At 67.8% G+C, this 54,524-nt stretch carries 59 protein-coding genes and 2 pseudogenes (2 of these 61 cut by a window edge); 32 read left to right on the top strand and 29 right to left on the bottom strand.

The features are described 5' to 3' along the window. The 8 genes from lptF to AC07NN_RS09510 form a co-directional block, all read left to right on the top strand. Positions 1-891: the 3' portion of an LPS export ABC transporter permease LptF gene (lptF, locus tag AC07NN_RS09475; RefSeq protein WP_494639897.1), read on the top strand. 249 nt of this gene lie to the left of the window's left edge; only the last 891 of its 1,140 coding nucleotides appear in the window; its start codon lies off the left edge, out of view; the stop codon is at positions 889-891. Further along, on the top strand, positions 888-1,994 hold the full coding sequence (gene lptG / locus AC07NN_RS09480) for an LPS export ABC transporter permease LptG (RefSeq protein WP_494640068.1): 1,107 nt from the start codon (positions 888-890) through the stop codon (positions 1,992-1,994). Before lptF ends, lptG begins: the two co-directional genes overlap by 4 nt. Beyond that, positions 1,987-4,407 carry an LPS-assembly protein LptD gene (locus tag AC07NN_RS09485; protein WP_494639899.1) on the top strand — a complete coding sequence of 807 codons (2,421 nt, stop codon included), beginning with the start codon at positions 1,987-1,989 and terminating at the stop codon, positions 4,405-4,407. Before lptG ends, AC07NN_RS09485 begins: the two co-directional genes overlap by 8 nt. Before the next feature lie 170 nt (positions 4,408-4,577). Further along, complete coding sequence (locus AC07NN_RS09490) at positions 4,578-5,942, top strand: peptidylprolyl isomerase (protein ID WP_494639901.1); 1,365 nt, start codon at positions 4,578-4,580, stop codon at positions 5,940-5,942. Between the two features lie 11 nt (positions 5,943-5,953). Further along, a complete protein-coding gene (gene pdxA / locus AC07NN_RS09495; RefSeq protein WP_494639903.1) occupies positions 5,954-6,955 on the top strand; it encodes a 4-hydroxythreonine-4-phosphate dehydrogenase PdxA in 1,002 nt (333 codons plus the stop codon). Between the two features lie 11 nt (positions 6,956-6,966). Then, positions 6,967-7,785, top strand: a complete 819-nt coding sequence (rsmA, locus tag AC07NN_RS09500) for a 16S rRNA (adenine(1518)-N(6)/adenine(1519)-N(6))-dimethyltransferase RsmA (protein WP_494639905.1) — start codon at positions 6,967-6,969, stop codon at positions 7,783-7,785. 85 nt (positions 7,786-7,870) lie between these two features. Continuing rightward, positions 7,871-9,526: a sensor histidine kinase gene (locus AC07NN_RS09505; protein WP_494639907.1), complete on the top strand. Its 1,656-nt coding sequence runs from the start codon at positions 7,871-7,873 to the stop codon at positions 9,524-9,526. A gap of 52 nt (positions 9,527-9,578) precedes the next feature. Beyond that, on the top strand, positions 9,579-9,698 hold the full coding sequence (locus tag AC07NN_RS09510) for a hypothetical protein (protein ID WP_494639909.1): 120 nt from the start codon (positions 9,579-9,581) through the stop codon (positions 9,696-9,698). Here AC07NN_RS09510 and AC07NN_RS09515 read toward each other — a convergent pair. Beyond that, positions 9,695-10,096 carry a MerR family DNA-binding protein gene (locus AC07NN_RS09515; protein ID WP_494639911.1) on the bottom strand — a complete coding sequence of 134 codons (402 nt, stop codon included), beginning with the start codon at positions 10,094-10,096 and terminating at the stop codon, positions 9,695-9,697. The two genes, AC07NN_RS09510 and AC07NN_RS09515, sit on opposite strands and share 4 nt — an antisense overlap. A gap of 69 nt (positions 10,097-10,165) precedes the next feature. Here AC07NN_RS09515 and AC07NN_RS09520 point away from each other — a divergent pair, with 69 nt between their 5' ends. The 4 genes and pseudogenes from AC07NN_RS09520 to AC07NN_RS09535 all read left to right on the top strand — a co-directional run. Then, positions 10,166-10,918 carry a MauE/DoxX family redox-associated membrane protein gene (locus tag AC07NN_RS09520; protein WP_494639913.1) on the top strand — a complete coding sequence of 251 codons (753 nt, stop codon included), beginning with the start codon at positions 10,166-10,168 and terminating at the stop codon, positions 10,916-10,918. 133 nt (positions 10,919-11,051) lie between these two features. After that, positions 11,052-12,650, top strand: a complete 1,599-nt coding sequence (locus AC07NN_RS09525) for a sensor histidine kinase (RefSeq protein WP_494640070.1) — start codon at positions 11,052-11,054, stop codon at positions 12,648-12,650. Between the two features lie 303 nt (positions 12,651-12,953). Beyond that, positions 12,954-13,211 (top strand): GlsB/YeaQ/YmgE family stress response membrane protein, encoded by a 258-nt coding sequence (locus tag AC07NN_RS09530; RefSeq protein WP_291878538.1) that lies wholly within the window; start codon positions 12,954-12,956, stop codon positions 13,209-13,211. 12 nt (positions 13,212-13,223) lie between these two features. After that, positions 13,224-13,315, top strand: a pseudogene (locus AC07NN_RS09535) (hypothetical protein); the annotation flags it as partial. 19 nt (positions 13,316-13,334) lie between these two features. On the opposite strand, the gene gmk reads toward AC07NN_RS09535, so the two are convergent. The 9 genes from gmk to AC07NN_RS09580 form a co-directional block, all read right to left on the bottom strand. Continuing rightward, positions 13,335-13,976, bottom strand: coding sequence for a guanylate kinase (gene gmk / locus AC07NN_RS09540; protein WP_494639915.1), 642 nt, complete (start codon positions 13,974-13,976; stop codon positions 13,335-13,337). Further along, on the bottom strand, positions 13,969-14,850 hold the full coding sequence (locus AC07NN_RS09545) for a YicC/YloC family endoribonuclease (protein ID WP_494639918.1): 882 nt from the start codon (positions 14,848-14,850) through the stop codon (positions 13,969-13,971). Before AC07NN_RS09545 ends, gmk begins: the two co-directional genes overlap by 8 nt. Positions 14,851-14,855: 5 nt before the next feature. Then, complete coding sequence (mltG, locus tag AC07NN_RS09550) at positions 14,856-15,953, bottom strand: endolytic transglycosylase MltG (protein ID WP_494639920.1); 1,098 nt, start codon at positions 15,951-15,953, stop codon at positions 14,856-14,858. Next, positions 15,950-17,230 carry a beta-ketoacyl-ACP synthase II gene (gene fabF, locus AC07NN_RS09555; RefSeq protein ID WP_494639922.1) on the bottom strand — a complete coding sequence of 427 codons (1,281 nt, stop codon included), beginning with the start codon at positions 17,228-17,230 and terminating at the stop codon, positions 15,950-15,952. Before fabF ends, mltG begins: the two co-directional genes overlap by 4 nt. Before the next feature lie 165 nt (positions 17,231-17,395). Further along, a complete protein-coding gene (locus tag AC07NN_RS09560; RefSeq protein WP_004615098.1) occupies positions 17,396-17,632 on the bottom strand; it encodes an acyl carrier protein in 237 nt (78 codons plus the stop codon). Positions 17,633-17,796: 164 nt separating this feature from the next. Next, positions 17,797-18,699, bottom strand: a complete 903-nt coding sequence (locus tag AC07NN_RS09565) for a class I SAM-dependent methyltransferase (protein WP_494639924.1) — start codon at positions 18,697-18,699, stop codon at positions 17,797-17,799. Between the two features lie 43 nt (positions 18,700-18,742). After that, on the bottom strand, positions 18,743-19,483 hold the full coding sequence (gene fabG, locus AC07NN_RS09570; RefSeq protein ID WP_494639926.1) for a 3-oxoacyl-[acyl-carrier-protein] reductase: 741 nt from the start codon (positions 19,481-19,483) through the stop codon (positions 18,743-18,745). 17 nt (positions 19,484-19,500) lie between these two features. Further along, positions 19,501-20,445, bottom strand: a complete 945-nt coding sequence (fabD, locus tag AC07NN_RS09575) for an ACP S-malonyltransferase (RefSeq protein ID WP_494639928.1) — start codon at positions 20,443-20,445, stop codon at positions 19,501-19,503. Between the two features lie 82 nt (positions 20,446-20,527). After that, on the bottom strand, positions 20,528-21,007 hold the full coding sequence (locus AC07NN_RS09580; RefSeq protein ID WP_494639930.1) for a group II truncated hemoglobin: 480 nt from the start codon (positions 21,005-21,007) through the stop codon (positions 20,528-20,530). A 138-nt stretch (positions 21,008-21,145) separates the two neighbouring features. Between AC07NN_RS09580 and AC07NN_RS09585 the strand changes: the two genes are divergently transcribed. The 3 genes from AC07NN_RS09585 (at position 21,146) to AC07NN_RS09595 (ending at position 23,790) form a co-directional block, all read left to right on the top strand. Continuing rightward, entirely contained in the window at positions 21,146-21,709 is a 564-nt protein-coding gene (locus AC07NN_RS09585) for a peroxiredoxin (protein WP_494639932.1), read from the top strand. Between the two features lie 68 nt (positions 21,710-21,777). Beyond that, complete coding sequence (locus AC07NN_RS09590; RefSeq protein ID WP_494639934.1) at positions 21,778-22,905, top strand: helix-turn-helix domain-containing protein; 1,128 nt, start codon at positions 21,778-21,780, stop codon at positions 22,903-22,905. 75 nt (positions 22,906-22,980) lie between these two features. Next, positions 22,981-23,790, top strand: a complete 810-nt coding sequence (locus AC07NN_RS09595; protein WP_494639936.1) for a sterol desaturase family protein — start codon at positions 22,981-22,983, stop codon at positions 23,788-23,790. On the opposite strand, the gene AC07NN_RS09600 is transcribed toward AC07NN_RS09595, so the two are convergent. Continuing rightward, the gene (locus AC07NN_RS09600; protein ID WP_494639939.1) at positions 23,765-24,427 is read right to left on the bottom strand and encodes a hypothetical protein; all 663 of its coding nucleotides are present in this window, start codon (positions 24,425-24,427) and stop codon (positions 23,765-23,767) included. The two genes, AC07NN_RS09595 and AC07NN_RS09600, sit on opposite strands and share 26 nt — an antisense overlap. A 268-nt stretch (positions 24,428-24,695) precedes the next feature. Between AC07NN_RS09600 and rpsF the strand changes: the two genes are divergently transcribed. The 7 genes from rpsF (at position 24,696) to alr (ending at position 32,360) form a co-directional block, all read left to right on the top strand. Beyond that, positions 24,696-25,082 (top strand): 30S ribosomal protein S6, encoded by a 387-nt coding sequence (gene rpsF / locus AC07NN_RS09605; RefSeq protein WP_492081891.1) that lies wholly within the window; start codon positions 24,696-24,698, stop codon positions 25,080-25,082. A 14-nt stretch (positions 25,083-25,096) separates the two neighbouring features. Next, positions 25,097-25,378 (top strand): 30S ribosomal protein S18, encoded by a 282-nt coding sequence (rpsR, locus tag AC07NN_RS09610; RefSeq protein WP_172271605.1) that lies wholly within the window; start codon positions 25,097-25,099, stop codon positions 25,376-25,378. Between the two features lie 13 nt (positions 25,379-25,391). Beyond that, on the top strand, positions 25,392-25,976 hold the full coding sequence (rplI, locus tag AC07NN_RS09615) for a 50S ribosomal protein L9 (RefSeq protein WP_494639942.1): 585 nt from the start codon (positions 25,392-25,394) through the stop codon (positions 25,974-25,976). A 194-nt stretch (positions 25,977-26,170) separates the two neighbouring features. After that, complete coding sequence (locus AC07NN_RS09620; RefSeq protein ID WP_494639944.1) at positions 26,171-28,612, top strand: TonB-dependent receptor plug domain-containing protein; 2,442 nt, start codon at positions 26,171-26,173, stop codon at positions 28,610-28,612. 197 nt (positions 28,613-28,809) lie between these two features. Next, positions 28,810-30,333: a replicative DNA helicase gene (locus tag AC07NN_RS09625; RefSeq protein ID WP_494640072.1), complete on the top strand. Its 1,524-nt coding sequence runs from the start codon at positions 28,810-28,812 to the stop codon at positions 30,331-30,333. A 212-nt stretch (positions 30,334-30,545) separates the two neighbouring features. Then, the gene (locus tag AC07NN_RS09630; protein ID WP_494639946.1) at positions 30,546-31,232 is read left to right on the top strand and encodes a MarC family protein; all 687 of its coding nucleotides are present in this window, start codon (positions 30,546-30,548) and stop codon (positions 31,230-31,232) included. 39 nt (positions 31,233-31,271) lie between these two features. Next, positions 31,272-32,360 (top strand): alanine racemase, encoded by a 1,089-nt coding sequence (gene alr, locus AC07NN_RS09635; RefSeq protein WP_494639948.1) that lies wholly within the window; start codon positions 31,272-31,274, stop codon positions 32,358-32,360. On the opposite strand, the gene AC07NN_RS09640 is transcribed toward alr, so the two are convergent. Further along, the gene (locus AC07NN_RS09640) at positions 32,357-32,977 is read right to left on the bottom strand and encodes a hypothetical protein (RefSeq protein ID WP_494639950.1); all 621 of its coding nucleotides are present in this window, start codon (positions 32,975-32,977) and stop codon (positions 32,357-32,359) included. The two genes, alr and AC07NN_RS09640, sit on opposite strands and share 4 nt — an antisense overlap. Before the next feature lie 123 nt (positions 32,978-33,100). Here AC07NN_RS09640 and radA point away from each other — a divergent pair, with 123 nt between their 5' ends. From radA to AC07NN_RS09670, 6 genes and pseudogenes are all read left to right on the top strand, one after another. After that, positions 33,101-34,483 (top strand): DNA repair protein RadA, encoded by a 1,383-nt coding sequence (radA, locus tag AC07NN_RS09645; protein ID WP_494639952.1) that lies wholly within the window; start codon positions 33,101-33,103, stop codon positions 34,481-34,483. Then, positions 34,480-35,097, top strand: a complete 618-nt coding sequence (locus tag AC07NN_RS09650; RefSeq protein ID WP_494639955.1) for a CvpA family protein — start codon at positions 34,480-34,482, stop codon at positions 35,095-35,097. The genes radA and AC07NN_RS09650 overlap by 4 nt, the downstream gene beginning before the upstream one ends. Then, positions 35,094-36,596 (top strand): amidophosphoribosyltransferase, encoded by a 1,503-nt coding sequence (gene purF, locus AC07NN_RS09655; RefSeq protein WP_494639957.1) that lies wholly within the window; start codon positions 35,094-35,096, stop codon positions 36,594-36,596. The genes AC07NN_RS09650 and purF overlap by 4 nt, the downstream gene beginning before the upstream one ends. Positions 36,597-36,599: 3 nt before the next feature. Then, positions 36,600-37,627, top strand: a pseudogene (locus tag AC07NN_RS09660) (bile acid:sodium symporter family protein). Between the two features lie 50 nt (positions 37,628-37,677). Beyond that, positions 37,678-38,433 (top strand): SDR family NAD(P)-dependent oxidoreductase, encoded by a 756-nt coding sequence (locus AC07NN_RS09665; protein WP_494639960.1) that lies wholly within the window; start codon positions 37,678-37,680, stop codon positions 38,431-38,433. A gap of 189 nt (positions 38,434-38,622) precedes the next feature. After that, a complete protein-coding gene (locus tag AC07NN_RS09670; protein WP_494639962.1) occupies positions 38,623-40,131 on the top strand; it encodes a methyl-accepting chemotaxis protein in 1,509 nt (502 codons plus the stop codon). On the opposite strand, the gene AC07NN_RS09675 is transcribed toward AC07NN_RS09670, so the two are convergent. The 15 genes from AC07NN_RS09675 to AC07NN_RS09745 form a co-directional block, all read right to left on the bottom strand. Further along, positions 40,128-41,240 (bottom strand): serine hydrolase domain-containing protein, encoded by a 1,113-nt coding sequence (locus tag AC07NN_RS09675; protein WP_494639966.1) that lies wholly within the window; start codon positions 41,238-41,240, stop codon positions 40,128-40,130. The two genes, AC07NN_RS09670 and AC07NN_RS09675, sit on opposite strands and share 4 nt — an antisense overlap. Positions 41,241-41,323: 83 nt before the next feature. Further along, the gene (gene der / locus AC07NN_RS09680; protein WP_494639969.1) at positions 41,324-43,087 is read right to left on the bottom strand and encodes a ribosome biogenesis GTPase Der; all 1,764 of its coding nucleotides are present in this window, start codon (positions 43,085-43,087) and stop codon (positions 41,324-41,326) included. A 131-nt stretch (positions 43,088-43,218) separates the two neighbouring features. Continuing rightward, positions 43,219-44,649: a PQQ-binding-like beta-propeller repeat protein gene (locus tag AC07NN_RS09685; RefSeq protein WP_494639971.1), complete on the bottom strand. Its 1,431-nt coding sequence runs from the start codon at positions 44,647-44,649 to the stop codon at positions 43,219-43,221. Next, positions 44,646-45,407, bottom strand: a complete 762-nt coding sequence (locus tag AC07NN_RS09690) for a tetratricopeptide repeat protein (RefSeq protein ID WP_494639973.1) — start codon at positions 45,405-45,407, stop codon at positions 44,646-44,648. The genes AC07NN_RS09685 and AC07NN_RS09690 overlap by 4 nt, the downstream gene beginning before the upstream one ends. A 161-nt stretch (positions 45,408-45,568) precedes the next feature. Then, positions 45,569-46,396, bottom strand: a complete 828-nt coding sequence (gene panB, locus AC07NN_RS09695) for a 3-methyl-2-oxobutanoate hydroxymethyltransferase (protein ID WP_494639975.1) — start codon at positions 46,394-46,396, stop codon at positions 45,569-45,571. 124 nt (positions 46,397-46,520) lie between these two features. Continuing rightward, on the bottom strand, positions 46,521-46,901 hold the full coding sequence (locus tag AC07NN_RS09700; RefSeq protein WP_494639977.1) for a hypothetical protein: 381 nt from the start codon (positions 46,899-46,901) through the stop codon (positions 46,521-46,523). Next, positions 46,894-47,469, bottom strand: a complete 576-nt coding sequence (locus AC07NN_RS09705; protein ID WP_494639979.1) for an RNA polymerase sigma factor — start codon at positions 47,467-47,469, stop codon at positions 46,894-46,896. The genes AC07NN_RS09700 and AC07NN_RS09705 overlap by 8 nt, the downstream gene beginning before the upstream one ends. Positions 47,470-47,501: 32 nt before the next feature. Further along, a complete protein-coding gene (locus AC07NN_RS09710; RefSeq protein WP_494639981.1) occupies positions 47,502-47,894 on the bottom strand; it encodes a DUF6249 domain-containing protein in 393 nt (130 codons plus the stop codon). 119 nt (positions 47,895-48,013) lie between these two features. Beyond that, positions 48,014-48,322 (bottom strand): hypothetical protein, encoded by a 309-nt coding sequence (locus AC07NN_RS09715; protein ID WP_494639983.1) that lies wholly within the window; start codon positions 48,320-48,322, stop codon positions 48,014-48,016. Then, positions 48,319-48,834: an RNA polymerase sigma factor gene (locus AC07NN_RS09720; RefSeq protein ID WP_494639985.1), complete on the bottom strand. Its 516-nt coding sequence runs from the start codon at positions 48,832-48,834 to the stop codon at positions 48,319-48,321. Before AC07NN_RS09720 ends, AC07NN_RS09715 begins: the two co-directional genes overlap by 4 nt. Continuing rightward, positions 48,834-49,250, bottom strand: a complete 417-nt coding sequence (locus tag AC07NN_RS09725) for a hypothetical protein (RefSeq protein WP_494639987.1) — start codon at positions 49,248-49,250, stop codon at positions 48,834-48,836. The genes AC07NN_RS09720 and AC07NN_RS09725 overlap by 1 nt, the downstream gene beginning before the upstream one ends. Positions 49,251-49,261: 11 nt before the next feature. After that, positions 49,262-49,447 (bottom strand): hypothetical protein, encoded by a 186-nt coding sequence (locus AC07NN_RS09730; RefSeq protein ID WP_494639989.1) that lies wholly within the window; start codon positions 49,445-49,447, stop codon positions 49,262-49,264. A gap of 11 nt (positions 49,448-49,458) precedes the next feature. Next, positions 49,459-49,638: a hypothetical protein gene (locus AC07NN_RS09735; protein ID WP_494639991.1), complete on the bottom strand. Its 180-nt coding sequence runs from the start codon at positions 49,636-49,638 to the stop codon at positions 49,459-49,461. A gap of 48 nt (positions 49,639-49,686) precedes the next feature. Next, complete coding sequence (locus AC07NN_RS09740; protein ID WP_494639993.1) at positions 49,687-50,370, bottom strand: HAD family hydrolase; 684 nt, start codon at positions 50,368-50,370, stop codon at positions 49,687-49,689. A gap of 117 nt (positions 50,371-50,487) precedes the next feature. Further along, the gene (locus AC07NN_RS09745; protein ID WP_494639994.1) at positions 50,488-50,835 is read right to left on the bottom strand and encodes an ArsC family reductase; all 348 of its coding nucleotides are present in this window, start codon (positions 50,833-50,835) and stop codon (positions 50,488-50,490) included. Between the two features lie 142 nt (positions 50,836-50,977). On the opposite strand from AC07NN_RS09745, the gene AC07NN_RS09750 reads away from it, so the two are divergent. Then, the gene (locus AC07NN_RS09750) at positions 50,978-51,334 is read left to right on the top strand and encodes an ArsR/SmtB family transcription factor (RefSeq protein WP_494639996.1); all 357 of its coding nucleotides are present in this window, start codon (positions 50,978-50,980) and stop codon (positions 51,332-51,334) included. Then, entirely contained in the window at positions 51,331-51,816 is a 486-nt protein-coding gene (locus AC07NN_RS09755) for an SRPBCC family protein (protein WP_494639998.1), read from the top strand. Before AC07NN_RS09750 ends, AC07NN_RS09755 begins: the two co-directional genes overlap by 4 nt. On the opposite strand, the gene AC07NN_RS09760 is transcribed toward AC07NN_RS09755, so the two are convergent. Continuing rightward, a complete protein-coding gene (locus tag AC07NN_RS09760; RefSeq protein ID WP_494640000.1) occupies positions 51,804-52,484 on the bottom strand; it encodes a DNA alkylation repair protein in 681 nt (226 codons plus the stop codon). The two genes, AC07NN_RS09755 and AC07NN_RS09760, sit on opposite strands and share 13 nt — an antisense overlap. Then, positions 52,484-53,062 carry a 2'-5' RNA ligase family protein gene (locus AC07NN_RS09765; RefSeq protein ID WP_494640001.1) on the bottom strand — a complete coding sequence of 193 codons (579 nt, stop codon included), beginning with the start codon at positions 53,060-53,062 and terminating at the stop codon, positions 52,484-52,486. Before AC07NN_RS09765 ends, AC07NN_RS09760 begins: the two co-directional genes overlap by 1 nt. Before the next feature lie 127 nt (positions 53,063-53,189). Between AC07NN_RS09765 and AC07NN_RS09770 the strand changes: the two genes are divergently transcribed. Beyond that, a complete protein-coding gene (locus AC07NN_RS09770; protein ID WP_494640075.1) occupies positions 53,190-53,570 on the top strand; it encodes a BlaI/MecI/CopY family transcriptional regulator in 381 nt (126 codons plus the stop codon). Beyond that, a protein-coding gene (locus tag AC07NN_RS09775) for a M56 family metallopeptidase (protein WP_494640003.1) crosses the window boundary here: on the top strand, positions 53,560-54,524 show its 5' portion. It continues 508 nt past the right edge of the window; the window shows 965 of its 1,473 coding nt (coding positions 1-965); it begins with the start codon at positions 53,560-53,562; the stop codon falls past the right edge of the window. The genes AC07NN_RS09770 and AC07NN_RS09775 overlap by 11 nt, the downstream gene beginning before the upstream one ends.

Below are 54,524 nucleotides of genomic sequence, written 5' to 3' on the forward strand. Positions count from 1 at the left end.
CAGGAGATCGTCGTCTGCTTCGCCGGCGGCATGAGCCGCTGGAAGGTGATCTCGCCGGCCATGCGCCTGGCGGTGATGGCGGCGCTGGTCTCGCTGGTCTCGGGCCTGTGGCTGCAGCCGTGGAGCGCCCGACAGATTCGCGAGACGGCCTTCGAGATCAAGACCGACGTCGCCTCGACCCTGGTGCAGCCCGGCCAGTTCACCGAACCGGGCCCAGGCCTGACGGTCTATGCCCAGTCGATCGACCGCGACAACAAGATCCAGAACCTGTTCATCCACCAGGAACTGCCCAACGGCGCGGCCTCGACCTATTCCTCGCGGGAAGCCGAGATCGCCACGCGACGGGGCGAGCCGGTGTTGATCATGCGCCATGGCTCCAACCAGCAGTTCTCGCGGCAGGGCGTGCTGCAGTACACCTCGTTCGACGAGTACACCTTCGACCTGTCGAGCCTGTTCCACAGCGACGAGCTGCTGCACTACAAGATCGCCGACCGCTATCCGCACGAGCTGTTCTTCCCGGACATGACCCAGGAGTGGGAGCAGCGGAACGCCGGCAAGATGCTGGCCGAGGGCCATTCGCGGTTCGCCGGGCCGCTCTACAACATCGCCCTGATGACCATGGCCCTGGCGGCCGTGATCGGCGGGCCGTTCAGCCGCATGGGCTATGGCAAGCGCATCGCCGCCGTCGGCGCGGCCGCCGCCATCGTCCGCATCGTCGGCTTCGGCGTCCAGGCGGCGTGCGAGGACGATCCCTGGCTCAACATCCTGCAGTACCTGGTGCCGATGGCCGCCATGTGGTGGGGCATGGCGCAGATCTTCCGCCAGAAGGTCTCCAAGCGTCGCGCCGCCAAGATGGCCAGGACGTCCCCCGCCCTGTCGGGAGCCGCCTGATGCTGACCATGGGCATGCTGGAACGCTACGTGCTGAGACGCACCATGGGCGCCCTGATCGGGGCCCTGGCGGTGCTGGGCGCGATGGTGATGCTGATCGCCTTCGTCGACATCGCGCGCAATGTCGGCACGCGGGCGGATGCGACCTTCCTGCAGCTGCTCTACCTGACCCTGCTGCAGGCCCCCGCCACCATCCTGGTGCTGGCGCCGTTCGTGTTCCTGTTCGGCACCATGTGGGCGTTCGTCGAGCTGAACCGGCGCAGCGAGCTGATCGCCATGCGCGCGGCCGGCGTCTCGGCCTGGCGGTTCATCACGCCGGCGGCTTCGGCCTCGTTCGTCATCGGCCTCTTGACCATCACCCTGCTCAACCCTCTGACCACGGCGATGACCGCCAAGTTCGAGACCGAGCGCGACATGGTGATGAACGGCTATCTGAAGGAAGCGCCCAAGGGCACCTGGCTGCGCCAGGGCGACGACAAGACCCAGATCGTCATCCGCGCCCGGGCCCGCGACCTGGTCGACGGCTCGGTGCGCCTGACCGGCGTGTCGCTGTTCGTCTACACCCTGAACAACAAGGGCGTCATGGACTTCACCCGCCGGATCGAGGCCAACGAAGCGCGGCTGGAGCCGGGCTTCTGGCGCCTGACCGGCGTGCGCGAAGCCACGCCCGGCGCCGGCGCGATCCGCTCCGACAGCCTGTCGATCCCTTCCAACCTCGACGACCGCACGGCGTCGGAGCGCTTCAACACGCCCCAGGCCGTGGCCCTGTGGCGCCTGCCGGCCACGATCGAGCGGACGGAAGACGCCGGCTTCTCGGCCGCGCCGTTCAAGCTGCGCCTGCAACAGGATCTGGCGACGCCCGTTCTGTTCGCGGCGATGTCGGTGCTGGCGGCGGCGTTCTCCCTGCGCCTGATGCGCCTGGGGGGCCTGGCCGCCCTCGCCGGCTCGGGCGTGGCGTTGGGTTTCGGGTTCTTTTTCTTCAACGAGCTCTGCAGCACGCTGGGCAAGGCGGACGTTCTGGCCCCGTTCATCGCCGCATGGACGCCGCCGACCATCGCGCTTTTGGCGGGCCTGACGTTGCTTTGCTATACCGAAGATGGGTGAGTCATTGTTTTCAGGGTCGTCCATGACTGAAACGCGTTCCAGCGTCTGTCGCGTGCTGCTGCTGAGCAGCGCCGCGTCGTGGGCGCTCGCCTGCGCGGGCGCCGCCCACGCCCAGCAGAGCCTCGTCTCGATCCCGCCAACCCCGGTGGTCAAGGCCGCGCCGTCGGACGGCCTGGGCGACGAGGGCTACTATCTGGAATCGGACCTGCTGATCCGGGACGACGTGAACCAGAAGATGACGGCCAAGGGCTCGGTGGAGGCCCGCTACCAGGGCCGCACCCTGCGCGCCGACCAGGTCGTCTACGACAGCAAGACCGGCGCGGTGACAGCCGACGGCCACGTGCAGCTGATCAATCCGGACGGCACCGCCGAGTTCTCGGACCACCTGGAAGTCGACAAGGACATGAAGGCGGGCTTCGCCCGGAACTTCTCGGCCCGCCTGGACCAGAACATGAAGGTGGCCGCCGCCACCGCCGTGCGCCGCAACGCCAATATCCAGGAACTGAACCGGGCGATCTACACGCCCTGCGACGTCTGCGCCGAGAAGCCGACCCCGACCTGGTCGGTCTCGGCCGACAAGATCGTCCAGGATAAAGAAAAGCAGCTGATCTACTACAAGAACGCGGTCATCCACATGTGGGGCGCTCCGGTGCTCTACCTGCCGCTGTTCTGGCATCCGGACCCGCAGGCCAAGCGCAGCTCGGGCTTCCTGGCGCCGAAGCTGGACTTCTCCAAGGGCCGGGGGATTTCGTACAACCAGCCCTACTACTACGTGATCTCGCCGTCGTCGGACGTGATCCTGGCCCCGCAGATCAACAGCCGGGTCAATCCGTTCCTGAACGTGAACTACCGCAAGCGCTTCTACTCGGGCGTGCTCGAGGCGCGCGGCGGCTTCACCTACGACAAGGAATTCGACATCAAGGGCGACCGCTTCGGAGAGGAGACTTTCCGCAGCTACATCCTGGCCAACGGCAAGTTCGACATCACCGACAAGTGGAAGTGGGGCTTCTCGGCCGAGCGCGTCTCGGACGCCCTGCTGTTCGACAAGTACAAGGTCAACGACGTCTACCAGCAGCGCGGCCTGTTCACGAGCGACGACCACCGGCTGGTCTCGCAGCTGTACACCACACGCCAGGACGCCCGCTCGTGGCTGTCGGTCTCGGCGGTCTCGGTCCAGGGCCTGCGGGTCGTCGGCACCAGCGCGACCGGTACGGCCAACGCCTTCGAGAACAGCGGCGCCTTCCCACTGATCGGCCCGCTGGTCGAGGCCCGCTGGGAGCCGGCCAGCGCCGTCCTGGGCGGCCGCCTGCGCCTCCAGGGTTCGGGCGTGATCCTGAACCGCTCGGAGTCGCAGTATGGCGAGTCCCCCTACTTCCTGGGCGCCTACAAGGGTCAGGACGGGGTCGATTCCAGCCGCGCCAGCTTCAAGGCCGACTGGCGCGCCAGCCGCATCGTCGGCAACGGCCTGAAGATCTCGCCATTCGCCCAGGCGCGCGGCGACGCCTATTCGATCAAGACCTACGTCACCCCCGCCGCAGCGGCCCTGGGCGACGACTCGAAGGACACCTACACCCGCGCCCTCGGCGTGGGCGGCGTGGACTTCAGCCTGCCGTTCTACAAGCCGTTGTCGAACGGCGGCAGCGTGGTCCTGGAGCCCTTGGCCCAGGTGGCCGTCGGCTCCGACAGCTCGCGCGTGCCCGTCGTGGTCGCCCGTAACGGCACGACGCAGTACCTCTACAACGAGGACAGCGCGACGCTGGAGTTCGACGAGACCAACCTGTTCCAGGCCAACAAGTCGCCGGGCTTCGACCTCTATGAAGGCGGCCAGCGCGTGAACGTCGGCGGCCGCGCCACCTACAGCCGTCCCGACGGCCGCGGCGGCAGCATCCTGTTCGGTCGCAGCTTCCGTTCGGAGTTCGACCCGCTGCTCCCGGCCCGCACCGGCCTGCAGACCAAGTCGTCGGACTGGATCGTCTCGGCGACGGTCACACCCATCGTCGGGATCAACGCCTTCGTTCGCACGCGCCTGGATTCCAAGACCCAGGAGATCCACCGGGTCGAAACGGGCATCGACGCCTACACCAAGCGTGGCTGGGGCTCGATCCGCTACCTGAAGGACGAGTTGGACTCGAACGGGGCCCGCCAGGAGAACTTCGAAGCCCGGGGCGAGCTGAAACTGAGCAAGCGCTTCTCGCTGACCACCTTCGGCCAGCGCGACATGGTCGAGGACGTCTGGCGTCGCCGCGACATCGGCATGGCCTATCAGGACGAGTGCATCCGCATCGACGTGATCTACCAACAAGAGGATCGCTACGCCTCGACGGCCAGCGGTCTTCGGCTGCAACCCGACCGAACCATCGTGTTCCGCCTAACGCTCGCCACATTGGGTGATACAGGGTACAGCGGAAGATAAGTAACCGCGCTTGGGGGGCGTGCGGGTCAGCCCGCATGCCAGACAGGTGCGTCTTGGGGGCGACGGCCAGACTGGAAAACGCCGGACAGGCGTTCGCCGCCCCGAAAAACGTGATAACCGACCGCGCTCCCCGAGGGGGGCGGCCTGGGCCTAGAGGAACGACACTATCCATGCGGTCTGCGCGTAGCGTGACGACTTTCGCGGCCGGGGCCGCGTCCATTCTCGCCCTGACCGTGGCGAGCCTCGGCGCGCCCGCCCTGGCTCGACAGCAGGCGGCTCCCGAAGCCGCGCCCGAAGCCCAGGCGCCCGCCGCCGCTCCGCAGCAGGCCGCCCCGCAGCCGCTGCAGGAAAGCGTCGCGGCCGTGGTCAACGACGACATCATCTCCAGCTACGACCTGATGCAGCGCATGCGCCTGCTGATGGCGACGTCGGGCATGCAGCCGACCCAGGAGAACCTGCCGCAGATCGAGCAGGAAGCCCTGCGCTCGCTGGTCGACGAACGCCTGCAGATGCAGGAGCTGAAGCGCGTCGAGAAGCAGCAGAAGATCACGATCATCTCGACCGACAAGGAAGTCGAAGAGCAGGTCGCCGATATCGCCCAGTCCAACAAGATGTCCCCGGACCAGCTGAAACAGCAGCTGGTGTCCCAGGGCATCGGCCTGGAAACCTGGCGCGCCCAGCTGCGCGCCGAGTCGAGCTGGCAGGGCTGGATCCAGGGTCGCTACGGTTCGCGCCTGCGGATCGGCGAAGACCAGATCAAGGCCTACCAGCGTCGCCTGGCTGATTCAGCCGCCAAGCCGCAGTACCAGATCAGCGAAGTCTTTCTCGACGCCAGCCGCGTCGGCGGCATGGAAGTCGCCATCGGCGGCGCCGCCCAACTGATCACCCAGATGCAGCAGGGCGCACCGTTCGCGGCCGTGGCCCGTCAGTTCTCAGGATCGGCCACGGCGGCCAACGGCGGCGATGTGGGCTGGGTCAACCAGGGCGAAATGCCGGCCGAGGTCGACGCCGCCCTCGAGCAACTGCGCCCCGGCCAGCTGTCCAAGCCCATCCAGGTCAAGGACGGCGTCTACGTCATCTATCTGCGCGACAAGCGCGCCGGTTCGAAGACGGCGATCGTCGACCTCAAGCAGGTCGCCGCGCCCCTGGCCGCCGACGCCACCGAGGCCCAGATCGCCGCCGCCAACAAGCTGCTGGTCGACCTGAAGCCCAAGATCAACAGCTGCTCGACGCTGGAAGCCACGGCGGGCAAGGTCGATGGCCTGGTCGCCGGCGACCTCGGCGAGGCCGAGATCACCGACCTGGCCCCCGCCTTCCAGGAAGCGGCGAACAAGCTGGAAGTCGGCCAGGTGTCGGACCCGATCCGCACGGACGCCGGCCTGCACCTGATCGCCGTCTGCGGCAAGCGTCAGGGCGGGGCCAACGCGCCGAGCCACGACCAGATCGAGAACCGCCTGCGCGGCCAGCAACTGGCGCTGATCGCCAAGCGCTATCTGCGTGACCTGCGCAACCAGGCCACCATCGAAACCCGCTAGGCGAAGCCCGGGTGAAACCTCGTCCCCTCGCCCTGAGCGCCGGTGATCCCGCCGGCGTCGGCGCGGAGATCATCGCCAAGGCCTGGCGCGCCCTGCGCCAGGACGGACCGCCCTTCGTCGTGATCGGCGACGCCCAGCTGCTGGCCTCGGCCGGCGGCGGGCTGAAGGTCCGCGCGGTCACGGGTCCCGACGAGGCCCTGGGCGTCTTCGCAGACGCGCTGCCGGTCATCGACATCCCTCTCCTCTCGCCGGTCGTCTCGGGCCAGCCGTCGCCGGCCTATGCGCCGCAGGTGATCCGCTGGATCGAGACGGGTGTCGGCCTGGCGCTGTCGGGTGCGGTGACGGGCCTGGTCACGGCCCCGATCGCCAAGGCTCCTCTCTACGAGGCCGGCTTCAAGTTCCCGGGCCACACCGAGTTCCTGGCCGAGCTGACCCTGGCCGAGAGCTTCGAAGGCGCGCGCGGCCCGGTGATGATGCTGGCGGCCAGCGACCTGCGCGCCACCCTGGTCACCATCCATACCAGCATCGCCAAGGTCCCTGGCGCCCTGACGATCGAGGCCATCGTCAACAGCGGCCTCGTCACCGACCAGGCGCTGCGCAAGGACTTCGGCATCGCTCAGCCGCGTCTGGCTGTCGCCGCCCTCAATCCGCACGCTGGCGAAGGCGGGGCCCTGGGTCGCGAGGAGATCGAGATCGTCGGCCCGGCCGTCCGCGCCCTGCAGGACCTGGGCGTCGACGCCTTCGGCCCGGCTCCGGCCGACACCCTGTTCCACCCGGAAGCCCGCGTCCGCTACGACGGCGTGCTGTGCATGTATCACGACCAGGCCCTGATCCCGGTCAAGATGCTGGACTTCTGGGGCGGCGTGAACATCACCCTGGGCCTGCCGATCGTGCGCACCTCGCCCGATCACGGCACCGGCTTCGACATCGCTGGACGCGGTATCGCCCGTCCCGATAGCCTGATCGCCGCCATCCAGCTGGCGGCCGACATCGCCGCCCGCCGCGGCGTCTGAGAGATTAGAACATGAGCCTGGCCGATCTGCCGCCCCTGCGCGAGGCCCTGGAGCGCCACGACCTGATGGCGCGCAAGAGCTTCGGCCAGCACTTCCTGCTGGACCTGAACATCACGCGGAAGATCGCCCGCCTGGCCGAGGTGCGCGAAGGCGACACCGTGGTCGAGGTCGGTCCCGGCCCCGGCGGCCTGACCCGCGCCCTGCTGGAAACCGGCGCCCGCGTCGTCGCCATCGAGAAGGATAGCCGCTTCATCCCGCTGCTGTCGGAGGTCGCCGAGATCGTTGACGGCCGTCTGGAGCTGGTCGAGGGCGACGCCCTGAAGGTCGACGCCGCCAAGGCGGCCGGCGGTCCGGCCCATGTGGTCTCGAACCTGCCCTACAATGTCGGCACGCAGCTGCTGATCAACTGGCTGACCGGCCCGTTCCGGCCGCTGTCGATGACCCTGATGTTCCAGAAGGAAGTCGCCGACCGGATCGTCGCCCATACGGACGATGACGCTTACGGCCGCCTGGCCGTGATCTCGCAGACCCTGTGCGAGGCCAGGACGGTCATGGACCTGCCGGCCAAGGCCTTCACCCCGCCGCCCAAGGTCGCCTCGGCCGTGGTGCGCCTGGTGCCCAAGGCCGATCCGCCGCCGGCCGACGTCGTGGCCGCCCTGGAGCGCGTTACCGCCGCCGCCTTCGGCCAGCGCCGCAAGATGCTGCGCTCCAGCCTCAAGAACCTGGGCGGCGCGGCCCTGTGCGAGAAGGCCGGCGTCAATCCGGACGCTCGCGCCGAGGTCGTCGACCTGGCGGGCTTCCAGGCCTTGGCCCGGGCCAGCCTGGCCTAACGCCGTTTTCCAGCTTGCGGCGTTCCGCCTCGGTTGACGCTGGGCTGATCGCCGCACAGCTTCGCTTCGGGGGAGGCGATTCATCGTGAGCAGCCAGAGCGGGGCCAAGGCTCCGTCCACCGTCGCGCGACGCCTGCTGCTGATGGCGCTGACGCTGGCCGCGCCTGCCATCCTGCTGATGGCCGTCCTGGTGGCGCTGCAGTTCAACGACAGCCGCCAACGCTTCAACAGCCAGCTGCTGGCGACGGCCCACGCCCTGTCCCTGGCCACCGAGCGCCAGATCGGTCAGGGCCGGAGCGTGCTCCAGGGCCTGGCCGTTTCCCCCGCCCTCGCCGACGGAGACCTCGCCACCTTCGAAAGGCAGGCGCGCGAGGCCGTGAAGGGCCATGACGCCTGGATCGTCCTGGTCAACCGCGGCGGCCAACGCGTCAACACGCTGATGCCGCCGGGCGCTTCGCTGCCACGAACGCCAGTCAGTGACAGGCCCTGGGCGCAGCTGGAACGCGGCGAGACCCTCATCTCCAACCTCGGCATGGGTTCGGCCGCTCGCGGTCCAGTCGTCACGATCACCGTGCCCGTCCGCGTCGAGGGCGAGCTCTATGGCCTGGCCTATGGACAGCGTCCGACGGCGTTCCGCGCGCTGATCGCCGCCCAGGGCTTCCCGGAGGGTTGGAACGCCACGATCATCGACCGCAACGCCGCCATCATCGCCCGTCAGCGCAATCACGAGAAGTTCGTCGGCCAGAAGGTCAACAAGGCCATCCAGCACGCGATGGTCCACTCGAACGAAGGCGTGGTGCCGAGCGAGACGCTGGACCACATCAAGACCTTCGCCGCCTTCAGTCGGTCGAATATCTCGGGCTGGACCTTCGTGATCGGGGTGCCGCGCGAGGACGTGTACCGTACCGTGCTGGCCTCGTTCGGCCCGGCCCTGGGCGGCTCAATCGCCCTGATCGTGCTCAGCGTGCTGGCGGCCTCGGCGTTCGCCCGGCCGATCTCGGAGGATGTCCGCCGCCTGGTCAGCGAGGCCGAGACCCTGGCCAGCGGCGCGCCGCTGGAACCGGCGCCGTCGCAACTGCTGGAGATCGCCGAGGTGCGCGGATCGTTGCGGGCGGCGGGCAAGGTGCTGCGCGAACGTGAGCTCGAGGTCGAACAGGCCCGCGAACGCCAGCAGCTAATGATCCACGAGCTGAACCACCGGGTGAAGAATACCCTGGCCATCGTCCAATCCCTGGCGCGCAACAGCCTGCGCGACGGCGGACCGGCGGGCCTGGAGAAGTTCAACGAGCGTATCTTCGCCCTGTCGCGCGCCCACAACCTGCTGACCCAGCACAATTGGGAGGGCGCGGACCTGGCCGAGTTGCTGGCCAAGACCATGGAGCCGCACGCTCGGCAGACCACCGTGGAGGGCCCGGCGGTCTCGCTGACGCCCTACAGCGCCGTGGCCCTGGCCATGACCTTCCACGAATTGGCCGCCAACGCCGCCAAGTACGGCGCGCTCAGCACCGACGCCGGACGAGTGACGGTCGCGTGGCGGACGGATCGAAAGGACGGCCTGATCCTCACTTGGCGCGAAAGTGGCGGCCCGACGGTCGAGACCCCCACCCGTGCGGGCTTCGGCTCGCGCCTGATCTCGGCCAGCCTGCGCGGGGATCTGGCGGGCACGGCGCGCCTGACCTATGCGCCCGAAGGCTTCGCCTGCGAGCTCACCGTCTTCAGCATGGTCAAGCCTTCAGCCTAGGTTCATCCAGACCCCGGCCTTCTGCTTCCAGGCAAGCCCGGGAGAGCCTCGCATGACCGTTCGCCTGATCCTGATCTGCACGCTGCTGTCCCTGGCCGCCCTGGCGATCCTGGCGAACGGTGGCCGCTCGGCCCTGCTCGCCGCCCGTCCGGTGACGCACGCCACCAGCTAGTCGAACGCCGCCAGGATGGGGCACGGGCCGACCGCGCCCTCCCCGCAGGTCTTGGCCAACCCAGCCAGAGCCGCCCGCGCCGCCTGGAGTTCTGCGATCTTGGCGTCGAGCGAAGCGATCCGCGCCTGCGCCAGGGCTCGGGCCCGTGCGTGGTCTTCCCCAGCGTCCAGCTCCAACAGTTCGCCGATCTGCTCCAGGGTGAAGCCCGCGGCCTGGGCCGAACGGATGAACTTCAGGCGTCGGGCGTCCTTGGCGTCATAGCGGCGGATACCGCCTGAAAGCGCAGAGCCGCCCGCCTTCTCCGGCGTCCGCAACAGGCCTCGGCGCTGATAGTAGCGCACCGTCTCCACGCCCACGCCGCCTTCGCGCGCCAGTCCGGCGATCGTCGTCGTCGCCATCCCTTGACTCCGTACCATGGTACGGAACCTACATGGGGCGGGTCCGTTCGCAAGCCAAGGAGCAAGGCGATGAACACCGGCCCAAAGCGCAAAGCCGTCCTCTACCGCATGGTCATGCCCGAGCATGTCTGCCCCTACGGCCTGAAGGCCCTGCACCTGCTGAAGTCGAAGGGATATGACGTCGAAGACCACTGGCTGAGAACCCGCGCCGAGACAGACGCCTTCAAGGCCGAGCACGACGTCCAGACGACGCCCCAAGCCTTCATCGACGGCCAGCGCATCGGCGGCTACGACGCCCTGCGTCTGCATTTCGGTCGGAAGGCGCGCGATCCGAAGGCCCTCACCTACACGCCGGTGATCGCCCTCTTCGCGGTCGCGGCGCTGCTCGCCCTGGCGGCCAGCCAGGCGGCGTTCGCCAGCCCCTTCACCGTCCGCGCGGCCGAGTGGTTCGTGGCCTTCAGCATGGGCCTGCTGGCCCTGATGAAGCTACGCGATGTCGAGAGCTTCTCGACCATGTTCCTGAACTACGACCTGCTGGCGCGGCGCTGGGTCCCCTATGGCTACGTCTATCCGTTCGCCGAGCTGGCGGCGGGCGTGCTGATGGCGGCCGGGATCCTGACCTGGCTGGCCGCGCCCCTGGGTCTCGTCATCGGCGGGATTGGCGCGGTGTCGGTGTTCAAGGCGGTCTATGTCGACAAGCGCGAACTCAAATGCGCCTGCGTCGGCGGCGACAGCAACGTGCCACTGGGCTTCGTCTCGCTGTCCGAGAACCTGATGATGGTGGCCATGGCGGTCTGGATGCTGGTCGGCCGCCACGGTTGAACCCCTATTTGCGCTAGGAGCTATTGACGGTCCTGCCCTCGACCTCCAGCCTTGTCTCGGGCTGAGCGGGGCGAACGTGACCACCAACAGTGCGGTGAAAGCGCCTTCGACGGTCGCGCGGCGGCTCCTGTTCATGGCGCTGACCCTGGCAGCGCCCGCCATCCTGCTGATGGGCGCGCTGGTGGCGATGCAGTACGGCGAAGGCCAGCGTCGCTTCTCCACCCAGTTGATCGCCATGACCCGCGCGCTGTCGCTGGCCACCGACCGCCAGATCGGCCAGGGCCAGAGCGTCCTGCAAGGCTTGGCCGTGTCCCCTGCTCTCGCCGACGGCGACCTCGCCACCTTCGAGAAACAGGCGCGCGAGGCGGTGAAGGGCCGTGACGCCTGGATCGTGCTGATGAGCCAGGAGCGGCAGTGGATCAACACCCGCATCCCGCCGGGCGGATCGCCACCGATCGTGCGCATGCCCGACAACGATTGGGAGGACATGGCCACCGGCAGGACGACGGTGTCGGACCTGATCCAGCGGCCGGGCCTCACACCTATCGTCGCCTTCGACATGCCGGTGCTGGTGCGAGGCAAGCTCTACGTGCTGGGCTACATCCAGTCGCCGGCGGCCTTCCACGCCCTGATGACCGCCCAGAGCATCCCCGACACCTGGACGGCCAGCATCGTCGACCGCAACGCCGCGCTCGTGGCGCGCTCGCGGGACCAGGAGAAGATGCTGGGTCGCTACGCCAGCCGCGACATGCAGCTGGCCATGGCGCGGACCAACGAGGGCGTGATCCACAGCCAGACCCTGGACGGGGTCAAGACGCTGTCGGCGTTCAGCCGCTCGCAGAAGTCGCGCTGGACCTTCATCGTCGGCGTGCCGCGCGACGAGCTGAACCGCGCCGTGCTGAGCTCCCTGGGCCCTGCCCTGGCGGGCGCGGCGCTGATGATCGCCCTGGGGGTGATGGCCGCCCTCGCCTTCGCTCGCCCCATCTCGCGCGACGTGCGCGGCCTGGTCGGCGAGGCCGAGGCCCTGGCCGCCGGCGCCCAGCTGCTGAACCCCGCGCCGTCGCACCTGCAGGAGATCGCCGAGGTGCGCGGCTCGCTGCAGGCCGCCGACTCGATCCTGCGCGCACGTGAGACCGACGCCCGCCGAGCCGCCGAGCGCCAGCAGCTGATGATCAACGAGCTGAACCATCGGGTGAAGAACACCCTGGTCGTGGTCCAGTCCCTGGCGCGTCACAGTCTGCGCGAGGGCGGCGAGACAGGCCTGATCCAGTTCAACGACCGCCTCTACGCCCTGGCCAGCGCCCACGACCTCCTGACGCGCCGCAGCTGGGAGGGCGCGGACCTGGGCGAACTGCTGGCCGAGGCCCTGAAGCCCTACGCCAACCAGATGACCCTGGACGGCCCGCCGGTGCCGCTGGCGCCCAATGCGGCGGTGGCCCTGGCGATGATTTTCCACGAGTTGGCCACCAACGCCTCGAAGTACGGAGCGCTCTCCACCGAAGCCGGCCGGGTCAGCGTCACCTGGAACGTCGAGGGCCGCTCCCGCCTGACCGTCATCTGGCGCGAACGGGGCGGCCCGAAGATCAGTCCGCCTCAACGCGGCGGGTTCGGCTCGCGCCTGATCGCCGCCAGCCTGAAGGGCGACCTGGCCGGTTCCGCCGACTTCGACTACGCGCCCGAGGGGCTGACCTGCTACCTGGCCATACTGGCGCCGCCCAAACCCGCTTCCTGACCGGGCGATCGCATGGCGGATCGTCGCAGCGCCCTCTTGTCGCCTTGGCTTGGCCACGGAGCGTCTGCAATAGCTGGCCCTCAGTTCGGTCGTAGGGGAAGTTGCGCGATGAGCCTGTCGTTTCTGATCGGAGCCGTCCTGGGCTCGGGCCTTTTCATCGCGCTCGGCCGCGCCCCCGCCGAGAAGCTGATCGCCTATGTGCAGGATCGCGTGAAGCGCTGATCCGCTCCGGGAACTAACTGCGCCGTTGGGCTCTTGATTGGGCAAGGTCGCACCGGGCGACCGCTCACGGGAGTCCCTACGATGTCCATTCTCGCCTGGCTTCTTCTGGGCCTGATCGCCGGCTTCATCGCCAGCAAGCTCGTCAACCGTTCAGGCAGCGGCGTGCTGCTGGATATCGTGCTCGGCATCGTCGGCGCGTTCGTCGGCGGCTGGCTGTTCAACCAGTTCGGCAACAGCGGCGTGTCGGGCTTCAATCTCTACAGCCTGCTGGTCGCCACGATCGGCGCCGTGGTCATCCTGGCGCTGTACCACCTGATCTTCGGCCGACGCGCGCTTTGATGCGCTGAGGGTCCGCCCTCGCCCTTCGACAAGCTCAGGGTGAGGACTACTGGAGCGCGGCGCTAGAAAACCTCATCCTGAGCCTGTCGAAGGACGAGGTTTTCGGCCCGCTGCTCCGAACTTCTAGATCTCTTCCTTCAGAAGATCGCCCACCAGATTGCCGATCCACGGGTTGCGGGCCCGCTTGAGGCGCTCGGCGTGGTAGATGTGGGCCAGTTCCGAATAGGCGCGGTCGAAATCCTCGTTGAGGATCACGTAGTCGAAGCGCTCCCAGTCGGCGACCTCGTCCTTGGCGCGCGAGAGACGACGGTGGATCACTTCCTCGCTGTCCTGGCTACGCGCATGCAGGCGACGGCTCATCTCGGCCAGCGACGGCGGCAGGATGTAGACCAGGACGCTGTCCTGCTGGGCCTGGGCGTGGACCTTCATCGCCCCCTGGAAATCGATATCGAACAGGGCGCTCTCGCCCCGCTCCAGCGCAGCCATGATCGGCGGCTTGGGGCTGCCGTAGAAGTTCCCGTAGACCTCGGCCCACTCCAGGAAGGCGTCGGCTTCGATCATGTCCTTGAACTTGTCGCGGCTGACGAAGTGATAGTCGCGACCGTCGTGCTCGCCCGGGCGCGGCTCGCGGGTCGTGGCGCTGATCGACAGGTGCAGGTCGTTGTGGTCGGCGACCAGGCGGCGGGTCAGCGACGTCTTGCCGACGCCCGAGGGCGCGACGACCATCAGCAACAGGCCGCGCGTGGGATGATGGGGCTTATTCAACGTTCTGGACCTGCTCGCGGAACTGCTCGATCACGGCCTTCAGCTCCAGACCGATCGCGGTCAGGGCGGTCAGGGCTGATTTCGAACAGAGGGTATTGGATTCTCGCATGAATTCCTGGGAGAGGAAGTCCAGCCGACGGCCCGACGCGACATCGCCCGACAGCAGACCGCGCGCGGCCACGACGTGGCTGGCCAGGCGGTCCAGCTCCTCGCGCACGTCGGCCTTCACGGCCTGGGCGGCGGCTTCCTGGACGATGCGCTCCTCGCTGGTTCCATCACCGACCAGTTCGGCCATGCGACGGGCGAAGCGCTCCTTGAGGATCGCGGGCTGGCCGGCGGCTTCGCGCTCGGCCTGTGCCGTCAATTCCTCGATGCGATCGACGAGCCCGTTCAGCACGGGATCGAGGGCAGCGCCCTCCTCCTGTCGTGCGGCCTTGAGACCGTCGAGCGCCTGAGCGATCGAGGCCGTCATGGCCGCTTCGACGGCGGCACGGGTCTCGGCGTCGTCCTCGTCCTCGCGCGCCTCGATCACGCCCTTCAGGGCCAGCAGCCCATCCAGGGTCGGCTTGGCGACCATGCCGGTAGCGACATAGGGACCGCCGGCGGTCAGGTAGCGCTCCAGGGTGGCGATGTTGACCTGGGTCTCGCCCGAGGTCTCGGCGCGCTTGGCCTGGACATTGACGGTCAACTGCCCGCGCTGGAAGCGGCCTTGCGAGCCTTCCCGGGCAGCGCGTTCCAGGCCGTCGAAGCCGGGCGGGCCACGGAAGCGGGCCTCGAGGTTACGGCCGTTGACGCTGCGCGCCTCCACCGCCCAGGTCCAGGCGCCGTGAGCGCCTTCGACACGAGCAAAACCGGTCATCCCCGAGATCGGCATGGCGCCTACTTCCCCGCCGGCGGAGCCGGGACCACAGGAACATCCTCGGCCGCGCGGTCGCGCTCGATCTGCCGCCATTTGACGACGTTGGCGTTGTGCTGCTCCAGCGTCGAGGCGAAGACGTGACCGCCCGTGCCGTCGGCGACGAAGTACAGGTCCTCGCTCTTGGGCGGGTTCAGCACCGCCGCCAGGGCCGCGCGGCCCGGATTGGCGATCGGCGTCGGGGGCAGGCCCTCGATCAGATAGGTGTTGTAGGGCGTGGCGCGCTGCAGCTCCGACATGCGGATGCCCCGGCCCAGCGGACGGCCGCGCGAGATGCCGTAGATGATCGTCGGGTCCGATCCCAGGCGCATGCCGGTGCGCAGGCGGTTGATGAACACGGCGGCTACGCGCGGACGCTCCGACGCCAGGCCCGTTTCCTTCTCGACGATCGAGGCCAGGGTGACGGCCTCTTCCTTGGTCTGGAATGGCAGGTCCCGCTGGCGGTTGGCCCACAGCTGGTCCAGGAGCTCGTCGCGGTCGTTCATCATGCGTTGCAGGACGGCGGCGCGGTCGTCGCCGCGCTGGACCTCGTAGGTCTCGGGCAGGATCGCGCCCTCGGGCGGCGTCGCGGCGCTGCCGGTCAGCACGTCGGAAGCGTTGAGGATGTCCATGACCATGTCCGAGGTGCGGCCCTCGGGAATGGTGATCCAGTGGCGCACGATGCGGCCGTGGCGGATGGCGTCCAGCACGCCGGCCATCGAGGCTCGGCTGGGGAACTCGTATTCGCCGGCTTTCAGGGTTCGGGCCGCGCCAGTGACCTTGGCGGCGGTCATGAAGATCGACGAGGACCGGATCACGCCGCCACGCTCCAGCGAGGCGGCGATCTCGGGCAGGCTGGCGCCCTTGCGCAGCACCACGGTGGTCTTGTCGCCGCCCTTCGCGGCCGGACCCGGGCCGTTATAGACGAAGGCCGCGCCGATCAGCGTCACGACGGCGACCAGCGCCAAGGTGACGAAGGCGCCGAACAGGCCGCGCCCCAGACGACGTCCCGCCGAAGCGGTTTCCCGGCGGGACGACTTGGCGCGCGGCGCGCGGCGCGGAGGCGACGGCTGTTTGCTCACGAGACCTTCTTGAACACGACCGTGGCGTTGGTGCCGCCGAAGCCGAAGCTGTTGGACACGGCCACGTCGATCTTCATCGGAACGGCCTTGTTCGGCGCCAGGTTCATCGCGACGTTCACGTCGGGATTGTCCAGGTTGATGGTCGGCGGGGCGATCTGGTCGCGGATCGCCAAGACCGAGAAGATCCCCTCGATCGCGCCGGCCGCGCCCAGCAGGTGGCCCGTCATCGACTTGGTCGAGGACATGACGACGTTCTTGGCGTGGTCGCCGAGGAAGCGCTCGACGGCGCCGGCTTCCAGGCCGTCGGCCATGGTCGAGGTGCCGTGGGCGTTGACGTAGTCGATGTCCGAGGGCTTCAGGCCCGCGTCCTTCATGGCCGCAGCCAGGGCCCGGCCGCCGCCTTCGCCGTCTTCCGACGGGGCGGTGATGTGGTGGGCGTCGCCCGACAGGCCGTAGCCGACGACTTCGGCGTAGATCTTGGCCCCACGCGCCTTGGCGTGTTCGTACTCTTCCAGCACCAGGGCGCCGGCGCCCTCGCCCATGACGAAGCCGTCGCGGTCCTTGTCGTAGGGACGCGAAGCCTTCTCGGGCGTGTCGTTCCATTCGGTCGACATGGCGCGGCAGGCGATAAAGCCCGCGACGCCGACCTTGCAGACGGCCGCTTCGGCGCCGCCAGCCACCATCACGTCGGCGTCGCCGTACTTGATCAGGCGCATGGCGTCGCCGATGGCGTGGGCGCCCGTGGCGCAGGCCGTGACGACCGCGTGGTTCGGACCCTTGAAGCCGTACTTGATCGAGACCTGGCCCGAGATCAGGTTGATCAGGGCCGAGGAGATGAAGAACGGGCTGACACGGCGAGGGCCCTTGGCCTCCAGCTCGATGGCGGTGTCAGCGATCGTCGACAGGCCGCCGATGCCCGAGCCCAGGATGACGCCCGTGCGCCACTTGTCCTCGTCGGTCTCCGGAACCCAGCCCGAATCCTTGATGGCTTCGTCAGCGGCGGCGATGCCGTAGAGAATGAAATCGTCCACACGCTTCTGGTCGCGCGGGCTCATGGTCTGGTCGGGATCGAACGAACCTTCGACATCCGGGCCGCCGCCGCCGCGACCATCGACGCGGGGAACCTCGCAGGCGACCTTGCAGGCATAGTCGGTCGGATCGAAGGCCGTGATGCGGTTCGCGCCGGACTTACCGGCCAGGATGTTCTTCCAGGTGACGTCAACGCCCTGGCCCAGAGGGGTCAGCAGGCCGATACCCGTGACAACGACTCTACGCATGGATCACTCCCAAACCTTCGATGCGGGGAGCAGGATTTGGGGATGCCCCCGAGCCCGCGCCAGCCGCGAATCTTGGCCTCAAACGAAAACCGCCGCGCGCACGATGGCAAGAGCCCGTGCGACGCGGCGGAAATGGTCAGGTTCGACTAGCGAACTCGACGCCTTTTAGGCGGTCTTTTCCGTGATGAACTTCACGGCGTCGCCAACGGTCTGGATGTGTTCGGCGGCGTCGTCGGGGATTTCGATGTCGAACTCCTCTTCGAACGCCATCACCAGCTCAACGTTGTCGAGGCTGTCGGCGCCCAGGTCGTCGATGAAGGAAGCCTTCTCGGTGACCTTCTCGGGATCGGCATCCAGGTGTTCGATGACGATCTTACGCACGCGCTCGAGAATGTCGGACATTCGGTTCAGTCCCTCTTGATCAAATTCAGCAATCGACGCGGGCCCTCCCAGGGACACCACAACGACTAGTCGGCCACCGCCTATCACGTTCTTTTTCGGGTGACCAGCGGCGCCGATGGCGGCTGACGCACTCGCGTGACAGGTGGTCTAAAAGGATAGCGGCTTCAGACGCGTTGGAACACGTAGTTGATGTATTCGCCATCCCTTTCGCTATCAACAACCTTAAATCCGGTTCGTTCCGCCAAAATAGAGGGCGACCTGCCCAGCAGAAAAACGGAATGAAAGCGGGTGAAGGCGAAGCAGTAATCGTAGCATGGCGAGGCATGCGCCATTCTGGCGCCCGGCTTCAACAGCTCATGGAAGCTGCGGAACTGGGCCACCGGGTCGCGGAAATGCTCGATGACGTTGTTGGAGAAAATGCCGTCGAAGCCGCCGCTGACGCCGTCCCAGGTCGGCGCGCCGGATTCGGCGACGGCCCCGGCGGCGTTCGGTTCGTGGGCAATGACGTCCCAGCCCTCGCCCCTCAGGGTCTGCAGGGTGCGATTCCAACCACCGCCCGCGCCCCAGTCGAGATAACGGCCGCCGGGCTCGGCCTGCAGCGACCGGAAGGCGCGCAGTTCGTTCTCGGTGGAGTCGCCTTCGGAATAGCGTGAGTACAGCACCTGATAGTCGCGGCCGACGAAGGCCTCGTCCAGATCCAGGTACTTCTGGGGACCGAACACGCAGTCGCAGCCGGGGCAGACATAGCGCTCCAGGCGACCACCGCCGAAATAGCAGCGGTCCTCGCGAATCTCGTAGCTGTCGCGAGGGGCCGTGTGGTCGCAGACGATGCAGCGCAGCGGCCGGCGCGCCAGGACGGCCTCGTAGGCGACGTCCAGCGTGTTCCAGAAGGCTTCGGTGAAGTAGCGCTCGGTCAGCTCGACCTGGGCTTCCAGCTTGGCCAGGCGTGCCTCCAGGGCGGTCGCCTGAGCCTGAGCGGCGGCTTCCTTGGCCGCCGCCTCTTCGACGGCGGCGAGCGCGTCAGGTGACGGGCGCGATCGCCCGAACCAGGAAACTGCACCCGCCATCGCGCCTACTCCACCAGGATCCGTATAAACCGGCCCCTTAGTCCTAGATCATCGCCATGCCGCCGTTGACGTGCAAGGTCTGGCCCGTGACGTAACCACCCTGGTCGCTGGCCAGGTAGACGCAGGCGGCGGCGATGTCGCTGCCCTCGCCCAGCTTGCCGGCCGGGATGGTCGACAGGATTCCGGCCTTCTGCTGCTCGTTCAGGGCGTCGGTCATCGGGCTGGCGATGAAGCCCGGCGCCACGCAGTTGACGGTCACGCCACGGCTTGCCAGCTCCTGGGCCAAGGCCTTGGAGAAGCCGATCATGCCGGCCTTGGAGGCGGCATAGTTGGTCTGGCCCGGATTGCCGGTGACACCCACGATCGAGGTGATGCCGATGATACGACCGGCGCGGCGCTTCATCATGCCCTTGGCGGCGGCGCGAGCCAGGCGGAAGTAGCCTTCCAGATTCACCTTGATGACGGTGTCCCAGTCCTCGTCCTTCATGCGCACGATCAGGCCGTCGCGGGTGATGCCTGCGTTGGCGATCACGATATCCAGCGGGCTGCCCGCGGCTTCCTCGGCCTTGGCGACCAGGCCGTCGACCTGTTCGGCGTCCGAGAGGTTGGCCACGACGGTCGAGACGCGCTCGCCGAACTCGGCCTTCAGTTCGGCCAGGGCGGCTTCGCGGGTGCCCGAGAGGACGACGTGGGCGCCTTGGCCATGCAGGGCGCGGGCGATGGCGCCGCCGATGCCGCCCGTGGCGCCGGTGACGAGAGCGGTCTTGCCGGTCAGATCGAACATGTCGGTCTTCCTTCGAATTAGAGCGAGGTGGCGAACGCTTCGAGGTCCGCCGGGGTGTTCAGGGGAGTCGCCTCGGCGTCCGGGGCGATGCGCTTGGCCATGCCCGACAGCACCTTGCCGGCGCCGGCCTCGGCGAAGCGGGTGACGCCGCCCTCGCCGGCCAGCCAGGTCATGCTCTCGCGCCACCGGACGCGGCCGGTGACCTGCTCGACCAGCAGCTTGCGGATGACGTCCGGATCATGGACCGGACCGGCGGTGACATTGGCGACCAGCGGCGCGCGCGGCGAGATGATCGTCGTCTTCGACAGAGCCTCGGCCATCTCGTCGGCGGCGGGCTGCATCAGCGGGCAGTGGAACGGCGCCGAGACGTTCAGCGGAATGGCGCGCGCGCCCAGTTCCTTGGCCTTCTCGATGGCCTTGTCCACGGCCGCCTTGGCGCCCGAGATCACGACATTGCCGTTGTTGTTGTCGTTGGCCACGACACAGACGCCGACTTCCGAACCGGCGGCGGCGGCGGCTTCGGCCAGGGCCAGATCCGTCTTCGGACCGATCAGCGAGGCCATGGCGCCCTCGCCCACCGGCACGGCGCGCTGCATGGCCTGGCCGCGCAGCTTCAGCAGACGCGCGGTGTCGGCCAGGGTGATGGCGCCTGCGGCGGCCAGGGCGGAGTACTCACCCAGGCTGTGACCAGCGACGAAGGCGGCGCGGTCGATGCCGACGCCGAATTCCTTCTCCAGCGTGCGGGTCACGGCCAGGCTGACGGCCATCAGGGCCGGCTGAGCGTTCTCGGTGAGGGTCAGGTCGCCCTCGGGCCCCTCCTTCATGAGCGCGAACAGCTTCTGGCCCAGGGCGTCGTCGACTTCCTGGAAGACCTCGCGGGCGGAGGCGAAGGCCTCGGCGAGATCGACGCCCATGCCGACCGACTGGCTGCCCTGACCCGGGAAAATGAAGGCGATGCTCATGGCGGCCCGCTCCGTCCTAAGTAGATTCAAGGGGCGGAGGGTTAGGCCAAAGGCCGCCGGGCGGCAAGTCGGGCGAGCGTTGCTACCCCAGCCAGGGCCCGCCGGGCGGTCCCCAGCCCCACACCGGCATGGGCGCTTCGTCCTCGGGCTCGGCCACGCCTTCCGCCGAATTGATCACCGCCAAGCGCGTGCCCCATTCCAGATAGCCGACGAAGGCGGCGCGGAACTCCGGATCGTCGGGCAGGCCCACCTCGTCGGCGGTCTCCAGCATCAAGGCTACCCAGGCCTTGCGCTGCTCCTGGGTGAGATGACGCCCCATATGCTTGCGGATCATCGCGGCATGGCCGCCGCCGGCTTCGGTATAGGCCTTGGGCCCGCCGAACACCTCGCCCACGAAGGCGGCCACATGGGCGGCGTGCCTGGGATCCATGTGGGCGAAGACCGGGGCCAGGATCGGGTCGTTCGGGACCTTGGCGTAGAAGGTCTCGAACAGCGTCTTGAACCTCTCTGGACCGCCGGCCCATTCGGCCAGGCTCGGAACCTCGGAATCCCCCAACGCCATTGCTTTCTCCCCCACCGGCCCTCGAAACAACGGCCTTCGTCGCAAAGGCAGGTAGCGACGCAGGTAGCGGTTTGGAAGATCGGAGAATGGGGTTATCCAAGACGGGACCGTAAACATCCTCCCCGCAGGAGCCTTTCGATGTCCCGTCTGCTCGCCGGTATCGCCGCGACCGTCCTCACGTTCGCCGCCGCCTCCCCCGCCTTCGCCGCCCTGAAGGTCGGCGACAAGGCTCCCGACTTCAGCGCCAAGGCGGCGCTGGCCGGCAAGGACTTCGACTTCAAGCTGGCCAAGGCGCTGAAGAAGGGCCCGGTGGTCCTGTACTTCTTCCCGGCCGCCTACACCGCCGGCTGCACGGCCGAGGCTCACGAGTTCGCCGAGGCCACGCCCGAGTTCGAGAAGCTGGGCGCCACGGTGATCGGCGTCACGGCCGGCAATGTCGACCGCATCAAGGACTTCTCCAAGGAGCACTGCCGCGACAAGTTCGCGGTGGCCGCCGCCGACGCCGGCCTGATCAAGAGCTACGACGTGGTGCTGTCGCAGAAGCCCGAGTGGTCGAACCGCACCTCGTACGTGATCGCCCCGGACGGCAAGATCCTGCTGGCCTATACCGACGGCAACTTCGCCGGCCACGTCACCCAGACGATGGACACCGTGAAGCTGTACTCGGCCAAGGCCGGCAAGACCGGCTCGGCGAAGAAGTAGCCAGCCTTTTCGACTTTCAGCCAGCCGCGCGGGTTGAGGCTCGCGCGGCGCGGGGGAGATGATTGGGCATGATCGATCTCGCCCACATCGACCTTTCCGCCCTCGGGCTCGGCCTGAGAAGCATCGCCATCGGCGCTTTCGCCGCCACGGGCGTCTCCCTGGCCGCCAGTCGCCGGATGACGCCGACGCGCTGGGTCGGCGTGCTGCTGATGGTCTGCGCCATCGCCCATCTCTTCGAGAGCCACTTCTACTACACGACACACCTGCACTTCAGCTTCCTGACCTGGTTCCTCAGTTCGATGGCCGCCGGGGTGTTCTGGCTGTTCTGCTCGGTGCTGTTCGAGGACGAGCCGAAAATCCCCGCCTGGCGCTTCGCCGTGCCCGCCCTCGTGGTGGCGGCGTGGCTGCCCGGCGCCTTCCTGCCGCCCTCGCCGGCCCGCGCCGTCGCCTGGTGGCTCTTCGCCGCATCCTCGCTCGTGATCCACATCCACGTCCTGATGATGACCTGGCGCGGCTGGCGGATCGACCTCGTCGAGCGCCGCCGGCACCTGCGCGCGCCGGTCGCGGCGGCCGCGACGGGTTACATGCTGGTCCAGACCCTGTGCGACTTCGGCTTGGGGAACGGCCCTGTCCTGCCCAGCCTTGTGCAGGCCGTGGCTCAGGTGCTGCTCGGCATCGGCTCGGCGCTGGCGCTGTTGCGCGCGGATCCCGTGCTGGTCATGGCGCTGCCCGCCGAGGGTCAAGCGCCGGCGCCCAAGGCTGTCGAAGCCTTGGACCTTACTCCCGCCGACCGCCTGGTGCTGGCGCGCCTGGACAAGGCCATGAACGAGAACGAGGTCTGGCGCGGCGAGGACCTCTCCATCGGCACGCTGGCCGCCCTGGTCGGCGCGCCCGAGCATCGGCTGCGCAAGCTGATCAACGGCACGCTGGGTCACCGCAACTTCGCCGACTACGTCAACGGCCGCCGGATCGAGGCCGCCAAGACCGCCCTCTCCGACCCCGAACAGGCGCTGAAGTCGGTCTCGACCATCGCCTACGAGTTGGGCTTTGCCTCGCTGGGCCCGTTCAACCGCGCCTTTCGCGCCGCGACCGGCGTCACCCCGACCGCTTGGCGGCAGGACGTCACCCCGGCTCATCCGCACCTAAGGCTGGTCGAAACCGGCGAAGGCGCGTCAAAAACCGACAAACGGGCCTGATTTCGAGATCGGCGCGACGGGCGCAGATCAGACGGCTTCCCTGGCGAGGTCTCTCGAAACGCCCTGGAGCCTCCGATGCTCGACACCCTCCTCCCCTTCGCCCGCAACTGGCTGGCCTCCATGCAGGTCGACGTCACCCGCTATGTGGTCTTCTCGGTCGGCGTCTGGCTGATCCTGTGGGTCGTGCTGGCGATCCCGCTGGCCGGCCGCAAGATCCGCGACAGCCGCCCGGCCGCGCGCCAGCTGCTCGTCGAGTTTCTGACCTCGATCCGCTCGATCATGATCTTCTCGACCCTGGGCCTTCTGACCTTTGGGCTGTTCCGCGTCGGCTGGCTGCCGGGCCCCTACGTCGCCAAGAGCTGGGGACCGGCCTGGTTCTGGACGAGCCTCGTCCTGATGATCGTGGCCCACGACGCCTGGTTCTACTGGACGCACCGGCTGATCCACGACCGCCGCCTGTTCCGGCGCTTTCACCGGCGGCATCACCGGTCGAACAACCCCTCGCCGTTCACCGCCTACAGCTTCGATCTGGGCGAAGCCTTCATCAACGGCGTGTTCGTGCCGCTTTGGATGATCCTGGTTCCGACCCAATGGCCGGTGGTCGGCCTCTTCATGCTGCACCAGATCGTGCGCAACACCATCGGCCACTCGGGCTACGAGCTGTTCCCCGCTCGCAAGGATGGCCGGCCGCTGATCCCGTTCGTGACGACGGTGACCCATCACGACCTGCACCACGCGCAGGCCGGCTGGAACTACGGGCTCTATTTCACCTGGTGGGACAAGCTGATGGGCACCGAGCACCCGGCGTATCTGAAGCGTTTTGCGGAGGTGACCGCGCGAAAGGATCGAAAGCTGGACGCTACCAGCGCGCCTTCACCAGCTTGACCATGGCGCGGGCGTCCGGCAGCCGCCACTGTTCGCGCTCGCTGTTGACGCCTCGCAGGCTGACCGTGAACTCGGCCGGAATGTCGAACGGCCGGGTGAAGGCCAGGTCGATGCCCTCCTCCCCGGTCGTGCCGCCGCCCAGGGCGATCGAGCCGACGGGCTTGCCGTCCAAGGTCAGGGTCGAGCGCAGGTTGGCGCGGGCGACCGGGACCTTGCCCGGCACGGCGATGGCCTGGCTGGCGTCCATGTCCATCGAGACACGGATATAGTTGGCGCGCGGCAGGATGCCGAAGCCGAACAGCTTCGACATCGACGAGCGCAGCTTGGCCTCGCTCTCGTTCCACGACGCGCCCACGGCCAGTGAGCGTTGCCCCACGCGGCCCTCGTCCGGCTTCTGAACCAGGTTGAGGTCGAGGTCGTAGGTCGGGTTCTCGATCATGCCCGAGGACCTGACCGTCAGGGCGACCTTCTCGGTGTCGGTGGAGAGGTCCAGCGGCAGGGCGGCCGAATAGCCGGTGAAGCGGCCGTCCTTGGCCGAGACCGAGGTGACGGGCTTCTGGATCAGCTCGGCATGCGCGACGCCGCCGCCAACGGCGACCGTCACGAAGGCGATCACAAGACGCGTGTGGAACCCCATGCCCGCCTGCTAGCATACTTGACCATGGAGGCAAGACCTCCGGCGCGGTGTTCGGTCGACGAAGCGACAGGTGCGCGTTCGGGCGGCAAACCCCGATGCGCCTTGCCTTTTCCCCCCATCTCCTGTAGTAGCGCGCGTTCTCACGGAAGAGCGGTCTTGCACGCACCCATTCGGGACCGGGGTTTTCCCCGTTCGCTTGCAGGATCCATCGTGGTCGACGGACTTCCGTCGTCGACCACGCCGCCTTCCACAACGGAAGAAGGAAAACATGGCGTTCTACGAACACGTGGTCATCGCGCGGCAGGATATCTCGCCGCAACAGGCCGAAGCTCTGAACGAGCAACTGAAGACCCTCATCGAAGAGAATGGCGGCCACATCGCCAAGATCGAGTACTGGGGCCTTCGCAACCTCACCTACCGCATCAAGAAGAACCGCAAGGGCCACTATTCCCTGCTCGCGATCGACGCCCCGGCGCCGGCCGTGAAGGAAATGGAGCGCCAGCTGCTGATCAATGAAGACGTTCTGCGCTTCATGACGATCCGCGTCGAAGAGCTGGACCTGGAACTGTCGCCGGTTCTGGCCCGTCGTGACCGTGGCGATCGCCCGGAACGTCCGCGTGAAGACTTCGCGCCGCAAGCGCAAGCTCAAGCGTAAGGGAGAAAGAGATCATGACCGATACGACTGCTCCCGAAGCCGGCGCCGCTCCGGCCGCCGCCGCTGGCGGCGCTCGCCGCCCGTTCTTCCGTCGCCGCAAGGTTTGCCCGTTCTCGGGCGCCAACGCGCCGAAGATCGACTACAAGGACGTGAAGCTGCTGCAGCGTTACGTTTCCGAGCGCGGCAAGATCGTCCCGTCGCGCATCACCGCGGTGTCGGCCAAGAAGCAACGCGAACTGGCCAAGGCCATCAAGCGCGCCCGCTTCCTGGCTCTGCTCCCCTACGTCGTGAAGTAAGGGAGACACCACGATGAAAGTCATTCTGCTCGAACGCGTTGAAGGCACCGGCGTCCTCGGCGACGAAGTCACCGTGAAGGACGGCTTCGCCCGTAACTTCCTGCTGCCCCGCGGCAAGGCCCTGCGCGCCACCAAGGCGAACCTGGCCAACTTCGAAGCTCAGCGCGCTGAGATCGAAGCCCGCAACGTGAAGAACCGTGAAGCCGCCGGCAAGAACGGTGAAGCTCTCGACGGCACCCAGTACGTCCTGATCCGTCAAGCTGGCGAAAGCGGCCAGCTGTACGGTTCGGTCGCGGGCCGCGACGTCGCCGACGCCATCAAGGCCGAAGGCGGCAAGGTCGACCGCTCGATGATCGTGCTGGACAAGCCGATCAAGACGCTGGGCGTCCACGAAGTGAAGGTGAAGCTGCATGCTGAAGTGACCATCACGGTCACGCTCAACATCGCGCGCAGCGCCGACGAAGCCGAGCGCCAGGCGCGCGGCGAAAACGTGATCAACTCGCAATTCGAGGAAGATCGCGCGGCCGAAGCCGAAGCCGCCCAAGACATGGCGGAAGGCGGCGCCGGTTCGTTCGAAGGCGACCACTACGAAGCCTAATCCTCCGGGATCAGAGGTTTTATCGAGAAACGGCGCGGAGCAATCCGCGCCGTTTTTTTCTGCGCTTTCGCGTAGAAATGCTTAGCTTGTACGCAGAATGGCGAAATCCCATGTTCGCGGTAGGGGTTGAAACCCCGTCGGGGCGCGGGGGCCGGTCGGCCTCCCATCCCCGATAATAAGAGAGGGGATATCTCATGCGTTACAGAAGCTTGCTGCTGGCGGCCGCCTCCCTGGCGGCCTTCTCCACGACCGCCCACGCCCAGACGGCTCCGACTTCGGGCGACAACACCAACCTCGAAGAAATCGTCATCACCGGCACGCGCACCGCCGGCCGCTCGCGCCTCGACACCCTGGCGCCGGTCGACGTGGTCACCGCCAAGACGCTGCAGCAACGCGGCAGCACCGAACTGGCGACGGCCCTTGCCGCGACCGTGCCGTCCATCACCTTCCCGCGTCCGTCCAACACCGACGGCACCGACTCTGTTCGCCCGGCCGTGCTGCGCGGCCAAGGTCCGGACCAGACGCTGGTGCTGGTCAACGGCACGCGCCGTCACCCGACCGCCCTGGTCAATCTGAACGGCTCGGTCGGCCGCGGCTCGGCCGCCGTCGATCTGAACGCCATCCCTTCGGTGGCCCTGGACCGGATCGAAGTGCTGCGTGACGGCGCCTCGGCCCAATACGGCTCGGACGCCATCGCCGGCGTCGTCAATCTGCGCCTGCGCGAAGCCGATCACGGCGGCGGCGTCACGGTCACGACCGGCAAATACATCACCAGCTTCAGCGGCCTGCAGACCGGTCAGGACCACAAGCGCCGCGACGGCGCCACGACCACGGTCTCCGGCTGGCAGGGCCTCAAGATCGGCTCGGACGGCTTCCTGACCCTCTCGGCCGAGTATGTCGATCGCAACTTCACCAACCGCAGCGACATCGACACCCGCGTCACCCCGCAGCGCGTCACCTCGCGCTTCGGCGACCCCGCGGTCGAGCAGGTCAGCTTCTACGCCAACGCCGGCAAACCGATCGGCGAGACCTGGCAGCTCTACGGCTGGTACGGCTATCAACAGCGCGACAGCGAGGCCTCGGCCACCTATCGCCTGCCGACCGACGCCACCCAGAACATCACCAGCGTCTATCCCAACGGCTACCTGCCGCTGATCACGACCGACACCGAGGACACGACCGCCGCGGTCGGCCTGCGCGGCGAACTGGCCGGCTGGAAGCTCGACACCAACCTGGTCTACGGCAAGAACGACATCGACTTCGGGGTGAAGAACACCATCAACCCGTCATACGGCCCGACCTCGCCGACCAGCTTCCAGGCCGGCGGCCTGACCTATAACCAGGTCGTGTTCGGCCTCGACGCCAGCCAGGAGTTCGAAGTCGGCCTTGCCGGTCCGCTGAACGTGGCCTTCGGTCTCGAAGCCCGTCGCGAGACCTACGAGATCAACGCCGGCGAAGTGGCGTCGTATGCTCGCGGCACGGTCTCGCCCGCCCTGGCCTTCGGCTCGCGCGGCTTCACGGGCTTCACGCCCAGCAACCGGATCGACGTCGATCGTGACGCCGTCGGCGTCTATCTCGACCTGGAAGGCAAGCTGACCGAGAAGCTGACCGGCTCGGCCGCCGTCCGCTATGAGGACTATTCGGACTTCGGCACCAATACGAGCTGGAAGCTGTCGGGTCGCTACGACTTCACCGACGCCTTCGCCATCCGTGGCGCGGCCTCGACCGGGTTCCGGGCGCCGAGCCTGCAGCAGCAGTACTTCACCTCGACCTCGATCCTCTACATCAACCAGACGGTCGGCGGGATCACCACGGCCGTGCCGTTCGAGACGGGCACGTTCCCCTCGATCAGCGTCACCGGCAAGGCGCTGGGCGGCAAGCCGCTGGAGCCCGAGAAGTCCAAGAACTACTCGCTGGGCGCGGTCTATCACAAAGGCGCCTTCGAGCTGACCGTCGACGCCTATCAGATCGAGGTCGACAACCGCATCGTCCTGACCGAGACCCTGACGGGTAGCGCGACGGCGGCGGCGGGCACCAACGCCAAGGTGATCTTCGACCTGCTCTCGCCCTTCGGCGCTTCGGCCGGTCGCTTCTTCACCAACGGCGTCGACACCAAGACCAAGGGCGTCGACATCGTGGCCCGCTACCGCATCAACGACGACCAAGCCGGCACGTTCGACCTGACGGCGGCGGCCAACATCAACGACTTCAAGGTCAATCGCACGCCGTCCACGACGGTGCTGCCGACCCCGACCTCGCTGTTTGCCCGCCAGGCCGTCCTGCGCTTCGAGAAGGGCACGCCGCGCAACAAGGTCTCGCTGCAAGGCGACTGGAGCAAGGGTCCGTGGGGCGCCACCCTGCGCACCACGCTCTACGGCAACGTCCTGTCGCCGGGCACCGCCGCCGACGGCAGCGGCGACTGGCACACCGGGTCGCAAGGCATCGTCGACCTGGAGGCCCGCTACCGCTTCGGCGAACGCACCACCGTGTCGCTGGGCGCGGACAACCTGTTCGATCAATACCCCGACCAAGTGCCGCCGAACCTCAACACCAGCGGCGGCAACCCGTGGTCCAGCTTCTCGCCGTTCGGCTTCAACGGCCGGTTCGTCTACGGCCGCGTGGCGATCAACTGGTAGGCTGAAAGCCAGGCAACCGTTTGGGGCGCGGAGAGCAATCTCCGCGCCCTTTTCATTGCCTCCACGTCAAAATCGGACGCCCTCCAGAGCCCGTGCGCTTGCACTTTCCGGTGGTAAAAACATACACAGAACATCCCCGTTCATCTGAGTCGCCGGACCAAGTCGTCCGCGCGTCCGAACCCCCGTCGCGTTAACTTCTGATGATGTCCCTCGTACCCGCGCTCGATCTCGTTCCCACCGGTTTCTCCGAGCCCACGATCAATGTGGCGCCGCACAACATGGAAGCCGAGCAGGCGCTGCTCGGCGTGCTGCTCTATGATAACGCCGCCTATGAGCGCCTGACCGACAGCCTGCAGGCGCGCTGCTTCTACGAGCCGTTCCATCAGCGCCTGTTCCAGTCGATCGAGACCCACGTCCGCAAGGGCCAGCTGGCCGAGCCGATCCTGCTGGCCGACGAGTTCAAGGCCGATCCGGCGTTCCAGGAGCTGGGCGGCCTGCGCTACCTGGCCGACCTCGTCGACCGCGCCCCGCCGGCGGCCAATGCCGGCGACTACGCCCGGGTGATCTTCGACCTGTCGCTGCGCCGCGAGCTGATCCGCATCGGCGGCGACATCGCCACGGCGGCCCAAGGCGGCAACGACGAGAAGCGCGCGGCCCGCGACCAGATCGAGGCCGCCGAACAGAGCCTCTACAGCCTGGCCGAAAGCGGCGCGGCCTCGTCGGGCTTCGTTTCGTTCGGCGACGCCCTGCGCGGCGCCGTGGAAATGACCGCCGAGGCCTTCGCGCGCGACGGCGGCATGTCGGGCGTCGCCACCGACCTGATCGATCTCGACCAGAAGATCGGCGGCCTGCACCCCTCCGACCTCGTGGTCCTGGCCGGTCGTCCGTCGATGGGCAAGACGGCGCTGGCGACCAACATCGCCTTCAACATCGCCAAGAAGTACGCCTACGAGATCCAGCCCGACGGCAGCAAAAAGACCGTCCAGGGCGGCGTGGTGGCCTTCTACTCGCTGGAAATGAGCGCCGAGCAGCTAGCCTTGCGTATGCTGGCCGACGCCTCCGGCGTGTCGGGCGACAAGCTCCGCAAGGGCGAGATCGACGCCTCCGAGTTCGGCCGGGTCCGCGACGCGGCCATGGAACTGCAGGAAGCGCCGCTGTTCATCGACGCCACCGGTGGTATCTCGATCGCTAAGCTAACTGCCCGCGCCCGTCGCCTGAAGCGCCAGATGGGCCTGGACCTGGTCGTGGTCGACTATTTGCAGCTGGTCACAGGCTCGGACCTCGGCGCCAACGCCAACCGCGTGCAGGAAGTCTCGCAGATCACCATGGGTCTCAAGGCCCTGGCCAAGGAACTGGCCTGCCCGGTCATCGCCCTGTCGCAGCTGTCGCGTCAGGTCGAATCCCGCGACGACAAGCGGCCCCAGCTCTCCGACCTTCGGGAATCGGGTTCGATCGAGCAGGACGCCGATATGGTCTGGTTCGTGTACCGCGAGGCCTACTATGTGGGCCGCGCCGAGCCGCGCGAAGGTACGCCCGAGCACCTGACCTGGCAGGAAGAGATGGACCGCCTGCACGGCCTGGCCGAGGTGATCATCGCCAAGCAGCGTCACGGCCCCATCGGCACCGTGCGCCTGTCGTTCAACAGCGACACCACCCGCTTCGGCAACCTGGCCAAGGATCACTACTTCGCCCAGGCGCGGAACATTCCGTCGGACGAGTAACGGCCTAGCGCCCCTCCGTCACGTCGCGTATCCGCGCCGCGCCACCTCCCCCGTTTCACGGGTGAGGTGGAGCCACTTCTCCTCCCTCGCTTGCGGGGGAGGTGGATCGCTGCGAATACGCAGCGAGACGGAAGGGGCGCTTGCTCGTCGTTTGACTCTGCGCGCCTCCGCAAGCCACCGTCCACGCCTCGCTCCTAGCCCTGACGAGTCACATGGACTTCAGCCCCCTGCCCACCTCCAGCCTGGTCGGCGCCTTCCTGCTGGCGTTCCCGGCGCTGTTCTCGATCGTCAATCCGGTCGGGGCCTCGCTGATCTTCCACCAGGCCATGGGCGGGCGCGAACGGGGCGAGCGGCTGAGGCTGGCGCGCCTGATCGGCTTCTATGCCTTCCTGGTGCTGCTGGGATCGCTGCTGCTGGGCGGCTACATCCTGAACTTCTTCGGCGTCAGCCTGGGAGCCCTGCGGGTCGCCGGCGGCCTGGTCGTGGCCATCCGCGCCTGGAGCCTGCTGATGGACCCGCAGGAGAACGAGGACCGCAAGACCGGCCAGACGGAAACCGCCCAGACCCACGAGGACGTGGCGTTCTTCCCCCTGACCATGCCGTTCACGACCGGTCCTGGCTCCATCTCGGTGGCGATCGCCCTCTCGTCCCAGCGCCCCACCGAAGGCGCGGCCGTCGCCCCGTTCTTCATCGGCGCCGGCCTGGCCGCCGCCGTGGTCGCGATCATGGTCTGGCTGTTCTACAGCGCCTCGGGCCAGGTGATGCGGGTGCTGGGCGCTTCGGGCGCGCGGGTCCTGTCGCGACTGGTGGCCTTCCTGCTGCTCTGCATCGGCGTGCAGATCATCGCGTCGGGCGCCGAGAACCTGGTGGGCAAGTTCCTGCTCACCCACCATGGTTAAACCGTTGAACCGCATGGCTCCGTCCGCTACGCCCGCCCTGTGACCGACCTGCACGACGCCCGCCTGACCCTCGACCTCGACGCCCTCGCCGCCAACTACGCGGCGCTGCGGGCGCGCGCCGGCGACGCCGAGCTGGCGCCGGCGGTGAAGGCCGACGGCTACGGCCTGGGCGCCGCCACGATCGCCGACCGCCTGTGGGGCGAAGGCGCGCGGAGCTTCTACGTCGCCCGGCTGGCCGAGGGCGTGGCCCTGCGCGAGGCGTTGGGCGACCGCGACGCCACGATCTATGTCCTGGACGGCGCGACGCGCGGGTCCGGCGACACCTTGGAAGGCGCGAACCTCGTGCCGGTGCTCAACAGTCTGCCGCAGATCGAGGCCTGGAACGCCCAGGCGCGCTCGGGGCGGCTGCGGGCGGCGCTGCATGTCGACACCGGCATGAACCGCCTGGGCCTGCGCCTGGAGGAACTGAAGGTGCTGGTCGGAGCGACGGATCGCCTGAAGCGCCTGGACCTCGATCTCGTCATCAGCCACCTGGCCTGCGCCGACGAGCCCGCCCATCCGCTGAACACGCATCAGCTGGAGCGCTTCCAGGAGGCGGTCGCCATGCTGCCGGACGCCCGGCGCAGCCTGGCCAACTCCGGCGGCCTGTTCCTGGGCGAGGCCTATCGCTTCGACCAGGCGCGCCCGGGGATCAGTCTTTACGGCGGCGGCCCCGAAGGGCGCCTTCATCCCGAGATCCGCGCCGTCGCGACGGTCGAGGCGCCGATCCTGCAGGTCCGCGTGGTGCCGCGCGGCGAAAGCGTCGGCTATGGCGCCGGCTGGACGGCGCCGGAGACCACTCGCGTGGCCATCGTCGCGGCCGGCTATGCCGACGGCGTGCTGCGTTCCAGCCACCCGAACGGCCTTGCCTGGTTCGACGGCGCCCGTCGCCGGCTGCTTGGGCGTGTCTCGATGGACCTCATCGCCGTCGACGTCACCGACTGCGACGCCGCGCGTCCTGGCGCGATGGTCGAGCTGTTCGGCGCCAACCTGCCGATCGACGACGCGGCCGCCGGCGCGGGCACCAGCGCCTACGAGCTCCTGACCCGCGTCGCGCCTCGCGCCCAGCGGCGGTTCGTCGGCGACTAGCCCGCCAGCGCCCGTAGCCGCGCGGCGTTGACGGTTTCGACCGCGACCTTGAGCACGTCGATGCTCTCCGCCGAGCCCTCAGCCAGGATCGTGAAACGCTCGGCGCCCACGATGCTGTAGCGTCCAGCTTTGGAGGCCGTGTCCCATTGCTCGGTCACGACCCGTCCGCCGGCCGTAGTGATCTTCTCGTAGCCGGTCGCCGTGCGCTGGACCGTCTGGACGCCCTGGGCGTCGCTCGACGCGCCGATACTGCCGCTGGCGCCGAAATCGGTGAGCTCCAGCACGAAGGCCGAGGTCCCCTTTACATAGCGGGCGCTGGTCCTGGCCATGCCGGGTTCGGGGCCGAGGCTGCTCTTCACCTCGGTCCGCGCATAACTGCCCACGCTGGCCGGCAGCAGGCTCGGCAGGCCCGCCGGCGCCAGGACGCGCGTTCCCTTCTGGGCGGCCTTCTCGGCCTGCGCCCCTTCCTTCTCGAGCTTCTGCAGATCGACCGCACGGCCATCGACCTCGACCGAGCTGGAGGCGGCCTGTTGGCCCTGCCGCCCGCACGCCATGGCCAGCAAGGCCAGCGCGCACACCACGCTCAGGCGCGCCGCCTTGTTCATCCGCCTCGCCATGACGATCTCCTCACCCGAAAATCCATCCACACAAAACGCCGATCCACAACCTTGGCTGCGTCCGGCTTTGGCGCAGCACCGCCCGACCTGTACGCTCCCGACATCCGAGAATCAGGAGACCCCATGGCCCGTGACGGCGCAGTCTACGCCTGCCAGTCCTGCGGCGCGGTCCAGACCAAGTGGTCCGGACAATGCCCCGCCTGTCAGAGCTGGAATACGCTGGTCCAGGAGGTCGGCGCCAGACCCCCGGGCGCCCTGGCGACGACCAAGGCGACGCGGGTGCGCGGCCTGCAGTTCTCGGGCCTGGAGAGCGAAAGCGCCCCGCCGGCCCGGATCATGACCGGCGTCGACGAGTTCGACCGCGTCTGCGGCGGCGGCGTGGTGCCCGGCTCGGCCATCCTGATCGGCGGCGACCCGGGTGTCGGCAAGTCCACCCTGCTGCTGCAGGTCTGCGCCAGCGCCGCCCTGCGCGGCGTCTCCTGCGCCTATATCTCCGGCGAAGAGGCCGTCGAGCAGATCCGCGGCCGCGCCGACCGCATGGGCCTCTCCAAGGCCAATGTCAGCCTGGCCGCCGAGACCTCGCTACGCGACATCTTGGACGGGCTGAAGCGCGACAGCTTCGACCTGGTGGTCATCGACTCGATCCAGACGATGTGGAGCGACGCCCACGAGGCCGGGCCCGGCACCGTCACCCAGGTCCGCGCCTGCGCCACCGAACTGGTGCGCCTGGCCAAGAAGAAGGGCGTAGCAATCCTGCTGGTCGGCCACGTCACCAAGGACGGCCAGATCGCCGGCCCGCGCGTGGTCGAACACCTGGTCGACGCCGTCCTCAGCTTCGAGGGCGAGCGCGGCTATCCGTTCCGCATCCTGCGCGGGGCCAAGAACCGCTTCGGGGCCACCGACGAGATCGGCGTCTTCGAAATGGGCGACGTCGGCCTGCGGGAGGTCAAGAACCCCTCCGCGCTGTTCCTGAACGAAGGCGGCGAGCGCGCGGCCGGTGCGGCGGTGTTCGCCGGCATCGAGGGCTCGCGGCCCGTCCTGGTGGAGTTCCAGGCCCTGGTCGCGCCCTCCGCGTACGGAACGCCGCGTCGCGCGGTCGTCGGATGGGACTCGGGACGCCTCGCCATGGTGCTGGCCGTACTTGAAGCCCGATGCGGCCTTGGTTTTGGCGACAAGGACGTCTATCTGAACGTCGCTGGCGGCCTTCGCATCACGGAGCCGGCGGCGGACCTCGCGGCGGCGGCGGCCCTGGCCTCCTCCGCCCTGGACGTCGCCCTGCCCCAGGACTGCGTCGTGTTCGGCGAGCTCAGTCTGTCGGGCGAAGTTCGGCCCGTCAGCCGTATGGAGACGCGTTTGAAGGAAGCCGCGAAATTGGGATTTGGCCGGGCGCTCGGACCGCTCGCCGGCCTCCCTGAAGGCGGCGGAGCCCTGCCCGTGGCGGGCGTGGCGCGACTCACCGACGCCGTTCGCCGGATCGGCGACGAGATCTGGACGAGCCTGACGTGACGCCTTTCGACATCATCGCCGGACTCCTGCTGCTCGTCTCCGGCGTCACCGGCTGGGTGCGCGGCGCCTCGCGGGAGCTGACCTCGGCGCTGTCGTTCATCTTCGCCGCCGCCATCGCCCTGTTCGGCCTGCGGATCAGCGGCTCGATCTTCCGCAATCTCATGGACCCCGACTGGGCGGCTACCGCCGCTGCGGTACTCGTGGTGTTCGTGGTCTTCTTCCTGATCTTCCGCCTGATCGGCGGCCGCCTGACGGCCAGCCTGCACGAGACGTCGGCCGGGACGCTGGACCGCGTGGTCGGCGCGACCTTCGGCCTGATCCGGGCCTGCGTGATCCTGGGCGTCTTCAACCTGCTGCTGCACCTGGCGACTCCGCCGGACCGCATGCCGCGCTGGGTGGAGGATTCGTTCTTCTATCCGGTGTCGGAAATCAGCGGCGCGGTGCTCAAGGTGTTCGCGCCGAAGGGCAAGGCGCTGGCCGGCAAGCTGGCCCCTGCGATCAAGAATGCCGTCCACGAGGACGGCGACAATACGTCCGGCGAGAAGTCGTCCGGAAAAGGCTATGATGAGGACCAGCGTCGCAAGCTCGACGACCTGGTGGAGAAATCGCGATGACCTTCCTGGGCCAGTCGACCGACAGCTATTCTTCCCTGCCCGAACGGGACTCGGAGGACGACACCCTCCGCCTGGAATGCGGCGTGTTCGGCGTCTTCGGCGTCCGCGACGCCTCGGCGATCGCGGCCCTGGGCCTGCACGCCCTGCAGCATCGCGGTCAGGAAGCCTGCGGCATCGCCGCCTTCGACGGCAACCGCTTCCACACCGAGCGCCATATGGGCCACGTCGGCGACGCCTTCACAGGCGCCGACCTCGTCCAGCGCCTGCCCGGCAACATGGCTATCGGCCACACGCGCTATTCGACGGCCGGCGGCAGCGGCATCCGCAACGTCCAGCCGATGTTCGCCGACCTGGAGACCGGTGGCGTCGCCATCGCTCACAACGGCAACCTGACCAATTTCCTGACCCTGCGCGAACGCCTGGTGCAGGAAGGCGCGATCTTCCAGTCGACCTCGGACTCGGAAGTGATCCTTCACCTGATCGCCCGCTCGCGTAAGGCCAAGATCGTCGACCGCTTCATCGACGCGGTCGCCCAGATCGAAGGCGGTTACGCCCTGGTCGCGATCACCAACAAGAAGATGATCGGCCTGCGCGACCCGCTGGGCATCCGCCCGCTGGTGCTGGGCGACCTGGACGGCAAGCCGGTCCTGGCCTCGGAAACCTGCGCCCTCGACATGATCGGCGCCCGCTTCGTGCGCGACATCGAGCACGGCGAGATGGTGGTGATCGAAGAGACCGGCATCACCTCGACCAAGCCGTTCCAGACCAAGGCCGCGCGCCCCTGCGTGTTCGAGTATGTCTATTTCGCCCGTCCGGACAGCGTCGTGAACGGCCGCTCGGTCTATGGCGTGCGCAAGCGCATGGGCCGCAACTTGGCCAAGGAGACCGGCGTCGAGGCCGACGTCGTGGTGCCGGTGCCGGACTCGGGCGTGCCCGCCGCGCTGGGCTACGCCCAGGAGAGCGGCCTGCCGTTCGAGATGGGCATCATCCGCAACCACTATGTGGGCCGCACCTTCATCCAGCCGACCCAGGGCGTCCGCGAACTGGGCGTGCGCATGAAGCACAGCCCCAACCGCGCCATCCTGGCCGGCAAGCGCGTCATCCTGATCGACGACTCGATCGTGCGCGGCACCACCTCGCTGAAGATCGTCCGCATGGTCCGTGAGGCCGGCGCCAAGGAGGTCCACCTCCGCTCGGCCAGCCCGCCGATCAAGTGGCCCGACTTCTACGGCATCGACATGCCCGAGCGCGAGCAGCTGCTGGCGGCCAACAAGTCGCTGGAAGAGATGGCCAAGTTCCTGGAAGTGGACTCGCTCGGCTTCCTGTCGGTCGAGGGCCTGTACGACGCCCTGGAAGCCGGTCCCCGCGATCCGGCCGCGCCGCAGTTCACCGACCACTACTTCACCGGCGACTATCCGACCCGCCTGACGGACCGCGAGATCGCCGAAGGCCGCAATGAGACCAACGACAAGCAGCTTTCGCTGCTGGTCAGCGCGTGACATATCCCTCGTCCCGCTAGAGCTGGCGGGACGAGGATTAGTCCATGGGTTTCAAGAGCCTGCTCGATAAGCTGAAGATCGAGCCCTACGTCATCGCGCTGTTCGGCATGGTCGTGCTGGCCTCGATCCTGCCGGTGCGTGGCCAGGCCGCCGATGGACTCGACATCGTCGTCAAGCTGGCCATCGCCCTGCTGTTCTTCCTGCACGGCGCCAAGCTGTCGCGCGAGGCCGTGGTCGCCGGGATCACCCACTGGCGGCTGCACCTGCTGATCCTGGCCTTCACCTTCGTGATGTTCCCGGTGCTGGGCCTGGTCACCGCCAAGCTGGGCGTGTTGTCGACGACCTTGTCAGCCGGGATGCTGTTCCTGTGCTGCCTGCCCTCGACAGTGCAGTCCTCGATCGCCTTCACCTCGATCGCCCGAGGCAATGTCGCCGCCGCCGTCTGCGCGGCCTCGGCCTCGAACCTCTTCGGCATCTTCATCACGCCGGTGCTGGTGGGCCTGCTGATGCACACCCAGGGCGGCGCGGCCGGCGGGTGGAAGTCGGTGCAGGACATCGTCGTCCAATTGCTCGTGCCCTTCATCGTCGGCCAACTGGCCCGGCCGCTGGTCGCCAAGTGGGTCGAGAAGCACAAGCAACTGGTCGGCTATGTCGATCGCGGCTCGATCCTGCTGGTCGTCTACGCCGCCTTCAGCGAGGCCGTCGTCGGCGGCATCTGGCAAAAGGTCTCGGCGCTGGAGATGGGCGTGCTGCTGATCGTCTGCTGCGTCCTGTTGGCCGTCGTCATCGCCGCCACGGCCTATGGCGCGCGCGCCCTGGGCTTCGACAAGGCCGACGAGATCACCATCATGTTCTGCGGTTCCAAGAAGAGCATGGCCACCGGCGTGCCGATGGCCAACATCCTGTTCCCGGGACCGACGGCGGGGATCATCGTGCTGCCGCTGATGATCTTCCACCAGATCCAGCTGATGGCCTGCTCGGTGATCGCCCAGCACTACGCCAAGCGCCCTCAGGAACCCGCCTCGGCTTAAGGGCTCCTGCCGGTTTTACGTTTCACCTCCCCTGCTCTAGAACCCGCCCCATGACCTCCGACTCCCAAAAGCCGCTGGCCGGCCGCATCGCCCTCGTCACCGGCGCCTCGCGCGGCATCGGCGAGGCGGTGGCGCTGGGCCTGGCCAAGGCCGGCGCCCACGTGATCGCCACGGCCCGCACCCAAGGCGCCCTCGAAGCCCTAGACGACGCGATCCTGGAAGCTACCGGCGAGCGCGCCACCCTCGTCCCGCTGGACCTGCGCGAGGCCGACGGCCTGGATCACCTGGGCGCGGCGATCCATCAGCGCTGGGGCAAGCTGGACATCCTGGTCGGCGCGGCCGGCGTGCTGGGTCCCCTCACGCCCGTGAGCCACCTGGAGCCCAAAGGCTGGGACATGATCCTGTCCACCAACCTGACGGCCAACTGGCGCCTGATCCGCGCCATGGACCCGCTGCTGCGCGCCTCGAACGCTGGCCGGGCTCTCTTTTTCACCAGCAGCGTGGCCAAGACCCGCCCGGCCTTCTGGGGCGCCTACGCGGCCACCAAGGCGGCGCTGGAGACCATTGTCGACGTCTATGCCGACGAGATGGAGAACACGCCCGTCCGCGCGCTCTGCGTCGATCCGGGCGCCATGCGCACCCGCATGCGGGCCGGCGCCTTCCCGGGCGAGGATCCCAAGACCGTGCCCGCGCCCGAAACGATCGTTCCCTTCGTCATCGACCTCGTCCGCCCCGGCCAGGAACCGCCGAAGGGCGTCGTCCGCTTCAAGGAGCGTGGCCAGGAAGCGCCATCCATCGACGCCTAGTCTCCGAATCGCGCGATCGCACACTGTGACGCTCCACATGCGCGTGGGTTGTTCTGGCGCGCCGAATACCACCCAGACGCATGATTGGCGAACAACGTTTTGCGACCTCCTCGCAAATTAGAGACTCATTAACCAACTCAGCCTGACAGGTTCTCCCGCGACAACGGCGTCGCGCATGGGGCCCTGATTATGGCGTTGTTCTCCTTCGGTCGTGACACCGGTGACCACTCGGCGCGTATCGCGGATCTGGAGGGCGTCGTCGCAGCGATCCAACGCTCTCAGGCGGTGATCGAGTTCAATCTCGACGGCACGATCATCACCGCCAATGACAACTTCCTGCGGACGATGGGTTACGCCCTCTCCGAGATCCAGGGCCGCAAGCACAGCCTGTTCATGGAGCCCGCCGAGGCCGACGGCGCCGCCTATCGCGCCTTCTGGGCCAAGCTGGCCGCCGGCGAGTTCGTGGTCGACAAGTTCAAGCGCGTCGCCAAGGGCGGCAAGGAGATCTGGATCCGGGCCTCCTACAACCCGGTGCTCGACAAGAACGGCCGCGCCTTCAAGGTCATCAAGATCGCGGCCGACGTCACGGCGGGTGAAATCGAGCGCCGGCGCGCCGAGGCCGAGCGCGAGCAGCTCTCCCGCGAGCAGGATCAGGTCGTGTCGGTGCTGGCCGACAGCCTGGGCCGGATGGCGCGCGGCGACCTCACGGCTCGCATCGAGGCTGGCCTGGACGGCCGCTATGCCCAGCTGAAGGACGATTTCAACGCCGCCATCGACAGTCTGAAGGACGCCATGGGCGCCATCGCGGAGTCGGCCAGCGGCATGGAGACCGGGGCCGGTGAGATCGCGGGCGCCTCCAGCGACCTCTCCAAGCGCACCGAGCAACAGGCCGCCAGCCTGGAAGAAACCGCCGCCGCCCTCGACGAGATCACCGCCACGGTCCGCCGCAGCGCCGACGGAGCCAAGCAGGCCTCGGCCGCCGCCTCCGCCGCCAGCACCGACGCCGACCGCTCGGGCGAGGTGGTCCGCGAAGCTGTCGCCGCCATGGGCGAGATCGAGAAGTCTTCGGGCCAGATCACACAGATCATCGGCGTCATCGACGAGATCGCGTTCCAGACCAACCTGCTGGCCCTGAACGCGGGCGTCGAGGCCGCGCGAGCTGGCGAAGCCGGTCGTGGCTTCGCCGTCGTCGCCCAGGAAGTCCGAGCCCTGGCCCAGCGCTCCGCCGAGGCCGCCAAGGAGATCAAGACGCTGATCGCCAGCAGCACGGCCCAGGTCGAGCGCGGCGTGCGTCTGGTCGGCGATACGGGTGAAGCGCTGGCCGGCATCGTCGCCAAGGTCGGTGAGATCAACAGCCTGATCCGCGAGATCGCCGAGTCGTCGCAGGAGCAGGCTACGGGCCTGAACGAGGTCAACGCCGCGGTGAACCAGATGGACCAGGTCACCCAGCAGAACGCCGCCATGGTCGAGCAGGCCAACACCGCCGCCGCCTCGCTGCGCGGCGAGGCCCAGGATCTGGCCCAGCAGGTGGCGCGCTTCCAGACCGGCGCGCCCGTCTATCGCCCTCAGCCGACCCGAAACCAACGCGCGGCCCCGGCCCGCAACCCCGTGCACGAGCAACTCGCCCGAGCTCAAAGCTTCGCCCGACCGGGCGCCGCCACGGCCGCCGCGCCGTCGACCGACTGGGAAGAATTCTAGGGTGTGGGAGAGCGGACCTGCCGCAGAAGCAGGTTCGCCGTGGCCGCCGCCGAGCCATCACCGGTCAGGGCGGCGGCCACGATCACTTCATCCTTGACCGAATAGGCCACGACCGCGCTCGCGCCCGGCGTGCCACCCAGATGGCCCAGCCACAGGCTCGCCGAACCATCGGGCTCCGGAACCTCCACCGCCATCGCGCCCAGGCCGTAGAAGCTGCCCGCGTCGAACATCGGATAGAGTTTCCCGTACAGTGCCGCGACGGTTTCCTGCTTCAGCAGCTTGCCGCCCAGCAGCGCCGCCCAGACCCGCGCCATATCCGCCGCGGACCCAACGGCCGGTCCCGCAGCGCCGGCCCAGGCGGGCTCGATCGGGGTCTCCTTGGCCGAGACCAGCCTAGCCACGTCCTCGGCCTTGTCGCCCGTCTCCAGCATTCTCAGCTTGGTCAGGCCCAACGGCTTGAGGATCCGCGCGTCGATCGACGCCTGCCAACTCTTCCCGTCGACGGTCTCGATCACCTTGCCTAGCAGGGCGTAGCCGGTGTTCGAGTAGCGCCAGCGCTCGCCCGGACACGACATGGCCCCATGGCGGGCAATGATCTTCAGGTCCTCATCCAGGGTGTGAGCGCGGTGCTCCGCCCTCGCCTTCAGATCCTCGTTGGCGCTGAACAGGCCGCCGGTATGGGCCAGGAGGTCGCGAATGGTCACGACGTCGCCATTGGGCACGCCGGCGACGTATTTCGAGATCGGGTCCTCCAGCTTCAGCTTGCCGGCCTCGACCAGCTGCAGGGCGACGATGGCGACGAGGCTCTTGCCGGCGCTGGCCCAGAACAGCATCGGCGGCTGATCGCCGCTGTCGGTGCGCTCCCAGGCGCCCTTGCCGGGGATCAGCACGGCGGCGGTCATGGCCGGCGCCTTGGTCGCGACCTTGGCTCGCGCGAACGCCGCCTCCAGCCGCGCGACGGTGTCGGGATCAAGGGAAGCCTTAGGGATCTCGGGCAGCAGCGGTGGCGCGACCGGCGCATGCAACGGCGGCCCGGCATAGGTCACCGCGCTCTTGCAAACGACGGGCTTGTAGTCGTCCGCTAGCGCGGCCGCCGGCAGAACCGCCAAGACAAGCGCCAGCCCGATCCCTCGCATCCTCGCCTCCCGCGCCCAACCCTCAGGAGGCTAAACGCGTATGGCGAAGTTTAGGCTCAGCGCTTGGTGCGTCCGGGGCCGGTGTTGCCGCGCACGGTTCGCGAGCCGGCCACCGGGCGCTTGGGTCCAGCCGCCTTGCCGCCGGCCGACTTGGCGCCGACCTTGTAGCTGGGCGTGGTCGAGACCTTCTTCTGGACCTTGGGCCCCAGCTTCTTGACCGACTTGACGGCGGCCTTGCCCGGTTCGACGGCAGTGGCGGCCTCGACAGGCGCCGCGGCGACCTTCGGAGCAGCCGGAGCCTTCTTCTTCACCGGCTTGGCTTCACGCGGATCGGGCAGACCCGCCTCAATCGCGGCCTTGGCGGCGGCTTCGTCGGCCAGGCGCTTGGACTTCTTGACCGTGTTGCGCGAGGCGCGGATGCGTTCCTCCTCGCGCTCGCGGCGTTCGAACTCACGCTTGCCCCGGCCGCTGTGGCCCTTGGCCTCGCCGTCGGCATAGGGGTTGGCGCCCGACTTGATGGTGATGCGCAGCGGCACACCCGGCAGGTCGAAGCTTTCGCGCAAGGAATTGATCAGATAGCGCCGATAGTGGTCGGGCATCTGGTCGGCGCGGCTGGAGAACAGCACGAACGTCGGCGGACGGGCCTTGGTCTGGGCCATGTACTTGGGCTTCACGCGACGGCCCGAGACGGCGGGCGGCGGGTGGCGCTGCATGGCCATCTGCAGCCAGTCGTTCAGGTCGCGGGTCTTGACCTTGGTCGACCAGTCCTTGTGGATCTTCAGCACGGCCGGCATCAGCTTGTTGACGCCGCTGCCGGTCTCGCCCGACAGCGCCACCACCGGCGCGCCGCGCACCTGCGGCAGCATGCGTTCGGCGTGCTCGCGGAAGGCGGCCAGGGTCGCGGCCTGGTCCTCGATCAGGTCCCACTTGGCAAGGCAGAACACCAGGGCCCGCCCTTCCCGCTCGGTCAGGTCGGCGATCTGCAGGTCCTGGATTTCGAACGGGTGGGTGGCGTCCATCACCAGCACCACGACCTCGGCGAAGGTGATGGCGCGGATGGTGTCCTGGGTGGAGAGCTTCTCCAGCTTCTCCTGCACCTTGGCCTTCTTGCGCAGGCCAGCGGTGTCCACGAGGCGGACCTTCTTGTCGCCCCAGACCCAGTCGACCGAGATCGAGTCGCGGGTGATGCCGGCCTCGGGACCGGTCAGCAGGCGCTGCTCACCGATCAGGCGGTTGATCAGGGTGGACTTGCCCGCGTTCGGACGGCCGACGATGGCCAGGCGGATCGGCTTGTCCTCGTCGTCCTCGTCGCCCGAGTACTGGTCCTCGGGAACGGCTTCCAGCATGGCGGCGTAGAGCTCGGCCATGCCCTCGCCGTGCTCGCCCGAGATCGGGATCGGCTCGCCCAGGCCCAGCTTGTAGGCCTCGCCGATGCCCGACTGGCCAGCTTTGCCCTCGGCCTTGTTGGCGGCGATGATCACCGGCTTGCCGCGACGGCGCAGCAGGGTGGCGAAGACCTCGTCCAGCGGCGTAACGCCTTCACGGGCGTCGTAGATGAACAGCGACAGGTCGGCTTCCTCGATCGCCAGCTCGGTCTGGGCGCGCATGCGCGCTTCCAGGCTCTCGTCGGCGACGTCCTCGAAGCCGGCGGTGTCGATCAGGTGCAGGTCCAGGTCGCCCAGGCGGCCGTCGGCGTAGCGGCGGTCACGGGTGACCCCCGGCTGGTCGTCGACGATGGCCAGCTTCTTGCCGGCCAGACGGTTGAACAGCGTGGACTTGCCCACATTGGGGCGGCCGACGATGGCGAGTTTCAAAGGCATAAGGCGTCCAGTAGTCGATTTTTACCTTTCCCGCAAAAGGCTGCGGAAAAAGCGAAGGCCCGGGCCAGCTTTCGCGGACCCGGGCTCAAGAGCATTTCAAGTTGTCGAGCGGGCCGCAAAGCCCGCCTTGATCAGCGGATGGCGACCAGTTCGGCCTCGTCCGTGACGAGGTAGATCATGTCGCCGACCGCGATCGGGTTGATCAGCACGGGAGCGCCGATCTTCAGGGTCTTTTCCTTGGCGCCGGTCTTGGCGTTCAGGGCCACGGCCTCGCCGGTGCTGGACACCGTGATCAGGCGGCCATTGGCCAGGATCGGGGTCGACCACAGGATCGGGTGCTTGGCGCGCTTCTTCTTTTGCTTCTTGGACAGGGCCTCGGTGTTGTTGAGGTCCTGGATCCAGTAGACTGAGCCGTTCTCGCGCGAGACGCAGATCACCTGGCCGGCCTTGTCGACGACATAGACGACGTCGCCGGCGGCCCACGGGGTGGTGATGGCGGTGACCGGCAGGCTCCAGCGGGCCTGGCCGGTGCGCAGGTCGGTCGCGGCGAAGACGCCCGAGTGGCTGACGGCGAAGACGTCGCCCTTGTAGATCACCGGGCGGCCCGGAATGTCGCGGATTTCCGACAGCGCGTTGGTGCGGCTGGCGCGGCTCAGGGCCTCGCTCCACAGGTCGTTGCCGTTGGCGGCGCGCAGGGCCACCAGTTCGCCCGAGGCGAAGCCCGAGACGACCGTGTCGCCGCTGACGGCGGGGGTCGAGGCGGACAGGATGCGGGCGGGCTCGCTCAGGGCCTGATAGGTCCAGCCGGGCACGCCGTTCTCGGTGTTGTAGGTCAGCAGTTCGTTGTCGGTCGAGACGACGAACACCCGGCCATCGACCACCGTCGGGGCGCCGTGGATCGGGGTCGAGGTCTGCTGCGTCCAGCCCAGATTGCCGCTCACGGCGTCCAGTTGAGCCACGAAGCGGAAGCCCGAGGCGACATAGAGCTTGTTGTCCGCGCCGACGGCGACGCCGCCGCCGAAGCCCAGGCGGTCGTTCTTCTTGGGCATCAGGCCCAGGAAACCGCCCTTGATCGACGGGCCGGCGGCCGGACGCAGGTCCTTACGCCAGATCGTCGAGCCGGTCTTGGCGTCCAGCGCCACAACGTCGGCGACGCCGTCCATGACGTAGATGCGGCCGTCGGCCGACACCGGCGGAGCGGTGACATGGAACTGGCGAGCGCTCTTCTTGCCGAAGCCCTTCTTCCAGGCGATCTGGAAGTCCTTGCCCGCGGCGACGTGCTCGATCGACTGCTCGGCGTTGCCGCCCGGCAGACGCCATTCGGCCTGAGCGACCGGATCCGGCAGGAAGAAGTCGGCGCCCTTCAGCGTCTCGTTGGCCTCGACCTTCTGATCGAAGGCGATGACGGAGATGCGCTGGCCTTGGCTGGCCGTGGACTTGTTCTTGTCCTTGCCCCCGAACGGATTGAGCTTGGACACCGTCGAGCAGCCGGAGACGGCCACGGTCGCCGACATAAGCGCGACCAGGGCGACGGAACGCTTGGAGATCATCAGACGGCTCATTGGGCGGCGGCGGGGGCGGCTTGCGGGCCGGCGACGGGAAGTTGGCTCATCGGAGGCGTCGGCGGCAGGGCGACGGCGGCCTTCACGGCGGCGGTCAAGTCCTTGGCCGTACCCGAGTCGATCAGTTGCATGGCGGCCTGGGCGCGCTGACGCACTTCTTCCGAAGCGCTGGCGTCCAGCGAGTTGGCCAGGATCACGAAGCCGGCGCGCGCGCCGGCGACGTCACCGGCCTGCAGCTTGGCGAACGCCAGGGCTTCCTTGGCGTGCACGCGATACGGACTTTTTTCCCCCGCCAACGGCGTCAACCTCGCTTCGATATCCTTGTACGAGGCGGTGTCCATCAGCGCGAAGGCGGATTTGAGGCGGGCCAGATCGCCCAGCAGCGGGCTCGGCGCGGCCTTGGCGGCCTCGTCGAAATAGGCGACGGCCTCCTTGGTCTTGTTCTCTTCCAGGCGGATGTCGCCCATCTGCAGCAGGGCCAGGGACTTGTAGCCCTTAGCGCCGCCGTCGGCGACGGTCTTGAACTGGCCGAAAGCCTGGGCCGGGCCTTGCTTCTGCGCGGTTTCCAGCGCGGCCTGATAGCCTTCCGAAGCCTTGTTGGCCTGGTTGGTCTGATAGGAATTCCAGCCCCAGTAGCCGCCGACGCCGATCACAACGGCCGCCGCGACCGCGCCCACCCAGGGCAGCGACTTCATCGCGAGGGTGCGATAGCGCTCCGATCGAAGCTGCTCTTCGACTTCGTCAAAAACATCGACCACGAAACGAGGCTCCGAAACGGGCGGGCAGCCCTGGGACGTCGCGCCCGAACATGGCCGACGTCGCTGGTTTACGACAGATTGTGGCGGGCGGAGGGCCGCTCGCCGAGGCGGCGAACCTATAGTGTGCCGCGCGCTGCCGCAACGCCCGCTGGAACAGGCTTTTACGCCTTCTTGGCGTAGTAGGTCTCGGCCTCGCCCGGGAAGCTGCGGTTCTTGACGTCGCGGGCGTATTCGGCGGCGGCGCGCTCGATCTGGTTCTTCAGATCGGCGTAGCGACGGACGAACTTCGGCGTCCAGTCGAACAGGCCCAGCATGTCGTCAACCACCAGCACCTGGCCGTCGCAGCCGGCCGAGGCGCCGATTCCAATGGTCGGGACCGACACGGCCTCGGTCACTTCGCGGGCCAGGCTCTCGGCCACGCCCTCGACGACAATGGCGAAAGCGCCGGCTTCGGCGGTCAGGCGGGCTTCTTCCAGAACCTTGGCGCGACCGGCCTCGTCCTTACCCTTGGCCTTGAAGCCGCCTTCCAGCAGCACGGCCTGGGGGCGCAGACCGACATGGCCCATCACCGGCACGCCGCGACGGGTCAGGTAGGCAATGGTCTCGGGCACCGTCGGGCCGCTCTCGACCTTCACGGCCTGGGCCCCGGTCTCCTTCATGATCCGCACGGCGTTGGCGTAGGCCTCTTCGTGCGAGGCCTCGTACGAGCCGAAAGGCATGTCGACGACGACCATGGCCTTCTTCGAGCCGCGCATGACCGCCTGACCGTGCAGGATCATCATCTCCATGGTGACGCCGACGGTGTTGGGCAGGCCGTGGACGACCATGCCGACCGAATCCCCGACCAGCAGCAGATCGCAGGCGTCATCCAACGCCGCGGCGACGGGCGCGGTGTAGGCCGTCAGGCAGACGATGGGCTCGCCGCCCTTGCGCGCGGTGATGTCGGGGGCGGCCAGACGGCGGACCGTCTCTTCACGATGAGCGGACAATGGCGAGCCTTCCCTAAAGACGCACTTTTGGGCGCCGTTTGTGGGCCGGATCGCGCCGCACTGCAACATGAACAGTGATAACGGGGCTCGCCATGCCTCTCGGACACGACGAACCCCGCTTTTTCTAGAGCTCTTCGACCGCTCGCGTGACAGCGAAGGCCAAGGCCACCACCGCCAGACCGGCCGCCAGCCACATCGCCTCGGCGCTGGCCGGCGTGGTCAGCACGGCGTTGAACTTGGCGACGCCTGCGTCGATCTCGGTCTGCAGGTTGTGGCCGCTGTTGCGCGACAACTGCGAGACCTCGGTGGAGAAGCGACTGCTCAGCAGCTGGAACGCCGCGAACAGGCCGGCCACACCGCCGGCCACGGCGATGAAGATCCGCCGCATCGCCCAGCCGCGATCCAACTTGGCCTCGACCTGCGCGTTGAACAACGCCGCGTCCGGGAACGACGGCGCTTCTGCGAACAGGCGGCTCAGTTGCGCTTCGAAATCGGGTTCAGCCATGAGCCTCCCTCCTCGCGCCTTCCTCGGGTCGGGCGAGTTTCGCCCGAAGTTTGTCCAAACCACGTTTGACATGGGATTTGACCGTGCCGATCGGGATGTTCAAGGCCTCGGACGCTTCCGCGTGAGACCAATCGGCCCCGTAACAGAGCGAAACGCACAGACGCTCGCCCCGTGACAGAACCTTCAACGCCTCGTCGAGGTCGATGCGGCTGGCGGCGTCTCCCGTCGCGTCGCGCACCGTAACCTCTTCCAGCGGCTCGACATTGTCTGAGAAGATCAGGCGGGCCTCCCGCTTCACCCTCTTCAGATAGAGCCGCGCGGCGATCTTCTTGATCCAGGCGCCGAACGTCCCGTCCCCACGGAACTCGGTCACCTGCTCGAAGCCGGTCATGAAGGCGTCCTGGGCCAGGTCGTCGGCGGTGGCCGAGTCGGCGCCCAGGCGTCTCAGAAGACCCCGGACGGCCGAGCCGTGCCGACGCACCAGCTCCCCGTAGGCCCGTCGGTCGCCCGCCGCCGCGAGAGCGGCGAGCTCGACATCGTGACCGGTTGGCGGGCGTTCCATGCCCATCGGATTTCAGCCCCTCCCAAGGCTTTCCCGCGTTAAACCCGCGGTTCCTTGTTGGGATTGAAGAAGCTGAGGACGATCAGCGCCAAGCCGATCATGGTCGGGATAACCGCAATACCGAGTACCGGATGCAGCGCCTCACTCTCATGATAGCCGATCATGGCGCCCAGAACGCCCATGCCGAGGCCGACGGCCAGCCAGATCACGCCCGAGCGCAGGTCGCGCAGCGCGGTGGCCGGCAGGCGGACTTCCTTGGTCATCGCGTCGATCAGCTCCTGCGGCAACGGCTGGCCCTTGTCGATCGCCGTGCGGATCGTGGCCTGCATTTCCCGGCGTTCGCGGCTCTTGAGGTAGACAGGGACCACGACGATGGCGATGACCATCAGGAACGGCATGGTGATGGCGGTGAGCGGAATAAGGTCTTCCATTTTGAAACCCTCCAATCAGGTTGTTGCGACGACGCCCCCGCGCCGCCTTCACTGGTAAGAGGCTTTCGAGGCGCCGTTTGGAGGCGCCTTCCGCCATGAAACTTTCGTAAGGCGGAAAATCAGCCGAACGACAGGCCCAGTCGCTTCCAGACCGTGGGGCCGCCGGCCACCAGGATGGCGCCGACGAAGGCCGCGATCGCGGCGATCGGCGCGAGGTTGGGGGCCAGCATGGACACGGCCAGGTTCAGCACCGGAGAGCAGGCCCAGAGCACCAGGGCGAACACCACCGCTCCGGCGGCGGCCGTCGTCAGGCGATCGAAGAACACCTGGCGCTCGACACGCTTCATCACCTCGGCGCTGAAGACGTCGGCGCGGCTCTGCTTGGGCGTTTCGCCCAGGAAGGCGGAGAGTTGATCGTCCAGGTTCATTGGGAACCTCCCAAAACAGCCAGGAGCCGCTCACGGCCACGGGTAACATGCGATTTGACGGTGCCCAGGGGAAGCCCCAGGGCGTCGGCGACCTCGGCGTGCGACCAGCCCTGCCCCAGGCAGAGCGTGACGCAGGCGCGCTGATCCTCGGGAAGCGTCGCCAGGGCCTTTTCGAGAGCCATGCGGTCCTCGGTCCCGACCTCGGCGGCCGCCTCCAGTTCCTGCTCCCCCCGCCAGGCCTCGTCCCGGGCGGCCGCGCGCTGGGCGCCGCGCCGCTGGGAAAGAGCCTTCTTCCAGGCCACGCCATAGAGCCAGGCCCGGAAGCCCTCGTCCTCGCGCAGCTTGGAAAGCCCGGCCCAGGCGGCCACGAAGGCTTCTTGGGCGATGTCGTCGGCGTCGATCCAGCCACTCTTGCGCAGAAACCCCCGCAGCGGCTTCTCGTGGATCGCCACCAGCCGCGCGAAGGCGGTCTGGGAGCCCGCGCGCGCCTGTCTGACGAGCGCGGCTTCCATCAGATGGTCGGACCTTTCTGGTCCATGATCACCTGCACCAGCGTCGCCGCGCAGAGGGCCCCCAGCACGAAGGCTGCGATCACGAAAGCCTCGCCGGCCCCGTACATGTCGGTCGCCGCAGCGACGGTGAAGCCGCAGCTGAGCAGGCCGAACAGCACCACCTGGTACCAGGACCGCTCGCGACGGCGGCGATAGCGCGGGCGCTCGTCACGCTCCTCGTCGTCGCCGTGCCAGCGCTTGTTGAGGCGGGCCAGCAGCTCGGGCGGCGGTTCACGGCCCGACGCGGCATAGGTCTTGATCAGGTCCAGCGTCTCGCGGTTGGCGCGATACGATAGCCAGCTCTGATAAGCCCCGAACACAAACCAGCTGAGCGGGAAGATCAGCCACCAGAATTGACGGAACATGTCCTCGGACATCGGATCCTCCCTTAGCGAGCGTTGAGTTTGGCGACGAGTTCGGCGGGCGGCTCACGGCCGGCCAGGGCGAACGTCTTCAGAGTTTCCAGGGCGTCGCGGCGCGCCGCGGCCTTCAGCCAGCTCTGGTAGCCGGCGAACACGAACCAGCTGAGCGGGAAGATCAGCCACCAGGCGCTGCGGACGATTTCGATGGTCATCGCGTCCTCCCTCAGCGGGCCAGCTGGCCGACGAGCGCGGCCGGCGCGTCGCGACCGGCCTGAGCCAGTTCGCGGAGAGCCTCCACCACCTCGCGGCGGGCGCGATAGTCCAGCCAGGCACGGAAGGCGCCCAGCGTCATGGCTCCCATCGGGAACAGCAGCCACCAGAAGTCACGGAACAGGTCGGTCATCGGTCAGTCCCTTCGAATAGAGGGCGCGATCATTCGCGCTTTCGAAGGTTAGTCGCCGCCGACCGCGACCTTGGATGCAGAGACGTACGAAATAATTTCGGACATCGAATTGAACGACACGGTCGGGCCGTGCTGGGCCAGGATCGAGGGCTTGGCGTAGCCCCAGCCGACGGCGCCGCAGTCCAGGCCCACGGCGCGCGCGGCCTCGATGTCGCGGGTCTCGTCGCCGATGCAGATGATCTTGTCGCGGGCGACGCCCTGGCGCGTGACCTGCTTGAACTTGCGGGCCTTGCCGAACAGCGACGCGCCGCAGGCATAGAGGCTGATCAGGTCGCCCAGCTCCTGGCCGAGAACCCGGCGGATGACCTGCTCGCTGTTGGAGCTGACCACCGCGATCTTCACGCCCGCCTCGTGCAGGGCGCGCAGCATCCTGGAGGTTTCGGGGAACAGCGGAATGGTGTGGGCGTCGGCGGCCATCAGCTTCTTGCCGGCGCGCGCGATCAGCGGGAGCTTCCAGGGCGAGACGCGGAGATAACGGATCACCTCGCGGGTGCTGCGACCACGCAGCATCTCGATCTCTTCGTCGGTGACGGTCTTGAAGCCGTACCGGCGCGCCATCGGATTGACGGCCCGCATCATCCACGCCGCGCTGTCGGCCAGCGTGCCGTCGAAGTCGAAGATGACCAACTCGTACCGCGAGACGGCGTCCCCCACGCGCAGACTGCTCCCCATTGGACCCCTAGTCGCCCGCCCTAAGCGGACCTTCTGTCCAGTGATAGACTGATCCGTCGGAAGTTGTCGTCTTAAACTTCGCTCATCGCCCGGCGGAAAGCGTGGACAATTCGTAGCTTAGCCGAGCGCCTTCTCGTAGGCGTCCGGCTTGAAGCCCACCAGGCGGCGGTCGCCCATGTCCAGGATCGGCCGCTTGATCATCGACGGCTGGACCAGCATCAGGGCGATGGCCTTGTCGGCGTCGAGGTCCTGCTTGTCGGCCTCTTCCAGCTTGCGGAAGGTCGTGCCGGCGCGGTTGAGGATGGTCTCCCAGCCGAACTCCTTGACCCAGCCTTCGAGGCGCGCGCGGTCGATGCCGACCGCCTTGTAGTCGTGGAAGTCGTAGGCCTGGCCATGCGCTTCCAGCCACTTTCGAGCTTTGGCGACCGTGTCGCAGTTCTTGATGCCGTACATCGTGGCGGTCATGCGGGCGCGCTCCTGGAGGCGAGCGCGAATCCAGGCCGCGCCGTCTCCCCTGCCCTAGCCGAGCGCCAAGCCGTCGCCAACCGCTTGACGGCAGGCTCGATCGCATCCATAACCAATTCATTACATAACAAGTAGATTATATATGAGCCCTGCAACCGCCAGCCTCGACAGCACCTTCGCCGCCCTGGCCGACCCGACCCGCCGCGCGATCATCGCCCGGCTGGCCCAGGGGCCGGCCACGGTCAGCGAATTGGCCCAGCCGTTCGCCATGAGCCAACCGGCCATCTCGCGTCACCTCAAGGTGCTGGAGACTGCCGGCCTGATCTCGGGCGGCAAGGAGGCTCAGCGCCGCCCCCGCAAACTGGAGGCCCAGCCGATGGCCGAAGCCGCCGCCTTCCTGGAGGCCTACCGCGCCTTCTGGGAGACCCGTTTCACTGAACTCGACCAGGTCCTGGAGGACCTGAAAGCCCAACGAAAGAAAGAAGGAGACGCTCCATGAGCAAGCTGACCGTCGCGCAATCCGGCGACACCGACCTGATCGTTACCCGCACCTTCAACGCGCCGCGCGACCTGGTTTTCCAGGCTTTCGGCGAACCGGCCCTGGTGCAGCGCTGGATGCTGGGCCCGCCCGGCTGGACCATGCCGGTCTGCGAGATCGACCTGCGGCCGGGCGGCAAGTTCCGCTATGTCTGGCGCAACACCGCTGGCGTCGACATGGGCATGGGCGGCGTCTATCTCGAAGTCCAAGCCCCTGAGCGCACCGTCCACGAGGAGATCTTCGACGAGGACTGGACCGGCGGCCGCACGCGGATCACCACCCTGCTGACCGAAAGCGGCGGCGTCACCACCATGACCATGACGATCCAGTACGCCTCAGCGGAGGGCCGCGCCCAGGCCCTGGCCACCCCGATGCTGGACGGCATGGAGGCCGGCTACAGCGGCCTCGACACACTGCTCGAGGAGATCGCTCAGCCCGCCTGAGAGGTCTTCCTGGCCTTGGTCAGCTGACGCAAGGCGTCCTTGCCGTTCCAGCGGGCCGTGGGGTCCGACGTCGCCGCCAACCGCGCGGCGACGTCCAGGGCGGCGGCCTTCAGCACCGGGCTCTTGCGCGAGCCGATCGCCCGCAGCGCCCAGTTCACGCCCTTCTTGACGAAGTTCCGAGGGTCGGTAGCCGCCGCCTCGATCATCGGCAGACGTTCGAGGAACACCTCGTCACCGACATCCTTGCGATGCAGGGCCACACAGGCCAGCAGCGCAAAGGCCGCGCGCTTGCCGAACTCGTCGTTCAGCCGCGACCACTCGTCGATCTTGGCGAAAGCGTGGGGCGTGCGGTCGAACAGGTCGAAGCAGATCGTGTCGGTCACCGCCCAGCTGTCGAAGTCGACGCGCCAGGCGTCCATCTGGTCGGGCGTGACCAGCTTGGGATCGTCGACCATGCCGGCCAGCAGGCGGGCCTCGTACCAGCCCGTATCCCAGACGTCCTGAGCCAGCTGATGATCGCGCCCCAGCCGCTTGGCCAAGGCGCGCAGCTGGCCGACCGGCACGCCGAACGCCTTCTCATAGGTGATCGCGTAGCGGGCCATGCCCTCGCGATGGCTGTCGCTGCCCAGCGCCTCCAGCTCCGCCAGGACCTCGGCCGCGGTCGTCATCAGCCGAGCGTCCATTCGCCAAGCACGATGTGCTGGGTCTGGCCCAGCTTGCTCTGGACGAGGACGAAGCGGTCGACCGTCCAGCGGATCGGCTCGATCGCCTGGGCCGGGACCACTTGGCCGTCGTAGAGCAGCGTGATGTGCGGCAGGAAGCTCTTGTCGGGCTTGAGACCGGCGCCCGCCATCTTCAGGCCCAACGCCTTCTGGAAATCGATCAACGTCTCGACGCCCTCCCCGCCTTGCAGGGTGAAGGGGTTGTTGCCTGGGCGGTTGGCGAAGCTCGCCGCCCGATCAAAGCCCACCTCGAACGGCGCGACCTGAAGGGCTCCGCCCGCCAGCTTGCCCTTCGTCACCATGTCATTGGGCAGGCCCACATAGTCGCCCAGGTGATGCAGAGTGATGTGGAAGCGGTCCGTCAGCAGCGGCGCGCCGCGCAGGTTCAGGAGCTCCTTCAGCCGCCGGGCTTCCCGCGCGATCCGCTCGGCGGTCGTGAGGTCCGGATACAGCAGGAACATCAGCCGATCGGTCGGCGTCGGCGGGTCGAAGCCCGGCAGGCCCATCTGCAGCGTCTCGGCCATCCTGCTCCTCCATTCTGAGCGCCAGGATTACGCCGCTTCGCCTTTCCCTCCAACCGCCGCATTACATTTCGTTTACATGCGTAATCGTTGACTTGACGCGATCGTTTACGTGCGTAATCGTCAGAGCATGGATACGAACCCGCAACGCATCAGCGCCGCCGAGAGCGAAGTCATGAAGGTGCTTTGGGCCGACAGCCCGAAAGCCGCCGAAGACGTGCTCGCCATCCTGGCCAAGGAACAGGGCTGGGCTGAAGGCACGGTGAAGACCCTGCTCAACCGCCTGCTGAAGAAGAACGCGATCGCCGCCGACAAGGACGGCCGCCGCTTCCTCTACCGGCCGCTGGTAGGTCGCGAGGACTATGTCGACTCCGAGAGCCAGGGCCTGCTGGACCGCCTGTTCGACGGCCGACTGGCCCCGCTCGTCAGCCATTTCTCCAAGCGCGAGAAGCTGAACCCCGAGGACGTCGCGGAACTTCGCCGCCTGCTGGAGAAGATCGATGACCAGTGATCTGATCCTCTTCCTGCTGGAAGCCAATCTGGCCATGGCGGCGGCGGTGCTGCTGGTCCTGGTCCTGCGCAGGCCGGTCCGTAAGGCGTTCGGCGCCCGCAGCGCCTATGCCCTGTGGCTGGTCGTTCCGCTGTCGATCCTGGCCCTGCTGATCCCGGCGCGGACGATCGTCCAGCCTGCTCCGGTCGCGGCCAAGCCGGCCGCCGTCGCGCAAGCCCAGGCGCCAGCGCCCACGCCGCCCGCGCCGTTCCTCAAGCCAGCGCCGCGCCAACTGCGCAGCCTGCCGGTCGGAGAAGCTCTGCTGGGGCTCTGGGTCCTCGTCGCCCTTGGCGCCTTGGTGATCCAGGCCGAGCGCCAGCGGCGGTTTGTTCGTTCGCTGGGCAAGCTCACCGGCGCCGGCGACAACGGTCCTCTGTGGTCGGAGCGTCCCGGTGTCGGCCCCGCCGTGATCGGCGCCCTGGCCCCGCGCGTGGTCTTGCCCGCCGACTTCGCCGAGCAGTTCACCGCCGAGGAGCAGGCCCTGATCCTGGCGCACGAACAGAACCACCTCGCCGCCGGCGACGCCCAGATCAACGCCGTCGTCACCGGCCTGCAGTGCCTGTTCTGGTTCAACCCGTTCATTCACCTGGGCGCGGCCGCCCTGCGCGTCGATCAGGAGATCGCCTGCGACGCCGCCGTCCTCGCTCGTCACCCCAAGACCCGCCGCGCCTATGGCGAGGCCATGCTGAAGACCCAGCTGGCCGCCTGCGCCCCGCCGCTGGGCTGCCATTGGCCGGCTTCCGCCAACAAGCAATTGAAGGAGCGCTTCACCATGCTCGCCCACCATCATGCCAATCGTCGCCGTCATCTGGCCGGCGCCGCCGCGGTCGCCATCCTGAGCCTCTCGGCCGGCGTCGCCGCCTGGGCCGCCCAACCGCCGGAGGTCGTCCAGCAGACCCCCGAACAGGCCAAGCG

Source organism: Caulobacter sp. GW821-FHT09H08 (assembly GCF_059415885.1).

Excerpts from the sequence above, each read along its gene's own strand:
- AC07NN_RS09730 (WP_494639989.1), bottom strand. The coding sequence starts at position 49,447 with ATGACCATCGAAATCGTCCGCAGCGCCTGGTGGCTGATCTTCCCGCTC.
- AC07NN_RS09700 (WP_494639977.1), bottom strand. The coding sequence starts at position 46,901 with ATGGCTGAACCCGATTTCGAAGCGCAACTGAGCCGCCTGTTCGCAGAA.
- rpsF (WP_492081891.1), top strand. The coding sequence starts at position 24,696 with ATGGCGTTCTACGAACACGTGGTCATCGCGCGGCAGGATATCTCGCCG.
- AC07NN_RS09595 (WP_494639936.1), top strand. The coding sequence starts at position 22,981 with ATGCTCGACACCCTCCTCCCCTTCGCCCGCAACTGGCTGGCCTCCATG.
- AC07NN_RS09640 (WP_494639950.1), bottom strand. The coding sequence starts at position 32,977 with ATGGCGAGGCGGATGAACAAGGCGGCGCGCCTGAGCGTGGTGTGCGCG.
- AC07NN_RS09525 (WP_494640070.1), top strand. The coding sequence starts at position 11,052 with ATGGCGCTGACCCTGGCAGCGCCCGCCATCCTGCTGATGGGCGCGCTG.
- AC07NN_RS09760 (WP_494640000.1), bottom strand. The coding sequence starts at position 52,484 with ATGACGACCGCGGCCGAGGTCCTGGCGGAGCTGGAGGCGCTGGGCAGC.
- AC07NN_RS09585 (WP_494639932.1), top strand. The coding sequence starts at position 21,146 with ATGTCCCGTCTGCTCGCCGGTATCGCCGCGACCGTCCTCACGTTCGCC.
- AC07NN_RS09720 (WP_494639985.1), bottom strand. The coding sequence starts at position 48,834 with ATGGAAGCCGCGCTCGTCAGACAGGCGCGCGCGGGCTCCCAGACCGCC.
- AC07NN_RS09560 (WP_004615098.1), bottom strand. The coding sequence starts at position 17,632 with ATGTCCGACATTCTCGAGCGCGTGCGTAAGATCGTCATCGAACACCTG.
- AC07NN_RS09735 (WP_494639991.1), bottom strand. The coding sequence starts at position 49,638 with ATGACCGACCTGTTCCGTGACTTCTGGTGGCTGCTGTTCCCGATGGGA.
- AC07NN_RS09670 (WP_494639962.1), top strand. The coding sequence starts at position 38,623 with ATGGCGTTGTTCTCCTTCGGTCGTGACACCGGTGACCACTCGGCGCGT.
- AC07NN_RS09510 (WP_494639909.1), top strand. The coding sequence starts at position 9,579 with ATGACCGTTCGCCTGATCCTGATCTGCACGCTGCTGTCCCTGGCCGCC.
- rplI (WP_494639942.1), top strand. The coding sequence starts at position 25,392 with ATGAAAGTCATTCTGCTCGAACGCGTTGAAGGCACCGGCGTCCTCGGC.
- AC07NN_RS09590 (WP_494639934.1), top strand. The coding sequence starts at position 21,778 with ATGATCGATCTCGCCCACATCGACCTTTCCGCCCTCGGGCTCGGCCTG.
- AC07NN_RS09630 (WP_494639946.1), top strand. The coding sequence starts at position 30,546 with ATGGACTTCAGCCCCCTGCCCACCTCCAGCCTGGTCGGCGCCTTCCTG.
- AC07NN_RS09600 (WP_494639939.1), bottom strand. The coding sequence starts at position 24,427 with ATGGGGTTCCACACGCGTCTTGTGATCGCCTTCGTGACGGTCGCCGTT.
- AC07NN_RS09705 (WP_494639979.1), bottom strand. The coding sequence starts at position 47,469 with ATGGGCATGGAACGCCCGCCAACCGGTCACGATGTCGAGCTCGCCGCT.
- rpsR (WP_172271605.1), top strand. The coding sequence starts at position 25,097 with ATGACCGATACGACTGCTCCCGAAGCCGGCGCCGCTCCGGCCGCCGCC.
- AC07NN_RS09665 (WP_494639960.1), top strand. The coding sequence starts at position 37,678 with ATGACCTCCGACTCCCAAAAGCCGCTGGCCGGCCGCATCGCCCTCGTC.
- AC07NN_RS09745 (WP_494639994.1), bottom strand. The coding sequence starts at position 50,835 with ATGACCGCCACGATGTACGGCATCAAGAACTGCGACACGGTCGCCAAA.
- AC07NN_RS09520 (WP_494639913.1), top strand. The coding sequence starts at position 10,166 with ATGAACACCGGCCCAAAGCGCAAAGCCGTCCTCTACCGCATGGTCATG.
- AC07NN_RS09765 (WP_494640001.1), bottom strand. The coding sequence starts at position 53,062 with ATGGCCGAGACGCTGCAGATGGGCCTGCCGGGCTTCGACCCGCCGACG.
- AC07NN_RS09740 (WP_494639993.1), bottom strand. The coding sequence starts at position 50,370 with ATGGGGAGCAGTCTGCGCGTGGGGGACGCCGTCTCGCGGTACGAGTTG.
- AC07NN_RS09530 (WP_291878538.1), top strand. The coding sequence starts at position 12,954 with ATGTCCATTCTCGCCTGGCTTCTTCTGGGCCTGATCGCCGGCTTCATC.
- AC07NN_RS09490 (WP_494639901.1), top strand. The coding sequence starts at position 4,578 with ATGCGGTCTGCGCGTAGCGTGACGACTTTCGCGGCCGGGGCCGCGTCC.
- AC07NN_RS09620 (WP_494639944.1), top strand. The coding sequence starts at position 26,171 with ATGCGTTACAGAAGCTTGCTGCTGGCGGCCGCCTCCCTGGCGGCCTTC.
- AC07NN_RS09710 (WP_494639981.1), bottom strand. The coding sequence starts at position 47,894 with ATGGAAGACCTTATTCCGCTCACCGCCATCACCATGCCGTTCCTGATG.
- purF (WP_494639957.1), top strand. The coding sequence starts at position 35,094 with ATGACCTTCCTGGGCCAGTCGACCGACAGCTATTCTTCCCTGCCCGAA.
- rsmA (WP_494639905.1), top strand. The coding sequence starts at position 6,967 with ATGAGCCTGGCCGATCTGCCGCCCCTGCGCGAGGCCCTGGAGCGCCAC.
- fabG (WP_494639926.1), bottom strand. The coding sequence starts at position 19,483 with ATGTTCGATCTGACCGGCAAGACCGCTCTCGTCACCGGCGCCACGGGC.
- AC07NN_RS09770 (WP_494640075.1), top strand. The coding sequence starts at position 53,190 with ATGGATACGAACCCGCAACGCATCAGCGCCGCCGAGAGCGAAGTCATG.
- AC07NN_RS09750 (WP_494639996.1), top strand. The coding sequence starts at position 50,978 with ATGAGCCCTGCAACCGCCAGCCTCGACAGCACCTTCGCCGCCCTGGCC.
- fabD (WP_494639928.1), bottom strand. The coding sequence starts at position 20,445 with ATGAGCATCGCCTTCATTTTCCCGGGTCAGGGCAGCCAGTCGGTCGGC.
- AC07NN_RS09580 (WP_494639930.1), bottom strand. The coding sequence starts at position 21,007 with ATGGCGTTGGGGGATTCCGAGGTTCCGAGCCTGGCCGAATGGGCCGGC.
- AC07NN_RS09565 (WP_494639924.1), bottom strand. The coding sequence starts at position 18,699 with ATGGCGGGTGCAGTTTCCTGGTTCGGGCGATCGCGCCCGTCACCTGAC.
- AC07NN_RS09515 (WP_494639911.1), bottom strand. The coding sequence starts at position 10,096 with ATGGCGACGACGACGATCGCCGGACTGGCGCGCGAAGGCGGCGTGGGC.
- AC07NN_RS09725 (WP_494639987.1), bottom strand. The coding sequence starts at position 49,250 with ATGTCCGAGGACATGTTCCGTCAATTCTGGTGGCTGATCTTCCCGCTC.
- AC07NN_RS09485 (WP_494639899.1), top strand. The coding sequence starts at position 1,987 with ATGGGTGAGTCATTGTTTTCAGGGTCGTCCATGACTGAAACGCGTTCC.
- AC07NN_RS09755 (WP_494639998.1), top strand. The coding sequence starts at position 51,331 with ATGAGCAAGCTGACCGTCGCGCAATCCGGCGACACCGACCTGATCGTT.
- AC07NN_RS09715 (WP_494639983.1), bottom strand. The coding sequence starts at position 48,322 with ATGAACCTGGACGATCAACTCTCCGCCTTCCTGGGCGAAACGCCCAAG.
- radA (WP_494639952.1), top strand. The coding sequence starts at position 33,101 with ATGGCCCGTGACGGCGCAGTCTACGCCTGCCAGTCCTGCGGCGCGGTC.
- fabF (WP_494639922.1), bottom strand. The coding sequence starts at position 17,230 with ATGCGTAGAGTCGTTGTCACGGGTATCGGCCTGCTGACCCCTCTGGGC.
- der (WP_494639969.1), bottom strand. The coding sequence starts at position 43,087 with ATGCCTTTGAAACTCGCCATCGTCGGCCGCCCCAATGTGGGCAAGTCC.
- AC07NN_RS09685 (WP_494639971.1), bottom strand. The coding sequence starts at position 44,649 with ATGAGCCGTCTGATGATCTCCAAGCGTTCCGTCGCCCTGGTCGCGCTT.
- AC07NN_RS09545 (WP_494639918.1), bottom strand. The coding sequence starts at position 14,850 with ATGCCGATCTCGGGGATGACCGGTTTTGCTCGTGTCGAAGGCGCTCAC.